We start from the raw sequence: 45,163 nt of genomic DNA on the forward strand, positions 1-45,163 counted from the left end.
CGGTCGCCCGGTATCAGTGGGCGCGGGGGGTCCAGACGGAGGAGTACGGGGTGTACGACCTGGAGACCAGGGAGAGCCTGGAGTCGGAAACGACGCAGCCGTGACGCTGCGCTGCGGGGGCGGTTCGCCGTAGAGCTCGGCACGGATGGCTCGATGGCGGCCGCGGGTTGTGTCGGGCTGGTCGCGCAGTTCCCCGCGCCCCTGGGTCGACGGCCGCGAGGCCGACCTCCAGGGGCGCGGGGAACTGCGCGAACGGCCACAGGCGGCCCGCAGCCGCCGACGGACCCGAGGGCCCGAGCTCTACGGCGAACCGCCCCCGCAGCGCAGCGTCACGGCTGCGTCGTTTCCGACTCCAGGCTCTCCCTGGTCTCCAGGTCGTACACCCCGTACTCCTCCGTCTGGACCCCCCGCGCCCACTGATACCGGGCGACCGCGTCCTCGACGCCCTCGTTGTAGTTGCCCTTGGCCTGCCTCGTGTACAGGCCGAGTTGGGTGAGGCGGAGTTCGAGTTCGGTGACCTCGGGGCCCCGGTCGCCCCGGCTCAGCACCGTCGGCGCGGGCTCGCGCGGAGCGGCGGACTCCTGCGGGGAACCGGCCGCCGCTTCGGTGGTCGAGGGGGAGTTCGTCGGTTCCGTCGACGGGGTCGGGCTCTCGCTCGGGGACGCCGTCGACCGGGACGGGGACGGCGAGGGCGTCGACCTCTGCGTCGGTGACGCGGAGGCCGAGGGCGCTTCCGCCCGCGTCGCCCTCTCGGTCGGCGTGGCGCCGGCCTCCGTCTCGCTGCTCGACGCGGCCGGGACGCTCGCCCGTACGTCGTCCGGGAGTGCCGTCTTGCGCGACGGCGCCTCGTAGCTGAACAGGCCGCTCGCCAGGCCCGCCGCCGTCATCACGACCACGAGCGCTCCGCCCACGCCGAGCAGGATCGTGCGACGGTGCCGGGAAGCCGTGCCGCGCACCTCGTCCCTGTCGTCCTCGTCGTCCGGCGCCGTGTCGAGCTCGAACAGGTTCAGGTCCTGTGCGCTCGGTGCCGTCTCCGCGGACGCCGGCGGGGTCAGGGGCTGCGGGGCCGGCCCCTGTGGGTCAACCGGCCGCAGCTGCATCGTTTCGGCGGGGTTGTCGCGCTCCAGCTCCACGTATGGCCGTATGCGCAGCGGATCGAAGTCCTCCGCCGCTGCCGCCTGTGCCGTACGGGCGTCTCTGAGGGCCTCGGACGCGCGCTCGCCACAGCCGCACGACGGGGTGTTGTCGGCGGCCCTCGGCGCACCGCACTGTGGGCAAAGGTGACCATTCGGGCTACCCGGGTCCTGAGGGCCCCTCGGCCCCTCGGTGCCCCTCGGCTGTGTCACTCGTTCGTCCCTCCCTCGCGAACTCCCCAGATTATGCAGACGTCCCTCACGCTCTCTCCTCAAGCCCCCGGAAGGGGCGATTCCAATGGGACTCGACAGGCCGTAACGGCACATAGCGATCACGATGGAGGGTGTAACGAGACCTTCGGGAGGTCTTCATGGCCGGGGACGCGCACGGTATGACGGGAAATGTGCGTGACGCGCAGCCCCCGGAGCGGCGCGCCGCGGCGCACGAGAACGTGCCCGGCAACGTCCTCGTCTCCATCGGCGCGCTGCTCCTCGGGATGCTGCTCGCCGCGCTCGACCAGACGATCGTGTCCACCGCGCTGCCCACCATCGTCAGCGACCTCGGCGGACTGGAGCATCTGTCCTGGGTCGTGACGGCGTATCTGCTGGCGTCCACCGCCGCCACCCCGCTGTGGGGCAAGCTCGGTGACCAGTACGGGCGCAAGCGGCTCTTCCAGATCGCGATCGTGATCTTCCTGGTCGGTTCCGTGCTGTGCGGCATGGCCCAGGACATGGCTCAGCTCATCGCCTTCCGCGCCGTTCAGGGCGTCGGCGGCGGCGGGCTGATGGTGCTGTCGATGGCGATCGTCGGGGACATCGTCCCGCCGCGTGAACGGGGCCGGTACCAGGGCCTGTTCGGTGCCGTGTTCGGGGCGAGCAGTGTGCTCGGGCCGCTGCTCGGCGGGGTGTTCACGGAGCATCTGAGCTGGCGGTGGGTGTTCTACATCAACCTTCCCGTCGGGGCCGTCGCGCTCACCGTCATCGCCGCCGTGCTGCGGATCCCGCACAAGTCGACGCGTCATGTCATCGACTACCTCGGCACGTTCCTCATCGCGTCCGTGGCCACCTGTCTCGTGCTGGTGGCGTCCCTCGGCGGGACGACATGGGGCTGGGGGTCGGTGCAGATCGTCGGGCTGGCCCTGCTGGGGGTGGTGCTCGCGGTGGTGTTCGTGACGGTGGAGCGGTCGGCTCCCGAACCCGTGCTGCCGCTGAAGCTGTTCCAGGTGCGGACCTTCACGCTGTCCGCGGTCATCAGCTTCATCGTCGGGTTCGCCATGTTCGGCGCGATGACCTATCTGCCGACGTTCCTCCAGGTCGTGCAGGGCGTCAGCCCGACCATGTCCGGTGTGCACATGCTGCCGATGGTCGTCGGCATGCTCCTGGCGTCCACCGGGTCCGGGCAGATCGTCAGCCGTACCGGGCGCTGGAAGGTCTTCCCGATCGCCGGGACCGGAGTGACCGTACTGGGTCTGCTGTTGCTGCATCAGCTGGAAGCGGACAGCTCCACCTGGGAGATGAGCCTGTTCTTCTTCGTCTTCGGGCTGGGGCTCGGGCTGGTCATGCAGGTGCTGGTGCTGATCGTGCAGAACGCCGTGTCGTACGAGGATCTCGGCGTCGCGACCTCAGGAGCGACGTTCTTCCGGTCGATCGGGGCCTCGTTCGGGGTGGCGATCTTCGGCACGATCTTCGCGAGCCGGCTCGACGACAAGCTCGTGGAGGCGTACCGGGGGGTCCGGCTGCCCGAGGGGGTCTCGCTGGCGGGGCTGGAGTCGGATCCGCGGGGGATCGACGAACTGCCGGGGTCGCTGCGGCCGGCGGCGTTGCAGGCGTACGCCTCCGCGATCACCGACGTGTTCCTGTACGCCGCTCCGGTCGCGCTGCTCGGGTTCGTGCTGGCCTGGTTCCTGCGGGAGGACAAGCTGCGCGGGTCGGTCACCGCGCCCGATGTCACCGAGACGCTGGCCAGCAATCCCGTCGAGCGGTCGTCGTACGACGAGGTGTGCCGGGCGTTGTCCGTGCTCGGTACGCGGGAGGGGCGGCGGGAGGTGTACCGGACGATCACCGAGCGGGCGGGGTACGACCTGCTGCCCGCGGCCAGTTGGCTGCTGCTGCGGATCAAGAGGTACGGGTGGGTGGAGCCCGGCGTGCTCGCGGAGCGCAGCACCGTGCCGCTGACCGTGATCCTGGATGCGGCTCGGCAGGTGGAGGGGCGGGGGCTCGGCGTCCGGGAGGCACGACTAGGGCCTGTCGGCGGCGCCCACCACACAACCGTGGGCGCTACGCGCACCCCCACCGAACAGCAACGGGCCGCCGCAGGCACCCCCGCTCACCCGCCGGAGGCACCCGGCTGCTCCCGATCCGACCCGCACAACTCCGAGTTCGGGAGGAGTCGTTGGCGGAGTTGCTGGGGGACTGGTGGGGGCCGGACCGGCCTACTGATCTGGCTCAGCTGGTGACGGAGCTGAACTCGGAGTTGTGCGGGTCGGATCGGGAGCAGCCGGGTGCCTCCGGCGGGTGAGCGGGGGTGCCTGCGGCGGCCCGTTGCTGTTCGGTGGGGGTGCGCGTAGCGCCCACGGTTGTGTGGTGGGCGCCGCCGACAGGCCCTAGTCGTGCTCCGGGGAACGGGTGAACGTCAGGTGCGTCACTCCGCTGGGTGAGGAGACGGCCTCGATGTCGTAGGCCTCTTCGAGGCTTTCCAGGTTGTCCCAGAGGCGGGTGCCTCGGCCCAGGAGGATCGGGACCACCACCACGTGCAGGTGGTCGATGAGCCTGGCGGCCAGGAAGTCGCGGACCACGGTGGGGCCGCCGCCGATGCGTACGTCCAGGTCGCCCGCGGCCTTGCGGGCCTGAGCCAGCGCCTCGGCGGGTGAGGCGTCGAGGAAGTGGAACGTCGTGCCGCCCTCCATCTCGATCGACGGGCGCGGGTGGTGGGTGAGGATGAAGGTCGGTGTGTGGAAGGGCGGGTTGGGGCCCCACCAACCCTTCCACTGCGGGTCCTCGTGCCAGCCGGGGTGGCCGAACTTTCCGGCGCCCATGATCTCGGCGCCGATCCCGGGCGTGAACTGCTGGACGAAGGCGTTGTCGAGGCCGTTGCTCCCGCCGGGGCGGCCGGTCTGCTCGTGCCACCACCGGGTGGCGAACATCCACTCGTGCAGCCTTTCGCCGGCGTGGCCGAACGGAGCCTCTTGGCTCAGGCCTTCGCCGGTGCCGAAGCCGTCGAGTGAGATGGCGAAGTTGTGGACGCGGACCAGTGACATGGGTGCCCCATCCCTTCCGTGTGTCGGTTACGTCATGAGCGGGCTTTCACCATGACGTCGATCGGGGAGCCGCCGAATCGACACGCCGGGCCGGGCGATTTTGGGCGCCGTACGAGGCTGCTACGCGTCCGACGCACCCGACGCGTCCGGCACATTCGTCCCGCCCGTCGCCCGGCGCCTCTCCCGCCACTCCCGTACGACCTCTTCCACGTCGTAGGGCTTGCGGCCCAGGGGAGGGCCGGGCGGTGGCTTCAGGAGCATGTCGCGGATCTTGGCGTTGACGTCCGTGATGATCTTCCGGACGGTCCGTTCCGTGGGGGCCGCGTACGCCGCTGTCAGCGCGTCCTCCGCCTCCTTGCGCAGGGCCAGGGCCGGGGGGAGGACCGACAGGCCCTCGCGGGCCATCTTGCGCTTGACCCACCACAGTTCGTCGTACGGGGCTTCCAAGTCGTTCGGCAGTGGTTCGCCGGCGCCGGGCAGCCTGTCGAAGTCGCCCCGGACCTGCGCATCGTGGATCTGCTTGTCGACCCAGGACTCGAACGGGACACCGGGAGGCTTTCGCTCGGTCATGAGTTCATTGTGCCGGACGCGGCGGTGCCGGGCGATTTATCATGCGGCGTCGGTGGCCAAAACGGCCTCCGTACAAGGATGTTTCAGGAGGGGCGCCAGTGCTCGAACTCACGATGGCCGCCGTGTCCGCGGCGGACGAGGGTGCCACGGCCGGCATGCTCATGGCCGACGCGCCCAGCGAGCCGGGCGCGGTGCTGCGGGTGGGCCGCGACAAGGCGGTGTGCCGGCTCTCGACGCCGGACGACTGGCTGTTCGTGTCGCGGGTCCATCTGGAGTTCCTGTGCGGGCCCGACGGCAGCTGGCAGGTGTCCTGGCTGCGCGGCTCGCAGGCCGATCCGTCCTCCGACGTGCGGCTCACCGTGGGGCAGTACGCCCAGCCCATCGGCTACGGCGGGACCGTACCGCTGCCGAGGGGCGGCAGCGGCGAGATCGTCATCCACGACCGCACCGCGCCCCGCAGCGTCAACGTCGGCTTCTACCACGAGGCCTGAGCCCCGGGAGGGCTACGCCAGCACCCGCGCCAGCGCGAAGCCGTCGTAGCCCTTGCCGCCCACCGTCTGGATCGCCGTGCCGCTCAACCTCGGGTGGCTGCCGATCAGTTCGATGGCGGCGCGGGTGCCTCGGATGTCCGGCGCGTCGCTGTCGGCGTCGACGACCAGGCCGCCGCGCACCACGTTGTCGACGACGATCAGGCTGCCCGTGCTCGTGAGCCGCAGCGCCCAGTCGATGTAGTGGGGGTTGTTGGCCTTGTCGGCGTCGATGAAGACCAGGTCGAAGGGGGCCGGGTTCTCGTCGGCCAGCTTGGGCAGCGACTCCAGGGCCGGGCCGACCCGGACCTCGACGATCCTGTCCAGGTCGGCGCGCGCGATGTTGCGGGTGGCGACCTCGGCGTTCCTGGCGCTGTACTCCAGCGAGATCAGGCGGCCGTCGGCGGGCAGGGCGCGGGCCAGCCAGATGGTGCTGTAGCCGCCGAGGGTGCCGATCTCCAGGATGTTGCGGGCGCCCTGGATCTCGGCGAGGAGCCGCAGCAGCTTGCCCTGGGTCGCGGTGACGCTGATGCTCGGCAGACCGGCCGCTTCGCTGTCGCGCAGGGCCGCCTGGAGGGCGTCGTCGTCGGGTGAGAGGTGGGCGGAGAAGTACTCGTCGACGTCGTCCCAGACCTGCGACTCGCTCATCGCCTTGCCTTTCGTATGGCTGGTCGTAAGCGCTAAGTAGCACCGCCGACTATCCGTTCCCCGATGGTCTCCCGGAATTCCAGGATCGTGGATTCAGCCGGTCGGCGCAGGCGGCTGCTCGGGACGGGGCCGGGTGCGTCGTACGGCGAGCACCGCGGCCGTGGCCATCGCCGCGGTGAGCGCCGCGGTCACCGTCACCAGCCAGACCGGGACGCCGGCCACCGTGCGCAGCCGGTCCTCGTAGATCACCTGCTGGAACGTGTCGTCGGCCCTCGCCCGGCGCAGCTCGTGGTCGCCCCGGATGCGCTCGGGGTACGGGAACTCCTGGCCGATCGCCGTCAGGAACGGCGTCCCCGCCGCCAGCTCGGCCAGCGGGCCGGTCCTCGCCGTCACCCGTCCGGCGTAGGTGACGCGGGGACGTTCGCCGCCGATCCCGGACGCCGGTTCCATCCGGTGTGCGGCGAGCACGTACAGGCCCAGGGACTGCGGGGTGCCGGCCAGGCGTGACAGGCGCATCGGGTAGACCGGCCGGTCGGTGCGGAAGGTGAGGTGCAGCGGGTCCAGGGCACCCGTCAGGGCCGTTCCGGTGGTCTGCGGGGTCAGCTTCACGGCCACGTACTCCCAGCGCTTTTGCACGTACGGCCGCAGGGCCCCGGTCAGGCGGGGCGGCAGGGCGAAGCCGTTGCTGTCCAGCCAGCCGTCCAGCGCGCCGGGGTCGGTGGCCGTCAGCCGGGCCACGTCGAAGGGGCCGAGCCGCTGCCGGCCGACGACGCTCACGGGAGGTCCGCCGGCGGCGCCGGGCGGGCGCGGGGCGCCCACAGTGCCGTCGCCGGTCACCAGGGGCCAGTCACCGTCCTGGGGCCAGAAGTGGTACCGCGTGCGGTGCACGGGGGCGGTGACCTCGTGCAGCTCGTCGAAGAGCCCGGGGTCGCCGAGTCGGACCGTCGCCCGCCGTGGCACCGGCATGATCCACGCGACGCGCTCGGCATCCCCGTCGACGGTCAGCCGCATCACGACCTGCTCGTCCGTCCCGTCCCAGCGGACCACGGACTCCTCACGGCCGACGGCCACCCGCCGCGCGTCACCGGGCACCATGGCCCCGCAGCCGCACGCCCACGCGGGCGCCGCGAGCTGACCGAGCTGGAGGGCGAGCAGCGCCAGGACGACGGTGAGGGCCCGCCTCCGAACCCCTCCGCGCAGTAAGTCCGCCATCGCGTGCAGCCCCTCCGTCCCGCGAGCCCCGCCGCCGTGGCCGACGCCAGAGCTTCAGACGGTACGGCGGATGATCCTCCATCCGGGGGCAGGGCGGCGCGATGTGAGACATGCCGCGCCCCACCGGAGGCGCCCGATTCCCCCTCCGACTATCGTCATCCGGACAAAAGGAGGGCGGACGTCAGGTGAATCCGGGGTTGCCGGCGTCCCTCCCCCGGGGTGGTGCGGGCCCACCGGGTTCGAAAAAATTCATGACGCATGGGACGCGTGGGACGAATCGGGGCGGGAGGCCGACGAGGCGTGGCGAATGCGGAGCATGGTGGGCGAACGGCGGATGCGCTCGGAGCGACGGCCGTCGGCGCGGTCCAGGCACGCGTCCGCGTGGCGCGGCTCGGGCTGTGGCTGGTCGCCGCGATCCTCGCCGTACGGCAGGTGGCCGTCGTCCTCAGTACGCCGCGCGGGGAGCGGCTGACGGATCTGGAGACCTGGGTCGGGCCGGACGGCGTGCTCCATGTGAAGGGTTCGCTGTACGACTCCACGCAGTTCACCGGTACGCCGTTCGGCGGGCTCGTCCTCAAGCCGCTGACCCGCGCCGCCGAGCAGGCCCTCGGCTGGGGCTGGACCTTCGGCACCCTCCTGCTCGTCGTCGCCCTCGGCCTGATCGCCGCCCGCGCCCTGCCCCAGCCCGTGAGCCGCAGGACCTCGCTGCTCGCCGCGCCCGTCGCGATCAGCCTGCTGATGCTGTCGCTGCCGGTGCGCAACACCCTCTACCTCGGCCAGACCAGCATCATGCCGGTCCTGCTCGTCCTGCTCGGCTGCTTCGCCGTGCGCGGCGAGCGCACCAGCGGCGTGCTCATCGGCGTCGCGGCCGCCCTGCAGCCGACCCTGCTGCTGTTCACCCCGCTGCTGTGGTTCACCGGCCGGCGCCGGGCCGCGCTCTCCACGGGCGCCACGTTCGCCGCGTGCACGCTGCTCGCCTGGGCGGCGATGCCCGGTGACTCGTACACCTACTGGGTGCACCACATGGCCGGCGTCGGCCTCGGCGGGCGCGCCGACGACCTCGCCAACCAGTCGCTGCACGGCGCCCTGCTGCGGTTCGGGCTGACCGGCCCGCTGGAGATCGCCCTCTTCCTGCTCCTCGGCGTCGCCGTCGCCGTCCTAGCGCTGCGCCGGGCCGTGCGCTACGCCCACGACGGACAGCTCCTCCTCGCCGTCGCCATCACCGGCTGCGCGGCGATCGTCGTGTCGCCCACCGCCTGGCAGCACCAGCTGCTGTGGGTGCTGCTCGCGGTCGTCGGCCAGGTCGGCAGACGGACCTCCGACCGGTACGTCTGGCCGGTCGCGATCGTGCTGGTGATGACCCTGCCCGCGCGGATGATGGTGCCGGACAAGGTGATCCTGCATCCGCTGCGGGCCGACCTGGTGCTGCTGGCCGCCATCGTCACGGCCGCCGTCGTGCCGTTCCTGTCGCGCACCTCGCCGTACTGGCAGACGCCGATCCCGACCCGGTACGCCGACAAGGTCCCCTCCCGCTTCCGGCACATCCCGCTGGTGCCGTTCCTGCGCCGGGTCGTCTCCCGCCCGAACCTGCTCTTCGAGCTGCTGCTGATCCGGGTCACCTACTACGCCTACGCCCAGATCCGGCTCGCCGCGGCCGGCGGCTCCAACTCGGCCGGCCGGGTCACCGCCGAGGAGCACGGCGAGGAGATCCACTCCATCGAACGCGCCCTGCACATCGACATCGAGTACTGGGCTAACCACGCCGTCGTGAAGGTCGACTGGCTGCGGAGCTTCTTCGACTTCTACTACGAGTCGTTCCACTTCGGCGTCCCGCTCGCGATCCTCGCCGTCCTGTACTGGCGCCGCCCGACCGACTACCGCTGGGCCCGCACCGCGATCGGCTTCGCCACCGTCTTCGCCCTGATCGGCTTCTGGCTCTACCCGCTCGCCCCGCCCCGCCTGATGCCCGGCCTCGGCTTCATCGACACGGTCCACGGCGTGCAGGACTTCTCCCAGCCCGACTACGGCACGCTGACCGAGCTCACCAACCAGTACGCGGCGATGCCGTCCCTGCACTTCGGCTGGTCCCTGTGGTGCGGCATCGTCATCGTGATGCTGGCACCGAAGTGGTGGATGAAGGCGCTGGGCCTGCTGCACCCGCTCTTCACGGTCACCGCGATCGTCGTCACCGGCAACCACTGGGTGCTGGACGCGTTCGGCGGCGCGGCCGTCGTGGGCGCCGGCTTCGGGGTGACGTACCTCTTCCAGGGCCCGCGCGCCAAGGTGGTGACGGCACAGGCCGAGAAGGTCAGCAGCGACTCCCCGGCTCCGGTGAGGGACCGTACTCCGAGCTGATCCGGTACTCGCCGGGCGCCGAGACGGTGAGCCGGGTGAACTCGCCCTGCGGGGTGAGGCATCCGCCGCCGTCCGCGCGCAGCCACTGCGAGTAGGCGATGCGCACGGTCGCGCTGCCCGCCCGCGCCATGCGGATGACGATGTCGGCGCTGGACGTCGACTCGACGGTCGCGGGCTCGCTCACCAGCGGCCGCGCGTCCTTCACCCGGAACACCCGCCAGTGCGCGTCCTGCCACACCGGCTCCAGCCAGTCGGGCCGGTGGTCCCGCACCAGCCGCGCCTCGTCCTTGGCGTACCCGTCGGGCCTGCCCAGCGGCAGCACCACGAACCCGACGGCCCAGCGGTCCAGCCACGCCCGGTAGGTGGCGGGCGAGAAGGACCCGTCGTAGAACAGCCGGGCCCGCTCCATGTCGAGCTGCCGGTTCCAGCCGCGGGCCATGTTCACGTGCGGGGCGAGCCCGCTGGCCTCGCGGTGGTTGCGGGCCGGGACGACCTCGACGCGGGTGCGGTCGGCGCCGAGGTGGTCCAGGGCGCGGACCACTCCGTGGGTCTCGGCGGCCCAGGCCGGCACGGTCGTGGAGACGTACAGGTCGTCGGCGGTCTTCTTGGTCACCCAGGCGACGGAGAAGACGAGGGCGGCGATCAGCAGGTTCCGGCGCAGCTTCGCCAGCTGCGGCTGGGCGAGCAGCACGGCGAGCAGCGCGGCGGGCGCGAACAGCTCGGCGAAGCGCTCGACGTTCGTGCCGATGGGGGAGGCGACGAGATAGGTCAGGACGGTCCCCGCCGCGTAGACGGCACCGCTGATGCGGGCGACGCGCCAGGTGCGCGGGGCCAAGAGGGTGACGGCCAGGCCCAGGAAGAAGGGCGGCCATATTCGCCCGGCGAACATCAGCTGCTCGCCCTTGAAGGGGAACACCAGGGTGGTCACGCCGACGATGACGGCGGGCGGCAGGAGCAGGGCGAGGGCGCGGGACCAGTCGCGGGTGACGAGGTGCGCGGCGCCGACGACCACCAGGAACAGCCCGGCCACGGGACTGGCCATGGTCGCCAGGGCGGCGTAGGCGGCGGCGAGGACGACCCGGCGCTCCCGCGTCAGCATCAGGCACGCGGCGAGTCCGAAGGCGACGCCGAGGGCGAAGGTGGTGCGCCCGGAGGCCACGTTGCACCACAGGGCGAACGACGCGAGCAGGGCCGGACCCAGGGGTCTTCGCAGGCCCGTCCGCTCGATGAGCAGGGCCGCCAGCCAGGAGGCGGCGAGACCGGAGACGACGGTGAGCGCGCGCACCCCGACGGCGGCCATCAGATACGGGGATATCAGGCTGTAGTTGGCGGTATGGGTGCCGCCGTACCAGAAGAGGTTGTAAGCGGAATCGCCGTGCCGCGCCGCGAACCCGGCCCAGGCGTATTGCGCCGCGAGGTCGCCGCCGCCGGTGGCCAGAAAGGCCCACCAGATCGCGTACAGGGGCAGGGCGGGGAGCGTCGCGAGCAGCGGGACCCGGTGACGGTTCCACAGCGTGCGCGCGAGCCCGCGCTCGGCGGGAGCGGCCGGCGGCGCGGGTCTTGTACGGGTGAGTTCGGCAGGGACCACGTGACCCAAGACGCCGAATCGGGCCGGTACGTTCATCGGCGGCACCGGCTGCGGCCCGAAAGCGCCCGCCGAGTACACACATTCTTCATCGAGGGGCACCCGAATCTCCGCCAACTCGCGGCATTCGCAAGGTATTTGACGAATCGTCAGCCAAGTCCGGTGATATGCTCCGAGCACTTGCCAGGCAGGCCATAAGCTCCGAGATGAAACGTCTCGGCGGCAAGGGCGAGCCCCTGTCGGTGAGTCCGCGTGTACTGCCGCCTCCCGGAAGCGACCGGGGGGTTTTCAGCAACGGGGCTTCAGTCGCTCAAAGAGAGTCTTATGACGCAATACGTGATGGATCCGGCGATCTGGGGGCTCGTAGTCGGTGCCCCTGCTGCTGCCACGATCATTGTTCGCCAGCAGAAGGCGATACGAAAGTTACGCAAGCGGAACGACGAGCTCAAGTCCTCGTACGTCGATCTGGAGGGCGGATACGACGCGATCGTCCGGCAGACCGAGGAACGGGCCGGCGAAGAGACGAAAACCGTGCTGAAGTCCGCGATGCGGACACTTCAGGGCCTTGCTGCCGAACAGCAACTCGTCATCTCCAAATTGCAGACCAAATACGGAGATTCACCGATTCTCCGGGATCTGCTGGAGATCGACCACATGAACTCCCAGTTCGGCAGGCGGGCGCAGTCCATCGCCGTCCTGTGCCAGGGCTGGCTCGGCCGGCAGCGCGACCCCGCCTCGGTCTACGACGTGATCCGCAGCGCGCAGGGGCGGATCCGCCACTACCAGCGGGTCGAGATCCTCTCGCAGGTCGACTACGCCGTCACCAGCAGGGCGGTCGAACCGGTCGCCCTCGCGGTCGCGGAACTCCTCGACAACGCCACCAGCTACTCGGCGCCCGAGACCGTGGTCGAGATCAACGTCCGGTCCGTGCCCAAGGGCATCTGTGTCGTCGTCGACGACGCGGGTGTCGGCATGAACGAGGAGGAGAAGGCCAGGGCGGCGGAGCTGCTGTCCGGGGAACGCGCGGCGAGCGTCTCCGACCTGGGCAACCCTCCGCAGTTCGGTTTCGCGGTGATCGGCGCGCTCTGCGAGCGCTACGGCTTCACCGTCTCCGTCGACTCCACCTCTCCCTACGGAGGTGTCCGCGCGGTCGTACTCGTGCCGGAGGAGCTGTTGACCAGCATGCCGGAGCCCAAGAAGCCGACCGAGGCTTTCGACGCCGACGCACAGGCGGACGCAGCAGGCGCGGACGCGTCGGCGACGACCGCCGACGGACTGCCCAAGCGCCGGCGCAAGCAGCGGCCCATGGCCGTCGTCCCGAGCAGTCCGGGCGCCGCGCGCTCACCGGCCCGCTCCACCGAGGAGACGGCGTCGATCATGAGCGCCTTCCAACGGGGGACCCAGACCGGCCGCGCCGCACCGCTGGACGCGATGCGCGGGAGCCACGCTGACGGACGCAAGGGACCGGAGACGACCTCGTGAAGAACGACCTGTCATGGATGCTGGACAGTGCCCTGGAGATTCCCGGGGCCCTGCACGCTGTCCTGGTCTCGGCCGACGGTCTGCTGATGGCCCGTACGAAGGATCTCGGGCGGGACTCGGCAGACACCGTGGCCGCCGCGATGAGCGGCGTGCAGTCGCTCAGCCGGTCCCTGGGCTTCTTCTGCGACGGCGAGAACATGCAGTGGCGCCAGACGCTGGTGGAGTTCGACGGCGGCTGGGTCTTTCTGATCTCCGCCGGCGAGGCCGCCTACCTCGCCGTCTCGGCGGCCCCCGACATCGACATGGCGGACATCACCTTCCGTATGCAGCAGCTGGTCGGCCAGTTGGGCAAGGAACTGGCCACATCACCCCGTGAGGACATCGGCCACCGCTCATGACTGACAACACCCCCGACGAGTCGGAAGCCGCCGAGTTAGTACGGCCGTACGTCATCACACGCGGGCGTGATCTGCCCGCCGAGGACAAGTTCTCCCTGATCACCCTCGTGACGACGGTCAGCGACGAACGGCAGCGCCCGACCCGGCTCTCCCCCGAAGAGCAACACCTCCTGGACATGTGCTCCGGCGGCTACCTCTCGGTCGCCGAGCTCGCCGGGCACACCCAGCTCCCCCTGGGTGTGCTGAAGATCCTCCTCAGCTCACTGGCAGAGGGGGGATACCTGATCACCCGAGCGCCCGTGCCCCGGGCACGTCTCGTCGACCAACAGCTTCTCCAGGAGGTGCTGGATGGACTCCAAGCGCGTTTTGGATGAGGACGCCTACGTCCGGGGCGGCGCCGCGCAGACAGCGGTGAAGATCCTGGTCGTCGGGCACTTCGCGGTCGGCAAGACCACGTTCATCGGCACCATCTCCGAGATCCCCCCGCTCTCCACCGAGGAGAACATGACGCGGGTGGCGGAGGCGGTCGACGATCTCAAGGGCGTGCGGAGCAAGACCACCACCACGGTCGCCATGGACTTCGGGCGGCTGACGATCAGCGACCACGTGGTGCTCTATCTGTTCGGCACCCCGGGCCAGCAGCGGTTCATCCAGATCTGGGAGGACATGGCGCGCGGCGCCCTGGGCGCCCTGGTCCTGGTGGACCCCGAACGGCTGGCGGACTCGTTCGCCGTGATCGACCTGATCGAGCAGTACGGCCTGTCCTACGCCATCGCCGTCAACCGCTTCGACCACACGCCGGAACGCACCGAAATGGCGCTGCGGGAAGCGCTCGACCTGCTGCCGGACACCCCCGTCGTCGTAATGGACGCACGTGACGAGAACTCATCGGCGCAGGCGCTGATCACTCTCGTTCGCTACCTACAGGAACGCGCCGCTCTGGAGCACGCATGACCAGCGAAGACTTCCCCGCACCGCCGCCGGGCTGCCCGGCGCACGGCAGCGGCCAACGGATACCCATGTACACGGCGGAGTTCGCCGCCGACCCCCAGGCCTACTTCGACTACATGCGCCACCACGGCCCGACGGCCCCCGTCGAGCTGGCCCCGGGCGTGGAGGCGACCCTCGTCACGGACTACGCGGCGGCGCTCGACCTCCTCCAGAACCCGGGGGACTTCCGCAAGGACCCCCGCCGCTGGCGCGACCTCAACGAGGGCCGCATCAGCCCGGACAGCCCCGTCCTTCCCCTGCTCGGCCCCCGGCCCACCTGCATGTTCACCGACGGTGCCGAACACCTGCGGCTGCGCCAGGCCGTCACCGAGAGCTTCGCCCGGGTCGACAGCCACCGGCTGAGCGTGAACGTCGACCGGATCGCGCACTACCTCCTCGCCCAGTTCAGCACCCGCGGCTCCGCCGACCTGCTCAACGACTACGCCAAGCAGCTCCCCCTGTTCGTCTTCAACGAACTGTTCGGCTGCCCGGCGGAGATCGGCGACCGGGTCATGTTCGGCGTCTCCGGCATTTTCGACGGCATCAACGCCGAGCGGGCCAACGAGGTCCTCATCCAGGCCGTGGCCGAACTGGTCGCGCTGAAGCGGTCCCGGCCCGGCGACGACGTCACCTCATGGCTGATGCAGCACCCGGCCAAGTTGGACGACGCGGAGATGATCCACCAGCTGGTGCTGCTGATCGGCGCCGGCGCAGAACCGCTGCGCAACCTCATCGCCAACACCGTGCACCTGCTGCTGACCAACGACCGGTACGCACAGAACGGGCTGTTGGAAGAGGCCCTCGACGACACCCTGTGGCACAACCCGCCCATCTCCAACTACGCGCCCCACTACCCGGCCAGGGACATGGAGTTCGCCGGCGGCAAGCTCAGCGCCGGCGATCTGGTGCTGGTCGGCTTCCAAGCCGCCAACGCCGCCTCGGCGCGGGCGGCGGGCGGGCAGACCAGCAACCGGGCGCACCTCGCCTGGAGCGCGGGGCCGCACGCCTGCCCCTCCAAGGAGCCGGCCCGGCTCATCACCCTGGCGGCCATCGAGCACCTCTTCAACGAGCTGCCCGACGTCGAACTCGCCGTCCCGGAGGAGAGCCTGACCTGGCGGCCCGGCCCGTTCAACCGCGCCCTGGCGCAGCTGCCGGCCCGCTTCACCCCGACCACGCCGCGCCGTTCGGTGCAGCCCCAGCCGTCCCAGACGGCACAGGAATCCGCCGCCGACACCGCCTCGAACAAGGAACGCGGAGGGCTGTGGAGTTCCTTCCTGAAGTGGGTCAGGGCGTAACCCCTGGTTCCGCATGCGTGACACAGGTAACAGGCAACTGCCCCTGGCAACTGCATGAACGTTAAAGCGCCAGGGTATGACTGCGCAGGGTATCTGAGTCGTCACATGATGAAGGAGGGGCTGTGGAGTTCAACCCCGCTGCCACTCGTGCCCAGCGCCCCGTCACCCGGTCGTTCCACACGTTCGTTCAGGAGTCGGCCTTCCCCATAGGCCGCATAGGCGTCCAAGCGCAATGGCCCAACGGCCGGATACCCGCCTTCACCGGCGGGTATCTTTTTGCCCCTGCCCGGGAGGTCCGGTGAGTACGGCGAGTACGGCGCAGGTCACCGACGCGCCGGTCACCTACGAGTACAGCCCCACACTCGCCGATCACGTCGTCGGCCAACTGCTGCGCCTGGGCTCGGTCGTGGGCTCGTCGGCAGCGGAGTCGGCGCTGTACGCGCACATCGTCCTGGAGTCCCTCGGGGACGCGTGCGGCCGTTCGCTGTCGCTGCCGCCCGCCTCGCCGAGTTTCATTTCCGACGACCACACGCCGGTCGAGTTCTCCCTGGCCTTCCGGCCGGACGCGGCTCCCGCCCTGCGCGTCCTGGTCGAACCCGGCTGCACGGCGGGCGACTTGGCGGACAACGGCCGCCAAGGGCTCGCCGCCATCCGGGACATGGCCCGCCGCTGGGACTTCTCCACCACCCAGTTGGACCGCATCGAGGACCTGTTCCTGCCCGCGTCCCCGCAGGGTCACCTGGCCCTGTGGTACGCGCTGGAATTACGTCCCGGTGGAGTCCCCGGCGTCAAGGTCTACCTGAATCCCGCCGCGGCCGGACCCGAGCACGCCACGGCCACCGTGCAGGAAGCACTGCACCGGCTCGGTCACCGGCAGGCGTTCGAAGCGCTTCCCGACACAACCGGCTATCCCTTCCTCGCCCTGGACCTCGGTACCTGGGACACACCCCGCGTCAAGGTCTACACCGCGCATCCGAGCCTCGCCGCATCCGAGGCGTACGCACTGAACCGCGCGCAGCCCGGCCCGGCACGCGAGGACGTGGAGGCCTTCTTCCACCTCGCCGCGGAGGGGCGCCAGCCCACCGGGTCGGGAGGCAGGCCGGAGCCACGACTGGCGCGGCGGCCCGCGCTGACCTGCCACTCCTTCACCGAGACCACGTCCGGCCGGCCGAGCGGGTTCACCCTGCACGTCCCGGTCCGTGACTACGTCAGGGACGACGAGGAGGCGCTCGCCCGCGCCACGGCCGTGCTGACCCGCTTCGGCATGGACCCCTCGGTACTGCGCCGCGCCCTCGCCGCCCTCAGTACGCGGCAACTCTCCGACGGCGCCGGCCTGATCGCGTACCTGGCGCTGGCGCACGAGCGCGACCGCCGACCCCGCATCACCGCGTACGTCTCCTCGGAGGCCTATGCGGTGCGTCCCCCCGCGCAGTGATCCGCCCGTCCTGAGGAAAAGCCCGCGCAGCGTCACAAGGCCGCCCGCGCAGTATCGGAATGCCCGAGCACATCAGAAAGAAGGAGCCGTGGAGCCCTACCGGATCAAGGTCGTCGAGCCCATCCCCCTCACCACCCCCCAGCAGCGTGAGGAAGCCCTGCGACGGGTCTCCTACAACCTGTTCGACCTGCGCGCCGACGAGGTCACCATCGACCTGCTGAGCGACTCGGGAACCGGCGCGATCTCCGCCGCCCAGCTTTCCGCGGGCATGAACGGCGACGAGTCCTACGCCGGCTCCCGGTCGTTCTACCGCTGGCACGAGACCGTCAGCGAACTCACCGGCTACCCGCACCTCCTGCCCGCCCACCAGGGGCGCGCGGCCGAACGCATCCTGTTCACCTCGCTGCTCACCCCGGGCAGCACCGTCGTGTCGAACACGCACTTCGACACCACCCGCGCCAATGTGGAGTTGGTCGGCTGCCAGGCCCGCGACCTGCCCTGCCCCGAGGCCAAGGACCTCGACAGCCCGCACCCCTTCAAGGGCAACATCGACCTCCAGGCGCTGGAGCAGGTGCTTCAGAGCGCGAACGAGTCGCCGGTGGCCGCGGTGGTGATGACGATCACCAACAACGGCGGAGGCGGGCAGCCCGTCTCCATGGAGAACCTGCGGCAGACCGCCGACCTGTGCCGCCGCCACGGCGTCCCGATGATCCTCGACGCCGCGCGGTTCGCCGAGAACGCCTGGCTGGTGACCCGTCACGAGCCCGGCTACCAGGACCGCACCCCCCGCCAGGTCGCCGAGGAGGCCTTCCGGCTGGCGGACGGCTGCATCATGAGCGCCAAGAAGGACGGCATCGTCCACATCGGCGGGTTCATCGGCGTCAAGGACCCCGAGCTCGCCCAGAAGTGCGAGCGCCTCCTCATCGCCACCGAGGGGTTCGCCACCTACGGCGGCCTCGCCGGGCGCGACCTGGACATGATGGCCCAGGGCCTGCTGGAGGTCACCGAGCCCTCCTACCTGGCGGAGCGGGCCGACATCGCCGGGCACCTCGCCCAGCGCATCCGGGACGCGGGCGTCGACATCGTCGAGCCGGCCGGCCTGCACGCCCTCTACCTCAACGCCGGGCGCCTGCTGCCCCACATCCCGCCCCACCAGTACCCCGGCCACTCCCTGGCCTGCCAGCTCTACCTCCGCGGCGGCATCCGGTCGGCGGAGCTGGGGTCCCTCTACCTCGGCGAGGAGGACGAGCACGGCAACCCGATCAAGTCGGCGCCCTACGAACTCGTACGCCTCGCCCTGCCCCGCCGGGTCTACACGCGCAGCCACTACGACCACGTCGCCCAGACCCTGGCGGACATAGCCAAGGACCCCAGCTCGGTGCACGGTTACCGGATCACCGAGCAGTCACCGATCCTCCGCCACTTCAGCATCAAGCTGGAGCCGGCCAGGGCCGACGGGTCCTGACGCCACACCGGTGAGTCCCGACCGTGTGGTTCCGCACTCGAACCACACGGTCTTGCCGTCCCGTCGCCCGGCCGCGTCCACACCCCACTTGTCGGCCACCGCGTCCAGCAGGAGCAGCCCGCGACCGTTCTCGGCGTCCGTCGACAACTCTCCTCGCAGGCTGGGCAGTTGCCCGCAACCGTCCGACACCTCCACCCGGACCCCGGACGTCTGCCGGACCATCAGCACCTCGCACCGCCGGTCCGGAACATGCCGTACGACGTTGGCGACGAGCTCGGTCACGCCCAGTTCCACGGCGTCGGACAGTTCGCGCATCTCCCACTCGCCCAGCAGCGAGCGCGCGATGGCGCGGATGTGCCGGGCCGAGTGCTCACCGACGGTGAGGCGCAGGCGGTACTGGCGGCGCAGGGGCGCCAGGTAGGTGGGGGGAATGTATCCGTTCACGCTACGAGCCTGACCTCGCGCGACTACTTTGGGCTACGGAACGGATACAACGGGTCCCGGAGTGGGCCCAGTTGCGTGAGAGGGAGCTCTGCGTGACCCACATCAACACCCTCGACCCGGGCGYCTCGCCACTCGACTACTACGGCTTCGAACTGCGTCGGTACCGGGAGGAGGCCGGGCTGACCCAGAAGAAGCTGGGGGACATCGTCTACTGCACCGGCTCCCTGGTCGGCCAGATCGAGACGGCCAGAAAGCTGCCGACGCTGCCGTTCAGCGAACGGGCGGACATCGCGCTGGGCACGGGCGGGTTGCTGTCACGCCTGCACGAGCTGGTGATGCGCAGTCAACTTCCGGCCTGGTTCCAGCAGGTGGCGGAGCTGGAGTCGCGGGCGATCGAGATCGGCACCTTCCAGACGCACATGGTGCACGGCCTGTTGCAGACCAAGGAGTACGCGCGTGCCGTGCTCGGCGTGCTGGACGACACCGACCTCGACGACCGCACCGAGGTGCGGCTGGCTCGCCAGCGCATCTTCGAGAAGAGCGAGACGCCGGTCCTCTGGATGATCCTGAGCGAGGCGGCACTGCACCAGGAAATCGGCGGCCCGGCAACCATGCGCGGCCAATTGGCCCACCTGTTGTCCTTCGAGCACAACCCGAGGGTCAACGTCCAGGTGCTCCCGTTTTCGGCGGGAGCCCACGCGGGATTGCAGGGCTCATTCACTGTCTTCCGCTTCCCCAGCGATCCGACCATCGTCTACACCGAGGGGTACGGCAGCGGGCATCCCACGGCCAACCCGGACAGCGTCAGGGACTGCTCGCTCCGATACGATCATCTCCAAGCCGCCGCCCTCTCCCTCAAGGACTCGGCGGAGTTGATCCGGCGTGTACTGGAGGAGCGTTATGGAGAGCACCGAGATGCTAGCGGGGATCCAGTGGCGTAAGTCCAGCTACAGCGGAGACCAGGGCGGCGAATGCGTAGAGGTCGGCGAAACGCACACCGTCGTCGCTGTCCGCGACTCAAAGAGCACGGCGGGCCCGATCCTCGCATTCGGGCCCACCACATTCACGGCGTTCCTGGACTGGGCTACAGCCGCTGAATAATCGTGCCGGTGGCCAGTCCGCCGCCCGCGCACATCGTGATCAGTGCGAACTCCTTGTCCGCCCGCTCCAGTTCATGAAGTGCGGTCGTGATCAGCCGGGCCCCGGTGGCTCCCACCGGGTGCCCGAGGGCGATCGCACCGCCGTTGACGTTGACCTTCTCCAGGTCCTGCTCGAAGACCTGCGCCCAGCTCAACACCACTGATGCGAAAGCCTCGTTGATCTCGACGAGGTCGATGTCCTTCAGGGACATCCCGGCCTTGCCCAGCACGGCCTTGGTCGCGTCGATCGGTCCGTCGAGGTGGAAGTGCGGGTCGGCACCCACGAGTGCCTGCGCCACGATGCGCGCCCTCGGCCGCAACTTCAGCGCCCGCGCCATCCGCTTGGACGCCCACATGATCGCCGCCGCCCCGTCGCTGATCTGGGACGAGTTGCCCGCAGTGTGCACGGCCGTCGGCATGACGGGCTTGAGCCTCGCCAGCGCCTCCATGGACGTGTCGCGCAGGCCCTCGTCCTTGTCGACCAGGCGCCACATGCCCTGCCCGGCGCGCTGCTCGTCCTCGGTCGTCGGGACCTGGACGGCGAACGTCTCCCGCTTGAACCGCTCCTCGGCCCAGGCGGCGGCGGCCCGTTCCTGTGAGACCAGCCCGAGTGAGTCGACGTTCTCCCTCGTCAGCCCCCGATGGCGGGCGATCCGCTCCGCCGCCTCGAACTGGTTGGGCAGGTCGACGTTCCACTCGTCGGGGAACGGCTTGCCGGGCCCGTGCTTGGAGCCCGACCCCAGCGGCACCCGGGACATCGCCTCGACGCCGCAGCTGATCCCGACGTCGATGACGCCCGCCGCGATCATGTTGGCCGTCATGTGCGAGGCCTGCTGCGAGGACCCGCACTGACAGTCGACGGTCGTCGCCGCCGTCTCGTAGGGCAGGCCCATGGTCAGCCAGGCCGTGCGCGCGGGGTTCATGGACTGTTCGCCGGCGTGGGTCACCGTGCCGCCGACGATCTGCTCGACGCAGTCGGCGGGGATGCCGGTGCGGCCGAGGAGTTCACGGTAGGTCTCGCCCAGGAGATAGGCGGGGTGGAGGTTGGCGAGCGCGCCGCCGCGCTTGCCGATGGGGGTACGCACTGCTTCGACGATCACGGGTTCGGCAGCCATGGGTGCGGGGTCCTCTCGGCTCTCCTGGCTTTCCGCCAGAACTAGTACGTGTTCTAGTTCCCTTCGCAGTCTGCTGACGCGACCTCCGTCACCGCAAGGGTCGTGCACGTTCCGGAGTCTTGATCTGCGGAGATCTGCACGAATTCCGCACGGGATTGGGGGTGCCGCGCCTCTTGCCACTTGTAGAACCCGTTACTACCTTCGCGGCAACCCTGTTCTGATGGTCCGTCAGATAGCTGGAGCTGCCGATGTCCTGTCCAGCGCTTCCCGACGGGTTCGACTTCACCGACCCCGATGTGCTGCACCACCGCGTACCCCTCCCGGAGTTCGCCGAGCTGCGCCTGGCCGAACCGGTCCGCTGGATCCCGCAGCCGGCCAACGTGGCCGGATTCCAGGACGAGGGCTACTGGGCGGTGACCCGGCACGCGGACGTCAAGTACGTGTCGACGCACCCGGAGTTGTTCTCGTCCACCCTCAACACCGCGATCATCCGCTTCAACGAACACATCGAGCGCGACGCCATCGACGCGCAACGGCTGATTCTGTTGAACATGGACCCGCCCGAGCACACCCGGGTCCGCCAGATCGTCCAGCGTGTGTTCACCCCACGTGCCATCCGCGCCCTGGAGGAACGCCTGCGGACGCGGGCGCGCAACATCGCCGCGAACGCCCGGGAACACTCCGGCCCCTTCGACTTCGTGACCGAGGTCGCCTGCGAACTGCCGCTCCAGGCCATCGCCGAGCTCATCGGCATCCCGCAGGACGACCGGGCCAAGATCTTCGACTGGTCCAACAAGATGATCTCGTACGACGACCCCGAGTACGCCATCACCGAGGAGGTCGGCGCCGAGTCGGCCACCGAGCTCATCGCCTACGCGATGAACATGGCCGCCGACCGCAAGGCGTGCCCGGCGAAGGACATCGTCACCACGCTGGTGGCGGCCGAGGACGAAGGCAACCTGGGCTCGGACGAGTTCGGCTTCTTCGTGCTGATGCTGGCCGTGGCCGGCAACGAGACGACCCGCAACGCCATCACCCACGGCATGCACGCCTTCCTCACCCATCCCGAGCAGTGGGAGCTGTACAAGAGGGAGCGCCCCGCGACGGCCGCGGAGGAGATCGTCCGCTGGGCGACGCCGGTGGTCTCCTTCCAGCGCACGGCCACTCAGGACACGGAGTTGGGCGGAAAGCGCATAAACAAGGGAGACCGGGTAGGCATCTTCTATGCCTCGGCGAATCACGATCCCGAGGTCTTCGAGAATCCGGACACCTTCGACATCACCCGTGACCCCAACCCCCACCTCGGCTTCGGCGGCGGAGGCCCCCACTACTGCCTGGGCAAGTCCCTGGCGGTGCTGGAGATCGACCTGATCTTCAACGCGGTGGCCGACGCGATGCCGGACCTGAGCCTGGTCGGCGACCCGCGCCGGCTTCGCTCCGCGTGGATCAACGGCGTGAAGGAACTCCGGGTCAGCACCGGCTGACCCGTCCCGAGGGAGGCAGGAGCACCCCTTATCCCTACGCCCCGTTCCTGCCTCCCCCGCGACGCACCGTTCCGGCGAATTTGACGATCTCGGGAGTCAGCGGGTGGGCGGCTTGGCGGCTGTCGCGTCTCAGTAGACGGTTGGCCAGAGCGAAGGCATTTTCGGTTTGGGGGTGGGTGCTGCCCAGCCGGATGTTCAGGATCAGCGCGCCCCGGCGTGCGAGGTTCGCCGCGATCGGGTCGTTCAACGCGGCCACGGCTCGGGCCTTGAGCAGCAGGGCGCATGAGCGAAGGCGGCGACCCCGGGGATCGGGGGTCGCCGCCTTCGGTTCAGGTCGGCTGCTTGGCTCAGTACCAGCCGTTGGACTGCCAGAAGCCCCAGGCGCCACACGGGCTGCCGTAGCGGTCCTTCATGTAGTCCAGGCCCCACTCGATCTGGGTGGCCGGGTTGGTCTTCCAGTCGGAGCCGGCGGAGGCCATCTTGTTGCCCGGCAGGGCCTGGACCAGGCCGTAGGCGCCGGACGAGGCGTTGGTGGCGTTGACGTTCCAGTCGCTCTCGTGGTCGACGATGTTCGAGAAGCACTGGTACTGGGCCGAGTCCGAGATCATCTTCTTCGCGACCGTCTGCGCCGAGGAGGACCCGGTCGTCGCGGCCTGCGAGGGCGCGGCGGCGAACAGCGTGCCGGCGGTGGCGGCGGCCAGCACGACACCGGCGAGGGTCTTCTTCGGGGCGGAGGTGCGGCGGAAGAGAGAAACAGCGGACACGGGGAGCCTTTCTTCGGGGACAGGGCGTCGCGGGCAAGCCGGAACCACGCGATGCGAGGCGGTGGCATGCGTCGGCGCCGAGGCCCTGTGGGCTCGTCGGCGCCGTGCGACGTCATCCAGAGAAGCAGCCCGGGAAGGTGTCCGCAATGAGTGCTTTTGCTAGTTGTGGTCGTATGCGGGGTGCGGGGGGCTCGTGTGACGTGGCTCTCTATGTGCAGGTCGGAGCGGGTGTTGACGCGTGCATGGCATCCGATTTGTCCGACTATGGAGGATCGTAGGTGATGTGGGTCATGTGGGGTGGTTCACCGCGTGGGTGACGGTCCGCTCGTGGGCCCTCACCCTGTGGGTGCGTCGAATGTGACCGCGCTCTCGAAGGCGGCCCGGCGGGTCGCGCGGCGCAGTGCCTTGAGGATCGCCGGACCCAGGGTGAAGGTCAGCACGACCGTCACCAGCGCCCTGCCGAGGTCCCAGCCGAGCGAGGTGGCCAGGCAGTACGCGACGAAGCGGGCCAGGTTGCCCAGGGGCCCGGCGTCGGGGTCCGGCGCGATGTTCGAGCCGTCCGCCAGCAGATAGGGCCAGCCCTGCATGTTCATCACCGTGCCGTAGGCGAAGGCGGCGACGAAGCCGTACCCGGCCAGCAGGAGCAGCTCCGCACGGCCGCGCAACCGGTCCGGCCCCGGCAGCAGCCCGGCGCCCATCGTGAACCAGCCCATCGACAGCATCTGGAACGGCATCCACGGCCCCACCCCGCCCGTGAGCAGGGCGGACGCGAACATCGTCACGGCACCGAGGACGAAGCCGAAGCCCGGGCCGAGGACCCGGCCGCTGAGCACCATCAGGAAGAACATCGGCTCGATGCCGGCCGTCCCCGCGCCGAGGGGCCGCAGCGCCGCACCGGTCGCCGCGAGCACGCCCAGCATCGCCACCGCCTTCGGGCCCAGCCCCGACTCGGAGATCGTCGCCGCGACGACGGCGACCAGCAGGAGCAGCAGGCCGGTGAACAGCCAGGGGGCGTCCTGGGCGTGAGCGCTCACCTGCGAGGTGGGCGGGGCGAGGAACGGCCAGCCGAGAGCGGCGATGCCGACCGCGCTGACCAGGGCGAGCGTGGCGATGGAGCGGGGGCCGAGGCGGATGGGGCGGGACTGGGGCGTGGAGCGCTCGGTCATGCCAGGGCCTCCCGCACCTCGGCGACCGTCAGCCACTTCTGCGGGGCCAGGATCTTGGACACCTGCGGGGCGAAGGAAGGGGAGGCGACCACCACGTCCGCCGCCGGGCCGTCCGCGATCACCTCGCCGTCGGCGAGCAGGACGACCCGGTGGGCGAGCTCGGCGGCCAGCTCCACGTCGTGCGTGGCCAGGACGATGGCATGCCCCTCGGCGGCGAGCCCGCGCAGAACGGTGAGCAGCCGCGCCTTCGCCGCGTAGTCGAGACCGCGGGTCGGTTCGTCGAGGAGGAGCAGGGGAGGGCGGGCGGTCAGTACGACGGCCAGGGCGAGCGTCAGGCGCTGGCCCTCGGAGAGGTCGCGCGGGTGGGTGGCGTCCGCGATGCCCGGGAGGAGCTCGCAGACCAGGGCACGGCAGGTGCCGGGCGCTGCGCCGGCGTCGGTGTCGGCGGCCGTGCACTCGGCGGCGACCGTGTCGGCGTAGAGGAGGTCGCGGGGTTCCTGTGGGACGAGTCCTACGCGGCGGATCAGGTCGCGGGGTGCGGTGCGGTGGGGTACGGCTCCGCCGACGGTCACCGAACCGGTGGTGGGTTCCACGAGCCCGACGAGGGTGTTGAGCAGAGTGGACTTTCCGGCGCCGTTGCGGCCCATGAGCGCGATGGTCTCGCCGGGGGTGACGGTGAGGGCTACGTGGCGTAGGGCCTGGATGTGGTCGCGGGTGACGGTGAGGGCCTGTACGTCGGCGGCGTGGCCGGACGGGGGGCTGGGGGTGGTCCTGCGGCGGAACCAGCGGTGGGGAGTGGCGCCCCATGGGGTGGGGGGTGTGAGCCGTTGGCGGCTGCGGGTTCGTTGTGGTTGATCGCGCCCACGCGGCGGTAGCCGCACATCGAATACAGCCCCGCGCCCCGTGAGGGCGGCCGCCTCCCGGGTCTCGAGTTGTCGGCGTAGGTCCGCTGCCCGACGACGCGCGTCCCGGACCGTCAGGGGCAGGGGAGTCCAGCCCGCCAGGCGGCCCAGGGCCACCACCGGCGGGTACACCGGCGATACGGCCATGATCTCCGCCGGGGTGCCCAGGATGGGGGCCTCGCCGGGAGCGGGGAGGAGGGCGACCTGGTCGGCGTACTGGATCACCCGTTCCAGGCGGTGTTCCGCCATCAGGACCGTCGTGCCGAGGTCGTGGACCAGGCGTTGGAGGACCGCGAGGACCTCTTCCGCGGCGGCCGGGTCCAGGGCCGAGGTCGGCTCGTCCAGGACCAGGACGCTCGGGTGCGGGGTGAGGACCGAGCCGATCGCGACGCGCTGCTGCTGGCCGCCCGAGAGGGTGGCGATGGGGCGGTCGCGCAGGTCGGCGAGGCCGAGCAGGTCGAGGGTCTCCTCGACGCGGCGGCGCATGACGTCCGGGGCGAGGCCCAGCGACTCCATGCCGTAGGCGAGTTCGTCCTCGACCGTGTCCGTGACGAAGTGGGACAGGGGGTCCTGGCCCACCGTGCCCACCACGTCCGCCAGTTCGCGCGGCTTGTGGGTGCGGGTGTCCCGGCCGGCCACCGTGACGCGGCCGCGCAGGGTGCCGCCGGTGAAGTGCGGGACGAGCCCGCTCACCGCGCCGAGCACGGTGGACTTGCCGACGCCCGACGGGCCCGCGAGCAGGACCAGTTCGCCTTCCGGGACCTCGAAGTCCACGCCCTGGACGGTGGGTTCGGCAACGCCGTCGTACGTCACGGAGACGTTCTCGAAGCGGATCACGACGGCTCCTTGCGGGCGGGATGTCGGGGYGCGGGGCTGATGAAGGCGGGGAGCAGGCCGAGGAGGACGGCCGCCGCGGGCCACAGCGGGAGGGTGGGCGCGACGAGGGGGATCACGCCCGGGTGCAGGGCCTCCGGGTCGCGGTCGGCGGCGAGGGTCAGCAGGGCGGCGACCGCCGCGCCGGAACCGGCGACCAGCCAGGCGCGGGCGTCCCAGGGGTCCGGGCGGTAACGGGTGCGCAGGGAGCGGCGACCGCCCAGGCGCAGGCCCGCCAGCGCGGCGGCGAGTCCGGCGAGGAGGACCGGGAGGCCGTACGTCCCGCCCTCGGCGGTCAGCAGGCCGTACGTTCCCGCGCAGACGCCCAGCAGGCCGCCGAGGGTGAGCGCGCCGGTCGTACGGCGGACTCGGGGCGGGACGTCCGCGGTGCGGCCGTAGCCGCGCGCGTCCATCGCGGCGGCGAGGGCGACCGAGCGCTCCAACGCGCCCTCCAGGACCGGGAGTCCCACGTGCAGCAGGCCCCGGATGCCGGTGTCGGGCCGGCCGCGCAGCCGGCGGGCGGCGCGCAGCCGCTGGACGTCGGCGATGAGGTGGGGGGCGTAGGTGAGGGCCACGACCACCGCCACGCCCATCTCGTACAGCGCGCCGGGCAGGGACTTGAGGAGCCGGGTGGGGTTGGCGAGGGAGTTCGCCGCGCCCACGCAGATCAGGAGAGCCGCCAGCCGCAGGCCGTCGTAGAGGGCGTAGAGGAGGGTCTCGACAGTGACCCGTCCGCCCAGGCGGATGCCCTGGGCCCAGTCCGGGAGGGGGACTTCGGGGAGCGTGACGATCACGTGGGTGCCGGGGAGGGGGGAGCCGAGGCCCACGGCGAAGACGAGGCGGATGACGAGGACGGCCAGGGCGAGCTTGACGAAGGCGGTGTAGGAGCGGGCCCAGGGGGCGTCCGGGCGGCAGGCCGCGACGACGTAGGCGGAGGTCGCGATGAGGAGAGCGAGGAGGAGCGGGTTGGTGGTGCGGGTGGCCGCGGTGCCCAGGGCCAGGGCCCACAGCCACCAGGCGCCGGGATGCAGTGGGGTGCGGTGGTGCGGGCGGCGGCCGGCGGGGGCACCGGCCGGCCGCGGTCGGGCACCCCGGCGCGTCTCCGCGCGGCTAGGCATCCCTGCGCCGCCGCGCCTGCCAGACCGCTCCCGCGCCCAGCACCACCACCACGGCGACGCCCGCGACCAGGCCCAGCGAGGGACCGCTGTCCGAGTCGTCCTTCGCCGCGGTGGCGGACTGCCCGGTCGGTGTCGCCTTCCCGGCGTTGTCCGACACCTGCTCCCCGCAGCCCTTGCGCGGATATCCGGCGATGGCGCACAGCAGGGCGTTCGTGTCGTAGCGCAGGGGCTTGGCGACGGCCGCCAGGGCCTCCGCCGTCGTCGCGTCGGGAGCCACCCGGGCACACGCCGTACGGCGGGCCGGCGGCGTCTCGCCCGACGGGGCGTCGGACGGCGTACCGAAGTCGATGACCAGGGCCACCCGCTTCCTGCCGTCCTGCTCGGGGGTCCTGGCGCAGATCACCGCGAACTCGGCCGCGCCGCCGGGCTGTGCCGCGTCCTTGGAGTCCTTGCTCACCGCGAACCGGAAGCCCTGGACGTCGCCGTCGGACGGGCGGGCGGTGGCGGGGCCCTGGGTGGCGTAGGTCCAGGTGTCGCCCTGGCGCTCCCAGAAGGACCAGTAGCGGTAGCCGGCCGCCTGAGCGGCCTGGGCCGCGCCGGTCAGCAGGACCAGCGCGGCCAGGAGCGGAGCGAGTGCGCGGCGGATCACGCCTGCGGACCCTTCTTGCGGCCGCTCAGCAGGAAGCCGATGCCGATGCCGACGACGAGGAAGATGCCGACGTACCACCAGACACCGAAGGGACTGTCGTCCTTCGTGTCCTTCTTCTCGGCCTTGTCCGCGGCCTTGTCCGCGGCCTTCGCCGAGTCCTGCGGTGCCGGGCCCGTCGCGTTGAGCTGCTCGACCAGGTCGGCGCCGCCGAAGTCACGCGGGTCGGTGCCGGTGGCGTGGGCGGCGAGTATCAGCTGGGCGTAGGCGGCCGGGCCGCTCTGCTCGGCCCACTTCGCGGAGTTCTGCTCCAGCCAGCCCAGGGGCTTGCGGGCGGCGTCGGCGCCGGAGAGCGCGGCCAGCGCGACGACCGCGTCGGCCGTGTTGCCGTAGTCGGGCTGGTCCTCGGCTCCGGGCATGGCGGACTTCAGGTGGCCGTCCTTGGCGAGGGCCTTCGTGAGGTATGCGGCGCCGTTGGCCGCGGCCTGCTGCGGGGTCGGGTAGCCGCCGTCGGCGCACTTCGCGTCCGACGCCTTCTTGGCGGGACTCACGACGAGGCCCTTGCCGAGCGAGCCGAGGACGCCGGCCGCGGTGGCGTCGGCGTTGGCGACGAGCGTGCCCTTCTTGTCGGGCTGGAAGGCGAAGGCGCCCGCACCGTCGTCCTTGCACGGCAGGGCGAGCTTGATGAGCGCGTCGTAGGGCGACTGCCCGTCCTTGAGAACCTTCTCCGGCTTCTCGCCGACGGCGGCCAGCGCACCGGTCACCACGGACGTCGAGTTGGTGTCACTGGCCCCGCCCGCCGCGTATCCCCAGCCGCCGTCCTTGTTCTGGACCGACTTCAGCCAGGACACCGCCTTGCCGGTGGCGGCGTCGTGCCCGCCGAGCGCGACCAGTGCCTGGACGGCGGCCGCGGTGTTGTTGGTGTCGACGGGGGTCTTGGCGCCGCAGGCCGCGGTGGTGTCGGCGCGGTAGGGCGCGAAGGCGCCGTTCGCGCACTGCTGCCCCAGCAGCCAGTCGACCGCCCCCTTGGCCGGCTTCACGCCCACCGTGTCCTGCGCGAGCAGCGCGAGGGACTGGCGCCAGACGCCGTCGTACGTCGGGTCGGTGCCGCCGTACAGCTCGGCGGGGAACGCCCGCGACGGCGACGCGGAGGGGGACGAGTCGGCGGCCACGGCCGGCGCGGCCGCGCCGATCACGACGGCGGCGGCCAGGACCGCGGCGCTGTGACGGACGTTCATGATCGGCGGGTGCCCTTCCCTAGGGGGACCGGGCAGCACAGGGGAGACCCCCGGCGGCTCGGCTCCGTATACCTCGACGGTGCCGCACTCCGGCCGACTGCCGGGGTACGTGAGCCGGTCACGTTCCCGTACGCGGCGATCCGGCTCACCGGCCTTCTACTACGACCGGCTTACGGTTGCGGGTCAGCGCCGGATTTGCACCGGCTTTCCCCCGTACGGGTGTGATGACGACGCCGACACTCTACCCGCCCGTAACCCAGCCGCTGAGGGCCACCTGTGCGGCCGGCCGCCTTCGGCCCGGGACGATCCGGCCCGGCCGAGGCGGGCGGCATCCCCGCCCGGCTGCTACGGCAGCCGCACGACGTCCCCGGACGCCGGTCGCCGGGCCGTGTCCTGCACCTCGACCTCCTGTGCGGCCAGGGGCCGGTGTCAGAGTCTGCAGGTGATCTCCATGCCGTCCTCGACGGGGAAGTTGACGCTGCGGTAGCCGTTCGCCGGGTCGCGGACGTAGTCGAGGTACGGCTGCATGCTGGTAAAGGTGACGTCGTCGGCGACGACGAGGGTGCCGGGTGCCAGACGCGGTTCGAGCAGGCGCAGCACCGGCAGGCAGAGGTCTTTCCAGCCGTCCAGCAGGATGAAGTCGGCCGACGCGTCGAGACCGGCGAGGCTGTCCCGGGCGTCCCCCTCCAGCACGGTGATCACATCGTCCAGCCCGGCGTCGGCGAATGTGCCCCGCGCGGACCGGATCTTCTCCTTGCTGAGCTCCGTGGTGATGACCCGCCCGGTGCCGTTGTCGCGTACCGCGGAGGCCAGATACAGCGTGGAGATGCCGTACGACATCCCGAATTCGACGACGGTGGCGGGGCGGACGGCGCGGACCAGGTTGTAGAGCAGCTCCCCGCCCGCGGTCGAGATCGGCATGTAGATCCCGGCGGCCGCGTCGGCGTGCTCCTGGGGTGTCATCCGCTCCCTCCCGGGCCCCCAGTCGACACCGGCCGCGACGGCGTCGTCCTGCTCGGCCCGCTCGAACATCCGGCGGAGGGCGGTCTCGACCCGGGGGTCGGCGAGTGTGTGCGTGGATTTCATGGAGGCTAGAGTAGACGCGACGTTGCGTCCGGTCTAGAGCGCGCATGGGAAACTTCAGCTCAGACCCACGTCGTTCACGTCGTCACGGAGGGCGAGATGACACCCGCGGCACACCCCGGCGGTCCGGAGCGACGCCACCACGGCAACCGGCACGGCCGCAGCGAGGAGGCCCGGCTGGCTGTCCTGGAGGCGGCCGACGACCTGCTGGTGGAGAAGGGCTTCGCGGGCGTGACGATGGAAGGCATCGCCTCGCGGGCGGGGGTGGCCAAGCAGACGATCTACCGCTGGTGGAGCACGAAGGCCGACGTGCTGATGGACGCCTTCCTCCAGGACGCGACCGAGGACCTGACCCCGCCGGACACCGGCGACTTCCCGGCCGACCTGCGCGCCTATCTGCACCGGCTGGCCTGGTTCCTCGCCGAGTCGCAACCCGGCGCTGTCTTCCGCTCCCTGCTCGCGCAGGCCCAGCACGACCCCGTGTTCGCCGAGGAGTTCCGCGCCCGCTGCCTGACCGCCCAGCGCCACCGCGACCGCGCCCTCCTGGAACGCGCGGTGACGGCGGGCCGACTGCCCTCCTCCCTCGACCTGGACACCGAGACGGACCAGCTGGTGGGCCCGCTCTACTACCGAGTCCTGATCTCGCCCGGCCCGATCCCCGAACGCTTCACCAACGCCCTGACCGACGCCTTCCTGCAACGCCATGCCGCCCAGGACCTGTCCGGTCGATCAAGTTCGTAGCCGGATGGCGAGAGCTGCTGCTGCGGCGGCGGCGCCGCAGGCAACAGGGCCTAGCCGTCGGCCCTCGGTGTGGGTCCGCCGAAGGGCAGGTGCAGGGTCCGCGAGGTGAGCAGCCAGGTGTCCTGCGGTGTCCGGCGGAAGGCGTCCTCGTAGGTGCCCACCTGGACGGGCGGCCCGGGCGGGACGATGCCGCCCTGGTGCCCGTCGACTCGGTACGTCGTGAAGTACGAGGTCGCCGTCGCCGTGTCCGGCGAGGTGAGCGTGACGAGGATGTTGGACATCACGCGGCGGGAGAGCCGGTCGGCGGGACGGGAGCCGAAGTAGGCGCGAAGGGCGCCGCGGCCCTTGACCGACCGGTCGCCCGCCGGCCACGCCCAGACGCCGTCCTCGGTGAACAACTCGGCGACGGAGGCCGGTTCGCCGAGGTCGAGGCGGTGCACGAAGTCGACGACGACGCGCTCGCAGGCGCGCTCGGCGAGGAGGCGGTCCAAGGGGGTCGACGGGGGCGAAGTCTCGGTGGGGTCACTGGAGTTCATGGTGCGCATGATCCACGGCTCACGGTGATCTTCACACCGCCACGTACGCCACCGGCTCGCTCCCCGTCACCGCCTCCGCCCTCCCCAGTTTCACCAGCCGCCGCAGGTGGGCCTCCGCCTCCGCGATCGCGATGTTTCGGGAGCCGTAAGGGATCTGGTCCCAGGGGCGGTTCCACTCCATGCGTTCGGCGAGTTGCCAGGGGGTGAGGGGGGCGGCGAGGAGGGTCAGGAGGTCGGTCAGGCGGGCTTCGTGGTGGGTCAGCAACTGCCGTACGCGGGCAGGGGCGTCGGTGAAGACGTGCTGGTGGGCCGGCAGGACCTCGGCGGGGGCCAGCGTGGCGACGCGTTCCAGGGAAGCGAGGTAGTCGCCGAGCGGGTCGGTCACCGTGGTGTCGTCGGGGTCCTCGTACAGGCCGATGTGCGGGGTGATCCCGGGCAGCAGATGGTCGCCGGAGAACAGGCGGCCGCGGCCGGGGAGCCCGGCCGGGTGGTCCTCCTCCAGGTGCAGGCAGACATGGCCGGGGGTGTGGCCCGGGGTCCAGATCGCGCGCAGGCGGCGGCCGGGGAGGTCGAGGAGTTCGCCGGGGACGATCTCGCGGTCGGGTGCCGCGGGGGAGAAGCCGGGCATGGTGCTCGGGCGGCGGGCGGTGCGCAGCGGGGCCACATGGGCCTCGGGGGCGCCGGCCGCCGTGAGCTTGGCCGCCATGTAGGAGAACCAGCGCTCGGGCCGGGTCGTGCGGGTGCGCCGCACGATCGCCGCGTCCAGCGCGTGCATCGCGATCCACGCACCGGAGGCCTCGCGCACCTTGCCCGACAGGCCGTGGTGGTCGGGGTGGTGATGGGTGATCACCACGCCGTGGATCTCACCCGGCGCCGTACCGCAGGCCACGAGGCCCTCGGCGAGGGTGTCCCAGGAGGTCGGGTCGTCCCAGCCGGTGTCGATGAGCACCGGGCCCCGGTCGGTGTCGACGACGTACACGAGGGTGTGGCCGAGAGGGTTGTCCGGGATGGGGACCTCGATGGACCGGACTCCGCCGCCGTGGTCGTACATCTGCGCCATGGGTTCCCCAATCGCCGCGACACGTTCCGGCCGACCGGATCACTATAACTAGAACAGGTTCCGATGGGAGCCCGAGTCATCTACGTGCGGTCCGTGGACTACTCCGGACGGAACTGGTATCAGTGCGGTAGATCTGATGGATCGTCAGAGTCACGCTCCGGGGAGGCATTCGGCCATGACCGAGCTCGTGGAACACGGACAGCTGTTCATCGGCGGGGAGTTGACCGACCCCCTCGGCAAGGACGTCATCGAGGTGATCTCGCCGCACACCGAGGAGGTCATCGGACGCGTGCCGCACGCCTCGCCCGCCGACGTCGACCGGGCCGTCGCGGTGGCGCGCAAGGCGTTCGACGAGGGGCCCTGGCCGCGGGCGAGCCTCGACGAGCGGATCGAGGTCGTCACCCGCATCAAGGACGGGATCGCCGCACGGCACGAGGAGATCGCCCGGGTCATCTCCTCCGAGAACGGCTCCCCGTACTCCTGGAGCGTCCTCGCGCAGGCACTCGGCGCGATGATGGTCTGGGACGCGGCGATCACCGTCGCGCGGAACTTCACGTACGAGGAGACGCGTAACGGTGTCCTCGGCAAGATCCTCGTGCGGCGCGAGCCGGTCGGGGTCGTGGCCGCCGTGGTCCCCTGGAACGTCCCGCAGTTCGTCGCCGCCGCCAAGCTCGCACCCGCGCTGCTCACCGGCTGCACGGTCATCCTCAAGCCCTCGCCCGAGTCGCCGCTCGACGCCTATCTCCTCGCCGAGATAGCGAAGGACGCCGGGCTGCCGGAGGGCGTGCTGTCCGTCCTTCCCGCGGACCGCGAGGTCAGCGAGTACCTCGTCGGACACCCGTCGATCGACAAGGTCTCCTTCACCGGCTCGGTGGCCGCAGGCAAGCGCGTCATGGAGGTCGCCGCCCGCAATCTCACCCGTGTGACGCTCGAGCTGGGCGGCAAGTCGGCGGCCGTCGTCCTGCCGGACGCGGACGTCGAGGCCACCGTCGCCGGTGTCGTGCCGGCGGCCTGGATGAACAACGGCCAGGCGTGCGTCGCCCAGACCCGCATCCTGCTGCCCCGCTCCCGCTACGACGAGTTCGCCGAGGCCTTCGCCGCGGCGGCCGGCGCGCTGGTGGTCGGCGACCCGCTGGACCCGGCGACCCAGGTGGGCCCCCTGGTGGCGCAGCGCCAGCAGCGCAGGAACCTCGACTACATCCGCATCGGGCAGGAAGAGGGCGCGAAGATCCTGACCGGCGGCGGGCGTCCGGCGGGACTGGAGAAGGGCTGGTACGTCGAGCCGACGCTCTTCGGGGACGTCGACAACTCGATGAGGATCGCCCGCGAGGAGATCTTCGGCCCGGTGATCTGCCTTCTTCCCTACGGCGACGAGTCCGAGGCCGTGAAGATCGCGAACGACTCCGACTACGGCCTGAGCGGCAGCGTCTGGACGGCCGACACCGCGCACGGCATCGACATCGCCCGCCAGGTCCGCACCGGCACCTACTCGGTGAACACCTTCAGCCTGGACATGCTGGGCCCGTTCGGCGGCTACAAGAACTCCGGTCTGGGGCGGGAGTTCGGACCCGAGGGGTTCGGCGAGTATCTGGAGCACAAGATGATCCACCTCCCCGCCGGCTGGGAGGCGTAGGGGATGGGCGACCGCTGGCACGTCGAGGTCGACCGGTCGGTGTGCATCGGCTCGGCCCAGTGCGTCCACCACGCCCCCGACGGATTCCGCCTCGACACCGGCCGTCAGTCCCATCCGGCCGACCCGGAGGCCGACGCGAACGAGCAGATCCTCGCGGCGGCGGAGAGCTGCCCCGTCGAGGCGATCGTGATCACGCTGCTGGGGAGCGGGGAACCGGTGTTCCCGCCGGAGGAATAGTGCGGGAATAGTGCCGAAAAGTTCCCTTTAGGCGGGTTCATCTTCGGCTGACTGTTCTATTCTGGAAGTCGGCCTACGAGACGAGTGAGGGAGTCCGACCGGAGTAGCCGACTCTGGCGTGAGGCAGGAGCAGAAGACGGCTTCCGCTGGGGCCGACGTCGACGGTCGGGCTGAGAGGCCGGAAGGTCGTACGCGGCGTACGACCGGAAGGCGACCCCCACCACCTGATCCGGACCATGCCGGCGAAGGGAACCCGTCTCGTAGGTCTTCGTCGTGCCGGCGCGGCTCAGTTGTCCGGCGGCGCCGTCAGGTCGATCAGGCGGCACACGGTCTCGATGTCGATCTTCACCTGGGCGATCGAGGCGCGGCCGGACAACCAGGTGATCAGGGCCGAGTGCCAGGTGTGCTCGATGACGCGGACGGCGGACAGCTGCTCGGGCGTCGGGTTCTCCAGGCCCATCGCGTCCAGGATGATCACCGTGGTCTGGCGGGACACCTGGTCGACCTCGGGGGAGACGCTGCGGTCGGCGAAGGTCAGCGCACGGACCATGGCGTCGGCCAGGTGCGGCTCGCGTTGCAGGGCGCGGAACGCCCGCATCAGGGTCTCCGCGACCCGCTCCGCCGCCGTCGCACCCTGCGGCGGCTTCTTTCGCAGCGTGCCGTGCATGTGCTCCAACTGGTCCTGCATCGTGGCGACCAGCAGATGCACCTTGGACGGGAAGTAGCGGTACAGCGTGCCGAGCGCCACCTGCGAGGACTCCGCGACCTCCCGCATCTGCACGGCGTCGAAGCCGCCCCGGCTCGCGAGCTGCGCGCTGGCGTGCAGGATGCGCCGGCGACGGGCCTCCTGGCGCTCGGTGAGCGGCGGTGAGGAGGGGCTCGCGCTACTGACTTCCGCAGGCATGGATCCCGTTCCGTGACAGTCGGTGAGGGTGAGTGACCGGACAGAGCATGCCAGCACGTCGGTCGTGGCGTGAATCACCTGATCCATCGCTCACAGCGGCGCTACCTGCCGGTAGATTCAGAGCCTCTTGAACGATCAAGTCTGAAACTTGTTCTAGATTAGCGTCCCGGCGTAATCTCGCGGGACAGTGCAGGGAGAAGGGGGCCCAGAGTGACCGCTGAGGCCAGGGAGGCCGGGTCCCCACAGGACCCTGCCGCCGACGGCGAGCGACCGCTCGACATCGCGCTTCTCACCTATAAAGGGAACCCGTTCTGCGGCGGCCAGGGCGTCTACGTACGTCATCTCTCCCGCGAGCTGGCCCGCCTCGGCCACCGCGTCGAGGTCATCGGCTCCCAGCCCTACCCCGTCCTCGACGAGGGCGCGGACTACGCGGACCGGCTGACCCTCACCGAGCTCCCCAGCCTCGACCTCTACCGCCAGCCCGACCCCTTCCGCACGCCGGGGCGCGGTGAGTACCGCGACTGGATCGACGCGCTGGAAGTGGCGACGATGTGGACCGGCGGGTTCCCCGAGCCGCTGACGTTCTCGCTGCGCGCCCGCCGTCTGCTGCGCGCCCGGCGCGGCGAGTTCGACGTCGTGCACGACAATCAGACCCTGGGATACGGGCTGTTGGGCGACGTGGGCGCGCCCCTCGTCACCACCATCCACCACCCGATCACCGTGGATCGCCAGTTGGAGCTGGACGCGGCGGAGGGACGGCGACGGCGGATGTCGGTGCGCCGCTGGTACGCCTTCACGCGCATGCAGAAGCGCGTGGCGCGCCGCCTGCCGTCCGTCCTCACCGTCTCCGGCACGTCACGCCAGGAGATCGTCGACCATCTCGGCGTCGAGCGGGACCGCGTCCACGTGGTGCACATCGGCGCGGACACGGACCTTTTCTCGCCGGATCCGTCGGTGCGGCGGATCCCCGGCCGCATCGTCACGACCTCCAGCGCCGATGTCCCCCTCAAGGGCCTGGTCTTCCTCGTCGAGGCGCTCGCCAAGGTCCGCACCGAGCACCCCGACGCCCACCTCGTCGTCGTCGGCAAGCGGCCGGAGGAGGGGCCCGTCGCGCAGGCGATGGAGCGGTACGGCCTCGAAGGCGCCGTCGACTTCGTCAAGGGCATCTCCGACGCGGAGCTCGTCGACCTGGTCCGCTCGGCGCAGGTCGCGTGCGTGCCGTCGCTGTACGAGGGCTTCTCCCTGCCGGCCGCCGAGGCCATGGCCACCGGGACGCCGCTCGTCGCCACGACCGGCGGGGCGATTCCCGAGGTCGCCGGGCGGGACGGCGAGACGTGTCTGGCGGTGCCACCGGGTGACTCCGGCGCGCTGGCCGCCGGCCTGGGCCGGCTGTTGGGGGACGCGGAACTGCGCCGACGGCTCGGAGTGGCCGGACGCGAGCGGGTCCTGCGCCACTTCACCTGGGCGAAGGCGGCGGAGGGCACGGTGGCCCGCTACCGAGAGGCGATGACCCACACCGAGACCGACCGGCCCGCCCACACCGGGGCACCGACGGCCGATCGCTCGGCGGGCTTGGTTTCCGGTGGTGCCGGGGCTGTGGCCGAGGGCTTGGCGCGCTCGGCTTCCGATGGTCCTGCGACTGCGGCCGACGGCGCGGTGCGCCCGGTTTCCGGTGGTCCGGTGGCTGCGGGCGGTCGCTCGGCGGCCTTGGTTTCCGGTGGTGCCGGGGCTGTGGCGGATGGCTCGGTGCGCTCGGCTTCCGGTGGTCCTGCGGCTGCGGCCGACGGCTTGGCGCGCTCGGCTTCCGGTGGTCCTGCGGCTGCGGCCGACGGCTCGGTGCGCTCGGCTTCCGACGGTCCCGCGACCGCGGCCGACGGCTTGGCGCGTCCGGAATCCCACCGTCCCGCGACCGCGACCGACCGTCCCGCCGCCGCGGCCGAGACCAGTGAGTCGGCTCGTGTGGCCGAGACCAGTGAGTCGGCTCGTGTGGCCGAGACCGGTGAGGCGGCCCGTGTGAGCGCTGCCGCCGAGACCGGTGAGCCCGTCCGTGTGACCGAGGCCGCGCAGTGATCGCCGGGTGTCCGGCCATCGACCTCCGACCCCGCCCCGCCCACCCTTCCGACCGCGAAAGCAGGCCCCCGTGCTGACCGTCGACTTCTCCCGGTTCCCGCTCGCCCCGGGCGACCGCGTCCTGGACCTCGGATGCGGTGCCGGCCGGCACGCGTTCGAGTGCTACCGGCGCGGCGCCCAGGTCGTGGCGCTGGACCAGAACGGTGAGGAGATCCGCGAGGTCGCGAAGTGGTTCGCGGCGATGAAGGAGGCCGGGGAGGCCCCCGAGGGCGCCACCGCCACGGCGATGGAGGGCGACGCGCTCGCGCTGCCCTTCCCCGACGAGTCCTTCGACGTCGTGATCATCTCCGAGGTCATGGAGCACATCCCGGACGACAAGGGCGTCCTCGCCGAGATGGTGCGGGTGCTCAAGCCCGGCGGCCGGATCGCCATCACCGTCCCGCGCTACGGCCCCGAGAAGGTCTGCTGGACGCTGTCCGACGCGTACCACGAGGTCGAGGGCGGCCACATCCGCATCTACAAGGCGGACGAACTGCTCGCGAAGATCCGGGAAGCCGGGCTGAAGCCGTACGGCACCCACCACGCCCACGCCCTGCACTCCCCGTACTGGTGGCTGAAGTGCGCGTTCGGCGTCGACAACGACAAGGCGCTGCCCGTGCGGGCGTACCACAAGCTGCTGGTCTGGGACATCATGAAGAAACCGCTGGCCACCCGGGTCGCCGAACAGGCGCTGAACCCGCTGATCGGCAAGAGCTTCGTGGCGTACGCGACCAAGCCGCACCTGCCGCGGCTGTCCGAGACCTCCGAGACCTCCGAGGCGGCCACCAAGTGACCACCCCCCGGACAGAACACCTCGTCCTGCCCGGGGTCCTCACCGCCGAGCAGGCCGCCGCGACCGTGGCCGGCATTCTCGCGGTACAGCGGGAGGACGGGGCGATCCCGTGGTTCCGCGGGCACCACCTCGACCCGTGGGACCACGTCGAGGCCGCGATGGCGCTGGACACCGCCGGTGAGCACGAGGCGGCGGAGCGGGCGTACACCTGGCTGGCGACGCATCAGAACCAGGACGGCTCCTGGTACGCGGCCTACGCGGACGGCGCCTTCGACGACGTCACCGACACCGGACGCGAGACCAACTTCGTCGCCTACATCGCGGTCGGCGTGTGGCATCACTACCTCTCCACCGGCGACGACACCTTCCTCGACCGCATGTGGCCGTCCGTCTACGGCGCCATCGAGTTCGTCCTGCAACTCCAGCAGCCCGGCGGGCAGATCGGCTGGCGGCGCGACGAGGACGGTACGGCGACGCGGGATGCGCTGCTCACCGGCTCCTCCTCGATCCACCACGCCCTGCGGTGCGCCCTGGCCATCGCCGAGCAGCGGGAAGAGCCCCAGCCGGACTGGGAGTTGGCCGCGGGCGCGCTCCGGCACGCGATTCGCCGGCACCCCGAGCGGTTCCTGGACAAGGACCGCTACTCCATGGACTGGTACTACCCGGTGCTCGGCGGTGCGCTGACCGGTGCCGAGGCCAAGTCCCGTGTGGAGGAGGGCTGGGAGCGATTCGTCGTCCCGGGACTCGGCGTGCGGTGTGTCGTGCCCAACCCGTGGGTGACGGGCGGGGAGTCGGCCGAACTCGCCCTGGCCCTGTGGGCGATGGGCGAGTCCGACCGGGCGCTGGACATCCTGCAGTCGATCCAGCACCTGCGGGACGCCGACAGCGGGTTGTACTGGACCGGGTACGTCTTCGACGACGACGCCGTCTGGCCGCGCGAACTCACGACCTGGACGGCCGGGTCCTTGTTGCTGGCCGTCGCGGCGCTGGGCGGGCACGAGGCGACCTGTGCCGTGTTCGGCGGGGACCGCCTGCCGCTGGGCCTGGACCCGGACTGCTGCGTCTGAGGGGCCGTCAGTGGCGGTGGACCCGGTTCGCTATCGCGTGTCCGACGAACAGGTAGACCACCGCCGCCAGGCCGTAGCCCGCCACGACCCTCGCCCACTCCGCGTCGAACGTGAACAGGTCGTGCGACCAGCCCGCCAGCCAGCGGGCCGAGTCATGGACGAACTGGACGAGGCCGTTGGCCTGGTTGGCGTCCAGTAGGTACATCAGGATCCACAGGCCGAGGATGAGGGCCATGACGTCGGCGACGATGGCGATGGCCGTGCCGGCCTGGTTGGTACCGTTGCGATATCGAGGGGACATGCCCTCCGGGTAGCCCGGTCGGCGTGACCGAAACCCGTGGCCGAAATCCCGCTCCCGAGTCCCCGGCCGGTACCCGAACGGGTCCTCACGTTCAACGGGCGTTTCCCGCAAGGCCGTTCACTCGTCATAGTGATCACCGACGATCCTGGCCCAGCCACGGGGGGAGACGCAGGTGCCCGCGAACAGACCCGCTTCCGAAGAGCCCCGCTTATCCGTCACCAGACCCACGCGCGTCCGCCCGCGCCGCAGCGTGCTGGCGTTCGCGCTGCCCGTCCCGATCGTCGGCCTGATCCTCCTTCTGGCCACCGGGAACCTGCTGTTACCGCTGCGGCAGGTCGTCACCATCGAGGCGAAAATGGCCTCCAAGCGGGACTTCTTCCAGGATCCCGAGGTCGAGCGGCTCCTGATGAAGCACGGATTCCGCGTGCACATCACGAGCATGGGCTCCCGCGAGATCGCCAACCAGGACTTCGAGGGATACGACGTCGTCTTCCCCTCGGGCCAGCCCGCGGCCGACCTGATCAGCCGTGAACGCGCCGAGGCCAACCGACCGGTGCTGCTGTACCGCCCGTTCGTCAGCCCCATAGTCCTGGCCACCTACCGGAACTACGCGGAGGCGCTCGTCGGCGCGGACGTCGCCGAGGCGCAGCCGAACCCGGACGGCCGACCGATGTACTACACGCTCGACATGACCCCCTTCGTGAATCTCACCGAGGAGGGCAAGCGCTGGAGCGACATCGACATCGAAGGGCACGGAGTCCGCAACTCCAACAAGATCCTCGCCCAGACCTCCGACATCTGCGAGTCCAACTCCGCCGGCACCTACCTCGGCCTCGTCGCCTTCGTCCAGAACGACAACGACGCCCCCAACGACGAGAAGGAGGCCGCCCGGGTCGCCCAGAAGATCAAGCCCCTCCTCGTCGAACAGGGCCTGCCGTCCTCCGAGCGGGCGGAGACGTATCTGTCCCCCGACGGGCAGAGCATCGCCCCGATCTCCGTGATCTACGAGCACCAGTTCCTCGCCCACCAGATCCGCCACCAGGCCGAGAAGGGCGCCACGGACGACGCACGCGTCCTGCTCTACCCCTCTACGCGCTTCGTCACCGAACCCCAGCTCGTCGCCCTGACCGGCGACGGCGCCCGGCTCGGCGAACTCGTCAGCGAGGACCCCGAACTCCAGCACCGCGCCATGGAACTGGGCTTCCGCGCCCGCAACAACAACAGCGGCGGCACCACCGGCGACGAACTCACCGAGTTCCTCACCGCACGGCACATCCCCGTGCCCACCACCTCATCCGACGACACCCGGGCCGTCCTGCCCCCGCTGCCCCTCCTGGAACAGATGATCAAGTCGGTCGGCGACTGCCCGGACCGCAAGGGCGACCTCCCATGAGGCGCGGGGCCGCCCCGCTCGTGCCCTGTCTGGCGCTCTGCCTGGCGCTCATGGCCGCCGTACTCACCGCCTGCTCGGGCGGCGACGGCGACGAACCCGTCCGGCTGCGCGTTCTCGCAGGCCCCGACCTGGCCGTACTCACCCCACTCCTCGGTGAGTTGAAGGACGCGACCGGTGTCGACCTCCGGCTGGACCTCCAGCCCGACGCCGAGACCAAAGCCCCCGACCGCGACCGCTACGACCTCGCCTGGCTGTCCTCCGACCGCTATCTGCGGCTCACCGCCAAGAGCGCCGTCCAGGGGCTGCAGCGCACGGCGACCATGACATCCCCGGTGGTCATCGGGCTGAAGCCCGACGTGGCGCGCGAACTGCGCGCGCAGGTGCCCGGCGGCCGGCTCACCTGGGCCGACATCGCCGACGCCGCCGCCACGGGCACCGTCCGCTTCGGCATGGCCGATCCCCGGCAGTCCGCCAGCGGCCTCGCCGCCCTCGTCGGCGTCGCCACCGCCGCGGCCGGCACCGGTGGGGCACTGCGCCCCGGCGACGTCTCCTGCGACCGGCTCCGGGGCTTCCGCTCCGGCCAGACCCTCACCGCCGGCACCTCGCCCGCCCTCGTCGACACCTACGTCGACCACCAGGACAAGGCCAACGCCCTCATCACCTACGAGTCCGACCTGCTTGCCCTCAACGCCGCGGACCGCCTCGACGACCGTCTGGAGGTCGTCCGCCCCCAGGACGGCATGGTTCTCGCCGACTTCCCCCTGCTCCTCCTCGACGCCTCGCACCGCGCCGCCTACGCGAAGGTCACCGAGTGGCTCCAGCGCGATTCGGTGCAGCAGGAGATCATGCGGCGCACCCTGCGCCGCCCGGTCAGCGCGACGGTCACCCGCGACCCACAGCTGCGCGAGCCGGTCGGCAACGCGCTCTACTTCCCCGACCAACTCACGGTCATCGAAACCCTGTTGGCCGACTACGGCGACCCCGGCCGACGCACCGCCAGTCAGGTCGTGTTCCTGCTCGACTTCTCCGGCTCGATGCGCGGCGACCGGATGGCCGCGCTCCGCGACGCCTTCGCCGACCTGAGCGGCGCCGACTCCACGGCCTCCGGCAAGTTCACCCGCTTCTACCGTGGCGAGCGGCTGACGGTGGTCCGCTTCGGCGGCCGCGTCCTGGAGGAGAGGACGGTCACCGTCACCGGCCCGAAGGACCTGCGGACCCTGGCCGACACCGTCGCCCGCGGCGGCTACGGCGACTCCACGGCCGTATGGTCCGCCCTCGACCACGGCTACCGCACCGCAGCCCGCGAGCTGACGGACGACCCCGACCGCGCCGTCTCCCTCGTCCTCATGACGGACGGCGAGAACAACGCCGGCATCCCCTATACGGAGTTCGTACGCCGCCACACGGCACTCCCGGCCCCCGTCCGCACCGGCATCCACACCTACCCCGTCCACTTCGGCGACGCCGACGCGGCAGAACTGCGGCGCGCGGCGGAGCAGACGGGCGGGCGCATGGTGGACGCCGCCGATTCCTCCCGTTCCTCCCTTTCCGAGGCGTTCAAGGAGATCCGTGGCTGTCACTGACGCACTGTGGTGGAGCATGTGGTGGCCGTGGATGGCGGCCTGGCTGGCGACGGCCGTCGGCGTGGTGGTGCTCGTCGCGGTCCTGGTACGCCAGTCCCGCGAGCGGCGCCGCCGGATGCGCCGGTGGCAGTCGGCGTACAGCATCTGCCTGTACCTGGACGAGCAGTCGGTCATGGACCTCTACGAGATCGGCAACTACCGGTCCGCGCTGGAGGAGGCCGTGGAGCTGCGGACGAAGGTCGACACGAGCGTCGGCCTCTGGACCCGCTTCCTGGCCTGGCTGTTCCGCGCCAAACGGGACGTCAGCCAGGAGACCTTCCGCAAGTTCGTCCGCAAGGACAAGCCCATCAACGTCATCGGCATGCTCATCGACGCCTTCGAACGCGCCGACGTCATCGTCCACGCCGACCTGCCCACCATGACCGTGGTCCCGAACCGCGTACTCGCCGACCGCCTCGGCGACGACCGCGAGGTCTCCCTGAGCCGCGTAGGGGAGTTCGTCTCGGTGCGAGCGGAGTTCACGCGCGTACCGGACGCGACGGAGGGCTTCGTGCTGCGCGCCGAGTACGGCGACGAGCAACCCCCCGTCTACATGCGCGTCGTGGCCTCCGGCAACGCCCGCCGCTCGATCCCCGCCGGCACGTTCACGGCCCGCTGCCTCGGCAAGATGACCGGCTGGAGCGCGGACACCCGGGAGGCGACGCTGGAGGCACTGGCGATCTTCTGGTGACGATCCCTGCGATCCCTGCGATCCCTACGAGCCCTACGATTCCTACGAGTTGAGCTCGGCAAGCACCCGCAGCGTGTGCGGATCGGGCGCGAGGACCAGCAGATCGGTCACCGGCCCCTTCCGCCACAACTCCAGCCGCTCGGCGATACGTTCACGCGGCCCGACCAGCGAGATCTCGTCGGCGAAGGCATCGGGGACGGCGAGGACGGCCTCCTCCCGGTGTCCACCGAGGAACAGCTCCTGAATCCTCCGAGCCTCCTCCTCGTACCCCATCCGCGCCATGAGATCGGCATGGAAGTTGCGGGCCGCGTGGCCCATGCCGCCGATGTAGAAGCCGAGCATGGCCTTGACGGGCAGGAGCCCCTCGGAGACGTCGTCACACACCTGGACGCGGGCCAGCGGGGCGACGAGGAAGCCCGGCGGCAGGTCCCGGACCGCGTCCCCATACGCATCGGGCCTGCTCGGCGACCAGTACAACGGCAGCCAGCCGTCGGCGATACGGATGGTCTGGGCGACGTTCTTGGGGCCTTCGGCGCCGAGGAGGACGGGGAGGTCGGACCGGAGGGGATGAGTGATCGACTTGAGGGCCTTTCCGATGCCGGTGCCGTCCGGCCCGCGATACGGATGGGAGTGGAACCGCCCGTCAAGCTCGACGGGAGCCTCGCGCCTGAGGACTTGCCGTACGACGTCCACGTACTCCCTGGTCGCGGTGAGCGGCGACTTCGGGAACGGCCGCCCGTACCACCCCTCCACCACCTGCGGCCCCGACAGCCCGAGCCCGAGCATCATCCGCCCACCGGAGAGATGGTCGAGGGTGAGGGCGTGCATGGCGGTCGTGGTGGGGGAGCGGGCGGCCATCTGGGCAACTGCCGTACCGAGCTTGATCGTCGAGGTCTGCGCGGCGATCCAGGTGAGCGCGGTGAAGGCGTCGGAGCCCCAGGACTCGGCGGTCCACACGGAGTCGTAGCCCAGCCGCTCGGCCTCCTGAGCGAGCGGTACGTGGTCCGGGGAGGGGCCGCGCCCCCAGTAACCGAGTGCGAGCCCGAGCCGCATGCGCCTGCCCCTTCCTGACGGTGCGTCAGCTGAACGGCGACTGTACGACAACGGCCCCTCACCGGGAAGGGTGAGGGGCCGTACGGGACGGTCAGGGGCTCAGCCGCGCTGAATACCCGAGGTGTCCTGCAGTACGCCACGACGGCCGTCCTGCGTCTGCGCGACCAGGATCGCACCGCGCTGCTCGACGGCCAGGTACCAGGTGCCCGGCGCGAGTTCGGCGATGGGGGTCGGCGAACCGTCCTCCGCGAACAGCGGCCGCGGCACGGGTACGGCGAACCAGAACGGCGAGAAGTCCCCGGCGGGCGCGGGCGTGGGGGCCGGCGCCTGCGGCTGCCCACCACCGAAGGGCTGCCCGCCCTGCGGCTGGCCACCGTAGGGCTGCTGCGGCTGCTGGGCGCCCGGGTACCCGTAACCACCCTGCGGCTGACCGCCGTAGGGCTGCGGGTGCTGCGCCGGACGGGGGCCGGCATCTGAACTCCGGAGCCGCTCGGCCGTGGCCTCCCCGCGCGGGCCACGGTCGGCCCGTAAGGTGTCAGGCGTGTCGTACGTAGGTCCGGACTTCGATCCTCCCCAGCCCCGCCGCGGCCGCCGCTCGCGAGCCCTGACCGTGGCGGCCGCCGCCCTCGTGCCGGGCGCGCTGCTCGGATGGGTGGTGTACGAGGCGGTAGGCGGCGGGACCGGCTCCGGCAACGCGGC

General features: G+C 70.9%; 44 protein-coding genes and 1 riboswitch. Of the genes, 22 read left to right on the top strand and 22 right to left on the bottom strand.

Features of this window, described 5'->3' with window-relative positions; translation table 11 throughout:
* Window positions 1-329: 329 nt before the first annotated feature.
* On the bottom strand, window positions 330-1,133 hold the full coding sequence (locus tag EAO75_RS18840; RefSeq protein WP_315987156.1) for a peptidoglycan-binding domain-containing protein: 804 nt from the start codon (window positions 1,131-1,133) through the stop codon (window positions 330-332).
* 371 nt (window positions 1,134-1,504) lie between these two features.
* Here EAO75_RS18840 and EAO75_RS18845 point away from each other — a divergent pair, with 371 nt between their 5' ends.
* On the top strand, window positions 1,505-3,589 hold the full coding sequence (locus tag EAO75_RS18845) for an MDR family MFS transporter (protein WP_410092455.1): 2,085 nt from the start codon (window positions 1,505-1,507) through the stop codon (window positions 3,587-3,589).
* 147 nt (window positions 3,590-3,736) lie between these two features.
* On the opposite strand, the gene EAO75_RS18850 is transcribed toward EAO75_RS18845, so the two are convergent.
* Window positions 3,737-4,390, bottom strand: coding sequence for a dihydrofolate reductase family protein (locus EAO75_RS18850; RefSeq protein WP_147996246.1), 654 nt, complete (start codon window positions 4,388-4,390; stop codon window positions 3,737-3,739).
* A 120-nt stretch (window positions 4,391-4,510) separates the two neighbouring features.
* Window positions 4,511-4,960, bottom strand: a complete 450-nt coding sequence (locus EAO75_RS18855; RefSeq protein ID WP_147996247.1) for a DUF1992 domain-containing protein — start codon at window positions 4,958-4,960, stop codon at window positions 4,511-4,513.
* A gap of 98 nt (window positions 4,961-5,058) precedes the next feature.
* Between EAO75_RS18855 and EAO75_RS18860 the strand changes: the two genes are divergently transcribed.
* On the top strand, window positions 5,059-5,451 hold the full coding sequence (locus EAO75_RS18860; RefSeq protein WP_147996248.1) for a hypothetical protein: 393 nt from the start codon (window positions 5,059-5,061) through the stop codon (window positions 5,449-5,451).
* Between the two features lie 12 nt (window positions 5,452-5,463).
* Here the strand turns inward: EAO75_RS18860 and EAO75_RS18865 are convergent, their stop codons facing one another.
* Together EAO75_RS18865 and EAO75_RS18870 are read right to left on the bottom strand one after the other, a co-directional pair.
* Entirely contained in the window at window positions 5,464-6,135 is a 672-nt protein-coding gene (locus EAO75_RS18865) for an O-methyltransferase (RefSeq protein WP_147996249.1), read from the bottom strand.
* Between the two features lie 93 nt (window positions 6,136-6,228).
* Window positions 6,229-7,347 carry a DUF2330 domain-containing protein gene (locus EAO75_RS18870; protein ID WP_147996250.1) on the bottom strand — a complete coding sequence of 373 codons (1,119 nt, stop codon included), beginning with the start codon at window positions 7,345-7,347 and terminating at the stop codon, window positions 6,229-6,231.
* 300 nt (window positions 7,348-7,647) lie between these two features.
* Between EAO75_RS18870 and EAO75_RS18875 the strand changes: the two genes are divergently transcribed.
* Window positions 7,648-9,702 (top strand): bifunctional glycosyltransferase 87/phosphatase PAP2 family protein, encoded by a 2,055-nt coding sequence (locus EAO75_RS18875; protein ID WP_147996251.1) that lies wholly within the window; start codon window positions 7,648-7,650, stop codon window positions 9,700-9,702.
* Here the strand turns inward: EAO75_RS18875 and EAO75_RS18880 are convergent.
* Window positions 9,656-11,290, bottom strand: a complete 1,635-nt coding sequence (locus EAO75_RS18880; RefSeq protein WP_410092458.1) for a hypothetical protein — start codon at window positions 11,288-11,290, stop codon at window positions 9,656-9,658. The two genes, EAO75_RS18875 and EAO75_RS18880, sit on opposite strands and share 47 nt — an antisense overlap.
* 321 nt (window positions 11,291-11,611) lie before the next feature.
* Here EAO75_RS18880 and EAO75_RS18885 point away from each other — a divergent pair, with 321 nt between their 5' ends.
* From EAO75_RS18885 to EAO75_RS18915, 7 genes are all read left to right on the top strand, one after another.
* The gene (locus EAO75_RS18885) at window positions 11,612-12,769 is read left to right on the top strand and encodes an ATP-binding protein (RefSeq protein WP_147996253.1); all 1,158 of its coding nucleotides are present in this window, start codon (window positions 11,612-11,614) and stop codon (window positions 12,767-12,769) included.
* Window positions 12,766-13,167, top strand: a complete 402-nt coding sequence (locus EAO75_RS18890) for a roadblock/LC7 domain-containing protein (RefSeq protein ID WP_147996254.1) — start codon at window positions 12,766-12,768, stop codon at window positions 13,165-13,167. The genes EAO75_RS18885 and EAO75_RS18890 overlap by 4 nt, the downstream gene beginning before the upstream one ends.
* Window positions 13,164-13,541: a DUF742 domain-containing protein gene (locus EAO75_RS18895; RefSeq protein ID WP_147996255.1), complete on the top strand. Its 378-nt coding sequence runs from the start codon at window positions 13,164-13,166 to the stop codon at window positions 13,539-13,541. Before EAO75_RS18890 ends, EAO75_RS18895 begins: the two co-directional genes overlap by 4 nt.
* The gene (locus tag EAO75_RS18900) at window positions 13,516-14,121 is read left to right on the top strand and encodes a GTP-binding protein (protein WP_147996256.1); all 606 of its coding nucleotides are present in this window, start codon (window positions 13,516-13,518) and stop codon (window positions 14,119-14,121) included. Before EAO75_RS18895 ends, EAO75_RS18900 begins: the two co-directional genes overlap by 26 nt.
* On the top strand, window positions 14,118-15,452 hold the full coding sequence (locus EAO75_RS18905; RefSeq protein WP_147996257.1) for a cytochrome P450: 1,335 nt from the start codon (window positions 14,118-14,120) through the stop codon (window positions 15,450-15,452). Before EAO75_RS18900 ends, EAO75_RS18905 begins: the two co-directional genes overlap by 4 nt.
* A gap of 298 nt (window positions 15,453-15,750) precedes the next feature.
* The gene (locus tag EAO75_RS18910; RefSeq protein ID WP_261989356.1) at window positions 15,751-16,887 is read left to right on the top strand and encodes a tryptophan dimethylallyltransferase family protein; all 1,137 of its coding nucleotides are present in this window, start codon (window positions 15,751-15,753) and stop codon (window positions 16,885-16,887) included.
* Between the two features lie 88 nt (window positions 16,888-16,975).
* Window positions 16,976-18,352: a tryptophanase gene (locus EAO75_RS18915; RefSeq protein WP_187284510.1), complete on the top strand. Its 1,377-nt coding sequence runs from the start codon at window positions 16,976-16,978 to the stop codon at window positions 18,350-18,352.
* Here the strand turns inward: EAO75_RS18915 and EAO75_RS18920 are convergent.
* Window positions 18,293-18,796, bottom strand: a complete 504-nt coding sequence (locus EAO75_RS18920; RefSeq protein ID WP_147996260.1) for an ATP-binding protein — start codon at window positions 18,794-18,796, stop codon at window positions 18,293-18,295. The two genes, EAO75_RS18915 and EAO75_RS18920, sit on opposite strands and share 60 nt — an antisense overlap.
* Window positions 18,797-18,888: 92 nt before the next feature.
* Here EAO75_RS18920 and EAO75_RS18925 point away from each other — a divergent pair, with 92 nt between their 5' ends.
* Complete coding sequence (locus EAO75_RS18925; protein WP_147996261.1) at window positions 18,889-19,737, top strand: helix-turn-helix transcriptional regulator; 849 nt, start codon at window positions 18,889-18,891, stop codon at window positions 19,735-19,737.
* On the top strand, window positions 19,712-19,897 hold the full coding sequence (locus tag EAO75_RS18930; RefSeq protein WP_315987406.1) for a DUF397 domain-containing protein: 186 nt from the start codon (window positions 19,712-19,714) through the stop codon (window positions 19,895-19,897). The genes EAO75_RS18925 and EAO75_RS18930 overlap by 26 nt, the downstream gene beginning before the upstream one ends.
* On the opposite strand, the gene EAO75_RS18935 is transcribed toward EAO75_RS18930, so the two are convergent.
* On the bottom strand, window positions 19,881-21,050 hold the full coding sequence (locus EAO75_RS18935; protein WP_147996263.1) for a steroid 3-ketoacyl-CoA thiolase: 1,170 nt from the start codon (window positions 21,048-21,050) through the stop codon (window positions 19,881-19,883). The two genes, EAO75_RS18930 and EAO75_RS18935, sit on opposite strands and share 17 nt — an antisense overlap.
* Before the next feature lie 248 nt (window positions 21,051-21,298).
* On the opposite strand from EAO75_RS18935, the gene EAO75_RS18940 reads away from it, so the two are divergent.
* Window positions 21,299-22,534, top strand: a complete 1,236-nt coding sequence (locus EAO75_RS18940; protein WP_147996264.1) for a cytochrome P450 — start codon at window positions 21,299-21,301, stop codon at window positions 22,532-22,534.
* Between the two features lie 34 nt (window positions 22,535-22,568).
* Here EAO75_RS18940 and EAO75_RS45955 read toward each other — a convergent pair whose 3' ends face one another.
* From EAO75_RS45955 to EAO75_RS18985, 8 genes are all read right to left on the bottom strand, one after another.
* Complete coding sequence (locus EAO75_RS45955) at window positions 22,569-22,790, bottom strand: hypothetical protein (protein ID WP_187284511.1); 222 nt, start codon at window positions 22,788-22,790, stop codon at window positions 22,569-22,571.
* A gap of 91 nt (window positions 22,791-22,881) precedes the next feature.
* Complete coding sequence (locus EAO75_RS18950; protein ID WP_147996266.1) at window positions 22,882-23,298, bottom strand: transglycosylase SLT domain-containing protein; 417 nt, start codon at window positions 23,296-23,298, stop codon at window positions 22,882-22,884.
* 335 nt (window positions 23,299-23,633) lie between these two features.
* The gene (locus EAO75_RS18955) at window positions 23,634-24,464 is read right to left on the bottom strand and encodes an ECF transporter S component (protein ID WP_147996267.1); all 831 of its coding nucleotides are present in this window, start codon (window positions 24,462-24,464) and stop codon (window positions 23,634-23,636) included.
* The gene (locus EAO75_RS18960) at window positions 24,461-26,203 is read right to left on the bottom strand and encodes an ABC transporter ATP-binding protein (RefSeq protein ID WP_147996268.1); all 1,743 of its coding nucleotides are present in this window, start codon (window positions 26,201-26,203) and stop codon (window positions 24,461-24,463) included. Before EAO75_RS18960 ends, EAO75_RS18955 begins: the two co-directional genes overlap by 4 nt.
* Window positions 26,200-27,357, bottom strand: coding sequence for an energy-coupling factor transporter transmembrane component T (locus EAO75_RS18965; protein ID WP_147996269.1), 1,158 nt, complete (start codon window positions 27,355-27,357; stop codon window positions 26,200-26,202). The genes EAO75_RS18960 and EAO75_RS18965 overlap by 4 nt, the downstream gene beginning before the upstream one ends.
* Window positions 27,350-28,006, bottom strand: coding sequence for an SCO2322 family protein (locus EAO75_RS18970; protein WP_147996270.1), 657 nt, complete (start codon window positions 28,004-28,006; stop codon window positions 27,350-27,352). Before EAO75_RS18970 ends, EAO75_RS18965 begins: the two co-directional genes overlap by 8 nt.
* Window positions 28,003-29,241, bottom strand: coding sequence for a prenyltransferase/squalene oxidase repeat-containing protein (locus EAO75_RS18975; protein WP_147996271.1), 1,239 nt, complete (start codon window positions 29,239-29,241; stop codon window positions 28,003-28,005). Before EAO75_RS18975 ends, EAO75_RS18970 begins: the two co-directional genes overlap by 4 nt.
* Before the next feature lie 116 nt (window positions 29,242-29,357).
* Window positions 29,358-29,494, bottom strand: a riboswitch (cobalamin riboswitch).
* Between the two features lie 176 nt (window positions 29,495-29,670).
* The gene (locus EAO75_RS18985) at window positions 29,671-30,327 is read right to left on the bottom strand and encodes an O-methyltransferase (protein ID WP_147996272.1); all 657 of its coding nucleotides are present in this window, start codon (window positions 30,325-30,327) and stop codon (window positions 29,671-29,673) included.
* A gap of 96 nt (window positions 30,328-30,423) precedes the next feature.
* On the opposite strand from EAO75_RS18985, the gene EAO75_RS18990 reads away from it, so the two are divergent.
* Entirely contained in the window at window positions 30,424-31,065 is a 642-nt protein-coding gene (locus tag EAO75_RS18990) for a TetR/AcrR family transcriptional regulator (protein WP_147996273.1), read from the top strand.
* Window positions 31,066-31,115: 50 nt separating this feature from the next.
* Here EAO75_RS18990 and EAO75_RS18995 read toward each other — a convergent pair whose 3' ends face one another.
* Both EAO75_RS18995 and EAO75_RS19000 read right to left on the bottom strand, forming a co-directional pair.
* Window positions 31,116-31,601, bottom strand: a complete 486-nt coding sequence (locus EAO75_RS18995; protein ID WP_147996274.1) for a nuclear transport factor 2 family protein — start codon at window positions 31,599-31,601, stop codon at window positions 31,116-31,118.
* Between the two features lie 31 nt (window positions 31,602-31,632).
* On the bottom strand, window positions 31,633-32,661 hold the full coding sequence (locus tag EAO75_RS19000; RefSeq protein ID WP_147996275.1) for an MBL fold metallo-hydrolase: 1,029 nt from the start codon (window positions 32,659-32,661) through the stop codon (window positions 31,633-31,635).
* 175 nt (window positions 32,662-32,836) lie between these two features.
* Here EAO75_RS19000 and EAO75_RS19005 point away from each other — a divergent pair, with 175 nt between their 5' ends.
* Both EAO75_RS19005 and EAO75_RS19010 read left to right on the top strand, forming a co-directional pair.
* Complete coding sequence (locus tag EAO75_RS19005) at window positions 32,837-34,294, top strand: aldehyde dehydrogenase (RefSeq protein WP_147996276.1); 1,458 nt, start codon at window positions 32,837-32,839, stop codon at window positions 34,292-34,294.
* A gap of 3 nt (window positions 34,295-34,297) precedes the next feature.
* Window positions 34,298-34,531: a ferredoxin gene (locus EAO75_RS19010; RefSeq protein ID WP_147996277.1), complete on the top strand. Its 234-nt coding sequence runs from the start codon at window positions 34,298-34,300 to the stop codon at window positions 34,529-34,531.
* 286 nt (window positions 34,532-34,817) lie between these two features.
* On the opposite strand, the gene EAO75_RS19015 is transcribed toward EAO75_RS19010, so the two are convergent.
* A complete protein-coding gene (locus EAO75_RS19015; RefSeq protein ID WP_147996278.1) occupies window positions 34,818-35,435 on the bottom strand; it encodes a TetR family transcriptional regulator in 618 nt (205 codons plus the stop codon).
* Window positions 35,436-35,645: 210 nt separating this feature from the next.
* Here EAO75_RS19015 and EAO75_RS19020 point away from each other — a divergent pair, with 210 nt between their 5' ends.
* The 3 genes from EAO75_RS19020 to EAO75_RS19030 all read left to right on the top strand — a co-directional run bounded on the left by EAO75_RS19020 (window position 35,646) and on the right by EAO75_RS19030 (window position 39,404).
* Window positions 35,646-37,505 carry a glycosyltransferase gene (locus EAO75_RS19020; protein ID WP_261989357.1) on the top strand — a complete coding sequence of 620 codons (1,860 nt, stop codon included), beginning with the start codon at window positions 35,646-35,648 and terminating at the stop codon, window positions 37,503-37,505.
* A 70-nt stretch (window positions 37,506-37,575) separates the two neighbouring features.
* On the top strand, window positions 37,576-38,337 hold the full coding sequence (locus tag EAO75_RS19025) for a class I SAM-dependent methyltransferase (RefSeq protein WP_147996279.1): 762 nt from the start codon (window positions 37,576-37,578) through the stop codon (window positions 38,335-38,337).
* A complete protein-coding gene (locus EAO75_RS19030; protein ID WP_147996280.1) occupies window positions 38,334-39,404 on the top strand; it encodes a prenyltransferase in 1,071 nt (356 codons plus the stop codon). Before EAO75_RS19025 ends, EAO75_RS19030 begins: the two co-directional genes overlap by 4 nt.
* A 7-nt stretch (window positions 39,405-39,411) precedes the next feature.
* On the opposite strand, the gene EAO75_RS19035 is transcribed toward EAO75_RS19030, so the two are convergent.
* Window positions 39,412-39,705 carry a hypothetical protein gene (locus EAO75_RS19035; RefSeq protein WP_147996281.1) on the bottom strand — a complete coding sequence of 98 codons (294 nt, stop codon included), beginning with the start codon at window positions 39,703-39,705 and terminating at the stop codon, window positions 39,412-39,414.
* A 172-nt stretch (window positions 39,706-39,877) separates the two neighbouring features.
* Between EAO75_RS19035 and EAO75_RS19040 the strand changes: the two genes are divergently transcribed.
* Genes EAO75_RS19040 through EAO75_RS19050 form a run of 3 tightly spaced genes read left to right on the top strand, consistent with a single transcriptional unit; the run spans window position 39,878 to window position 43,411 of the window.
* The gene (locus EAO75_RS19040; RefSeq protein ID WP_261989358.1) at window positions 39,878-41,098 is read left to right on the top strand and encodes a hypothetical protein; all 1,221 of its coding nucleotides are present in this window, start codon (window positions 39,878-39,880) and stop codon (window positions 41,096-41,098) included.
* Window positions 41,095-42,681 (top strand): vWA domain-containing protein, encoded by a 1,587-nt coding sequence (locus tag EAO75_RS19045; RefSeq protein ID WP_147996282.1) that lies wholly within the window; start codon window positions 41,095-41,097, stop codon window positions 42,679-42,681. Before EAO75_RS19040 ends, EAO75_RS19045 begins: the two co-directional genes overlap by 4 nt.
* A complete protein-coding gene (locus tag EAO75_RS19050; protein ID WP_147996283.1) occupies window positions 42,668-43,411 on the top strand; it encodes a hypothetical protein in 744 nt (247 codons plus the stop codon). The genes EAO75_RS19045 and EAO75_RS19050 overlap by 14 nt, the downstream gene beginning before the upstream one ends.
* Window positions 43,412-43,453: 42 nt before the next feature.
* Here EAO75_RS19050 and EAO75_RS19055 read toward each other — a convergent pair whose 3' ends face one another.
* Both EAO75_RS19055 and EAO75_RS47485 read right to left on the bottom strand, forming a co-directional pair.
* Window positions 43,454-44,464 carry an LLM class F420-dependent oxidoreductase gene (locus EAO75_RS19055; RefSeq protein WP_147996284.1) on the bottom strand — a complete coding sequence of 337 codons (1,011 nt, stop codon included), beginning with the start codon at window positions 44,462-44,464 and terminating at the stop codon, window positions 43,454-43,456.
* Window positions 44,465-44,563: 99 nt separating this feature from the next.
* On the bottom strand, window positions 44,564-45,157 hold the full coding sequence (locus EAO75_RS47485) for a hypothetical protein (protein WP_315987408.1): 594 nt from the start codon (window positions 45,155-45,157) through the stop codon (window positions 44,564-44,566).
* Window positions 45,158-45,163: the final 6 nt, after the last annotated feature.

The sequence above is a fragment of the Streptomyces sp. UW30 genome, assembly GCF_008042075.1.
Classification (GTDB): Bacteria; Actinomycetota; Actinomycetes; order Streptomycetales; family Streptomycetaceae; genus Streptomyces.

Excerpts from the sequence above, each read along its gene's own strand:
- EAO75_RS19015 (WP_147996278.1), bottom strand. The coding sequence starts at position 35,435 with ATGCCTGCGGAAGTCAGTAGCGCGAGCCCCTCCTCACCGCCGCTCACC.
- EAO75_RS18870 (WP_147996250.1), bottom strand. The coding sequence starts at position 7,347 with ATGGCGGACTTACTGCGCGGAGGGGTTCGGAGGCGGGCCCTCACCGTC.
- EAO75_RS18865 (WP_147996249.1), bottom strand. The coding sequence starts at position 6,135 with ATGAGCGAGTCGCAGGTCTGGGACGACGTCGACGAGTACTTCTCCGCC.
- EAO75_RS18995 (WP_147996274.1), bottom strand. The coding sequence starts at position 31,601 with ATGAACTCCAGTGACCCCACCGAGACTTCGCCCCCGTCGACCCCCTTG.
- EAO75_RS18935 (WP_147996263.1), bottom strand. The coding sequence starts at position 21,050 with ATGGCTGCCGAACCCGTGATCGTCGAAGCAGTGCGTACCCCCATCGGC.
- EAO75_RS18985 (WP_147996272.1), bottom strand. The coding sequence starts at position 30,327 with ATGAAATCCACGCACACACTCGCCGACCCCCGGGTCGAGACCGCCCTC.
- EAO75_RS18845 (WP_410092455.1), top strand. The coding sequence starts at position 1,505 with ATGGCCGGGGACGCGCACGGTATGACGGGAAATGTGCGTGACGCGCAG.
- EAO75_RS18955 (WP_147996267.1), bottom strand. The coding sequence starts at position 24,464 with ATGACCGAGCGCTCCACGCCCCAGTCCCGCCCCATCCGCCTCGGCCCC.
- EAO75_RS18855 (WP_147996247.1), bottom strand. The coding sequence starts at position 4,960 with ATGACCGAGCGAAAGCCTCCCGGTGTCCCGTTCGAGTCCTGGGTCGAC.
- EAO75_RS19010 (WP_147996277.1), top strand. The coding sequence starts at position 34,298 with ATGGGCGACCGCTGGCACGTCGAGGTCGACCGGTCGGTGTGCATCGGC.
- EAO75_RS19005 (WP_147996276.1), top strand. The coding sequence starts at position 32,837 with ATGACCGAGCTCGTGGAACACGGACAGCTGTTCATCGGCGGGGAGTTG.
- EAO75_RS18885 (WP_147996253.1), top strand. The coding sequence starts at position 11,612 with ATGACGCAATACGTGATGGATCCGGCGATCTGGGGGCTCGTAGTCGGT.
- EAO75_RS18975 (WP_147996271.1), bottom strand. The coding sequence starts at position 29,241 with ATGAACGTCCGTCACAGCGCCGCGGTCCTGGCCGCCGCCGTCGTGATC.
- EAO75_RS18905 (WP_147996257.1), top strand. The coding sequence starts at position 14,118 with ATGACCAGCGAAGACTTCCCCGCACCGCCGCCGGGCTGCCCGGCGCAC.
- EAO75_RS18850 (WP_147996246.1), bottom strand. The coding sequence starts at position 4,390 with ATGTCACTGGTCCGCGTCCACAACTTCGCCATCTCACTCGACGGCTTC.
- EAO75_RS18990 (WP_147996273.1), top strand. The coding sequence starts at position 30,424 with ATGACACCCGCGGCACACCCCGGCGGTCCGGAGCGACGCCACCACGGC.
- EAO75_RS18900 (WP_147996256.1), top strand. The coding sequence starts at position 13,516 with ATGGACTCCAAGCGCGTTTTGGATGAGGACGCCTACGTCCGGGGCGGC.
- EAO75_RS19055 (WP_147996284.1), bottom strand. The coding sequence starts at position 44,464 with ATGCGGCTCGGGCTCGCACTCGGTTACTGGGGGCGCGGCCCCTCCCCG.
- EAO75_RS18940 (WP_147996264.1), top strand. The coding sequence starts at position 21,299 with ATGTCCTGTCCAGCGCTTCCCGACGGGTTCGACTTCACCGACCCCGAT.
- EAO75_RS18930 (WP_315987406.1), top strand. The coding sequence starts at position 19,712 with ATGCTAGCGGGGATCCAGTGGCGTAAGTCCAGCTACAGCGGAGACCAG.
- EAO75_RS18895 (WP_147996255.1), top strand. The coding sequence starts at position 13,164 with ATGACTGACAACACCCCCGACGAGTCGGAAGCCGCCGAGTTAGTACGG.
- EAO75_RS19035 (WP_147996281.1), bottom strand. The coding sequence starts at position 39,705 with ATGTCCCCTCGATATCGCAACGGTACCAACCAGGCCGGCACGGCCATC.
- EAO75_RS19000 (WP_147996275.1), bottom strand. The coding sequence starts at position 32,661 with ATGGCGCAGATGTACGACCACGGCGGCGGAGTCCGGTCCATCGAGGTC.
- EAO75_RS19045 (WP_147996282.1), top strand. The coding sequence starts at position 41,095 with ATGAGGCGCGGGGCCGCCCCGCTCGTGCCCTGTCTGGCGCTCTGCCTG.